Origin of the sequence: Pseudomonas sp. W22_MBD1_FP4, assembly GCF_052113765.1 — a bacterium.
In the GTDB taxonomy this organism is placed as follows: Bacteria; Pseudomonadota; Gammaproteobacteria; order Pseudomonadales; family Pseudomonadaceae; genus Aquipseudomonas; species Aquipseudomonas sivasensis.
In genome coordinates this window covers 1-57,671 of the sequence record NZ_JBGQOI010000006.1, presented here as the reverse complement: position 1 = coordinate 57,671, position 57,671 = coordinate 1, and the positions used below count along the sequence as shown (strand labels likewise).

49 protein-coding genes and 1 pseudogene (1 of these 50 running past the window's edge) are annotated in these 57,671 nt (G+C 60.4%); 30 read left to right on the top strand and 20 right to left on the bottom strand.

Annotated features, from left to right (window positions below; translation table 11 throughout):
- Positions 1 to 371: the 5' end (the start) of a Na+/H+ antiporter family protein gene (locus ACEN2T_RS10040; RefSeq protein ID WP_164444902.1), read on the bottom strand. 949 nt of this gene lie to the left of the window's left edge; 371 of the gene's 1,320 nt are visible here — the first part of the coding sequence; its start codon is at positions 369 to 371; its stop codon lies off the left edge, out of view.
- Positions 372 to 583: 212 nt separating this feature from the next.
- Here ACEN2T_RS10040 and ACEN2T_RS10035 point away from each other — a divergent pair.
- Positions 584 to 1,900, top strand: a pseudogene (locus tag ACEN2T_RS10035) (HAMP domain-containing protein); the annotation flags it as partial.
- A 102-nt stretch (positions 1,901 to 2,002) separates the two neighbouring features.
- Complete coding sequence (locus ACEN2T_RS10030; RefSeq protein ID WP_442116735.1) at positions 2,003 to 2,758, top strand: methyl-accepting chemotaxis protein; 756 nt, start codon at positions 2,003 to 2,005, stop codon at positions 2,756 to 2,758.
- A gap of 13 nt (positions 2,759 to 2,771) precedes the next feature.
- On the opposite strand, the gene ACEN2T_RS10025 is transcribed toward ACEN2T_RS10030, so the two are convergent.
- Genes ACEN2T_RS10025 through ACEN2T_RS10010 form a run of 4 tightly spaced genes read right to left on the bottom strand, consistent with a single transcriptional unit; the run spans position 2,772 to position 5,402 of the window.
- Positions 2,772 to 4,124 (bottom strand): sensor histidine kinase, encoded by a 1,353-nt coding sequence (locus ACEN2T_RS10025; protein ID WP_032886697.1) that lies wholly within the window; start codon positions 4,122 to 4,124, stop codon positions 2,772 to 2,774.
- Entirely contained in the window at positions 4,121 to 4,789 is a 669-nt protein-coding gene (locus ACEN2T_RS10020) for a response regulator transcription factor (RefSeq protein WP_032886699.1), read from the bottom strand. Before ACEN2T_RS10020 ends, ACEN2T_RS10025 begins: the two co-directional genes overlap by 4 nt.
- The gene (locus ACEN2T_RS10015) at positions 4,789 to 5,100 is read right to left on the bottom strand and encodes a PepSY domain-containing protein (protein ID WP_032886701.1); all 312 of its coding nucleotides are present in this window, start codon (positions 5,098 to 5,100) and stop codon (positions 4,789 to 4,791) included. Before ACEN2T_RS10015 ends, ACEN2T_RS10020 begins: the two co-directional genes overlap by 1 nt.
- Positions 5,100 to 5,402 (bottom strand): PepSY domain-containing protein, encoded by a 303-nt coding sequence (locus ACEN2T_RS10010; RefSeq protein ID WP_032886703.1) that lies wholly within the window; start codon positions 5,400 to 5,402, stop codon positions 5,100 to 5,102. Before ACEN2T_RS10010 ends, ACEN2T_RS10015 begins: the two co-directional genes overlap by 1 nt.
- A 158-nt stretch (positions 5,403 to 5,560) precedes the next feature.
- Between ACEN2T_RS10010 and ACEN2T_RS10005 the strand changes: the two genes are divergently transcribed.
- The 5 genes from ACEN2T_RS10005 (at position 5,561) to codA (ending at position 11,135) form a co-directional block, all read left to right on the top strand.
- On the top strand, positions 5,561 to 6,640 hold the full coding sequence (locus ACEN2T_RS10005) for a patatin-like phospholipase family protein (RefSeq protein WP_442116639.1): 1,080 nt from the start codon (positions 5,561 to 5,563) through the stop codon (positions 6,638 to 6,640).
- 76 nt (positions 6,641 to 6,716) lie between these two features.
- A complete protein-coding gene (gene queD / locus ACEN2T_RS10000) occupies positions 6,717 to 7,073 on the top strand; it encodes a 6-carboxytetrahydropterin synthase QueD (RefSeq protein WP_003173033.1) in 357 nt (118 codons plus the stop codon).
- Between the two features lie 328 nt (positions 7,074 to 7,401).
- Positions 7,402 to 8,670 (top strand): cytosine permease, encoded by a 1,269-nt coding sequence (gene codB, locus ACEN2T_RS09995; RefSeq protein ID WP_122681507.1) that lies wholly within the window; start codon positions 7,402 to 7,404, stop codon positions 8,668 to 8,670.
- Positions 8,667 to 9,872, top strand: coding sequence for a PucR family transcriptional regulator (locus ACEN2T_RS09990; RefSeq protein WP_095186459.1), 1,206 nt, complete (start codon positions 8,667 to 8,669; stop codon positions 9,870 to 9,872). Before codB ends, ACEN2T_RS09990 begins: the two co-directional genes overlap by 4 nt.
- 27 nt (positions 9,873 to 9,899) lie before the next feature.
- Positions 9,900 to 11,135 (top strand): cytosine deaminase, encoded by a 1,236-nt coding sequence (gene codA, locus ACEN2T_RS09985; protein ID WP_442116638.1) that lies wholly within the window; start codon positions 9,900 to 9,902, stop codon positions 11,133 to 11,135.
- 9 nt (positions 11,136 to 11,144) lie between these two features.
- On the opposite strand, the gene ACEN2T_RS09980 is transcribed toward codA, so the two are convergent.
- From ACEN2T_RS09980 to ACEN2T_RS09960, 5 genes are all read right to left on the bottom strand, one after another.
- Positions 11,145 to 13,295, bottom strand: a complete 2,151-nt coding sequence (locus ACEN2T_RS09980; RefSeq protein WP_442116637.1) for a lipase family protein — start codon at positions 13,293 to 13,295, stop codon at positions 11,145 to 11,147.
- Positions 13,296 to 13,307: 12 nt separating this feature from the next.
- Entirely contained in the window at positions 13,308 to 14,090 is a 783-nt protein-coding gene (locus tag ACEN2T_RS09975; protein ID WP_442116636.1) for a hypothetical protein, read from the bottom strand.
- On the bottom strand, positions 14,083 to 14,919 hold the full coding sequence (locus tag ACEN2T_RS09970; protein WP_442116635.1) for a DUF4123 domain-containing protein: 837 nt from the start codon (positions 14,917 to 14,919) through the stop codon (positions 14,083 to 14,085). The genes ACEN2T_RS09975 and ACEN2T_RS09970 overlap by 8 nt, the downstream gene beginning before the upstream one ends.
- On the bottom strand, positions 14,919 to 16,937 hold the full coding sequence (locus tag ACEN2T_RS09965) for a type VI secretion system Vgr family protein (protein WP_442116634.1): 2,019 nt from the start codon (positions 16,935 to 16,937) through the stop codon (positions 14,919 to 14,921). The genes ACEN2T_RS09970 and ACEN2T_RS09965 overlap by 1 nt, the downstream gene beginning before the upstream one ends.
- A 305-nt stretch (positions 16,938 to 17,242) precedes the next feature.
- Entirely contained in the window at positions 17,243 to 18,229 is a 987-nt protein-coding gene (locus ACEN2T_RS09960) for a diaminopimelate epimerase (protein WP_442116633.1), read from the bottom strand.
- A gap of 349 nt (positions 18,230 to 18,578) precedes the next feature.
- Here ACEN2T_RS09960 and ACEN2T_RS09955 point away from each other — a divergent pair, with 349 nt between their 5' ends.
- Positions 18,579 to 19,730 carry an MFS transporter gene (locus tag ACEN2T_RS09955; protein ID WP_442116632.1) on the top strand — a complete coding sequence of 384 codons (1,152 nt, stop codon included), beginning with the start codon at positions 18,579 to 18,581 and terminating at the stop codon, positions 19,728 to 19,730.
- A gap of 4 nt (positions 19,731 to 19,734) precedes the next feature.
- Here the strand turns inward: ACEN2T_RS09955 and ACEN2T_RS09950 are convergent, their stop codons facing one another.
- The 3 genes from ACEN2T_RS09950 to ACEN2T_RS09940 form a co-directional block, all read right to left on the bottom strand.
- The gene (locus ACEN2T_RS09950) at positions 19,735 to 20,652 is read right to left on the bottom strand and encodes a type III secretion protein (RefSeq protein ID WP_177434325.1); all 918 of its coding nucleotides are present in this window, start codon (positions 20,650 to 20,652) and stop codon (positions 19,735 to 19,737) included.
- Positions 20,653 to 21,257: 605 nt separating this feature from the next.
- Entirely contained in the window at positions 21,258 to 21,809 is a 552-nt protein-coding gene (locus ACEN2T_RS09945) for a hypothetical protein (RefSeq protein ID WP_241150133.1), read from the bottom strand.
- A 739-nt stretch (positions 21,810 to 22,548) separates the two neighbouring features.
- On the bottom strand, positions 22,549 to 22,743 hold the full coding sequence (locus ACEN2T_RS09940; RefSeq protein WP_181640411.1) for a hypothetical protein: 195 nt from the start codon (positions 22,741 to 22,743) through the stop codon (positions 22,549 to 22,551).
- Positions 22,744 to 22,829: 86 nt separating this feature from the next.
- Between ACEN2T_RS09940 and ACEN2T_RS09935 the strand changes: the two genes are divergently transcribed.
- The 5 genes from ACEN2T_RS09935 (at position 22,830) to ACEN2T_RS09915 (ending at position 27,927) form a co-directional block, all read left to right on the top strand.
- Positions 22,830 to 23,630 (top strand): glucose 1-dehydrogenase, encoded by an 801-nt coding sequence (locus tag ACEN2T_RS09935; protein WP_032888248.1) that lies wholly within the window; start codon positions 22,830 to 22,832, stop codon positions 23,628 to 23,630.
- Positions 23,623 to 25,464: a glycoside hydrolase family 15 protein gene (locus ACEN2T_RS09930; RefSeq protein ID WP_442116631.1), complete on the top strand. Its 1,842-nt coding sequence runs from the start codon at positions 23,623 to 23,625 to the stop codon at positions 25,462 to 25,464. Before ACEN2T_RS09935 ends, ACEN2T_RS09930 begins: the two co-directional genes overlap by 8 nt.
- Positions 25,465 to 25,741: 277 nt before the next feature.
- Positions 25,742 to 26,131, top strand: coding sequence for a hypothetical protein (locus ACEN2T_RS09925; protein ID WP_442116630.1), 390 nt, complete (start codon positions 25,742 to 25,744; stop codon positions 26,129 to 26,131).
- A gap of 13 nt (positions 26,132 to 26,144) precedes the next feature.
- Complete coding sequence (locus ACEN2T_RS09920; protein WP_442116629.1) at positions 26,145 to 26,777, top strand: BRCT domain-containing protein; 633 nt, start codon at positions 26,145 to 26,147, stop codon at positions 26,775 to 26,777.
- Positions 26,778 to 27,021: 244 nt separating this feature from the next.
- Positions 27,022 to 27,927 carry an alpha/beta fold hydrolase gene (locus ACEN2T_RS09915; protein WP_442116628.1) on the top strand — a complete coding sequence of 302 codons (906 nt, stop codon included), beginning with the start codon at positions 27,022 to 27,024 and terminating at the stop codon, positions 27,925 to 27,927.
- 149 nt (positions 27,928 to 28,076) lie between these two features.
- Here the strand turns inward: ACEN2T_RS09915 and ACEN2T_RS09910 are convergent, their stop codons facing one another.
- A complete protein-coding gene (locus tag ACEN2T_RS09910) occupies positions 28,077 to 29,045 on the bottom strand; it encodes a GlxA family transcriptional regulator (protein WP_032888242.1) in 969 nt (322 codons plus the stop codon).
- Positions 29,046 to 29,135: 90 nt separating this feature from the next.
- Here ACEN2T_RS09910 and inhA point away from each other — a divergent pair, with 90 nt between their 5' ends.
- A complete protein-coding gene (gene inhA / locus ACEN2T_RS09905; protein WP_032888239.1) occupies positions 29,136 to 29,816 on the top strand; it encodes an isonitrile hydratase in 681 nt (226 codons plus the stop codon).
- Between the two features lie 50 nt (positions 29,817 to 29,866).
- Here inhA and ACEN2T_RS09900 read toward each other — a convergent pair whose 3' ends face one another.
- Complete coding sequence (locus ACEN2T_RS09900; RefSeq protein WP_032888237.1) at positions 29,867 to 30,496, bottom strand: LysE family translocator; 630 nt, start codon at positions 30,494 to 30,496, stop codon at positions 29,867 to 29,869.
- A 158-nt stretch (positions 30,497 to 30,654) separates the two neighbouring features.
- On the opposite strand from ACEN2T_RS09900, the gene ACEN2T_RS09895 reads away from it, so the two are divergent.
- From ACEN2T_RS09895 to ACEN2T_RS09825, 15 genes are all read left to right on the top strand, one after another.
- Positions 30,655 to 31,170, top strand: a complete 516-nt coding sequence (locus tag ACEN2T_RS09895; RefSeq protein ID WP_032888235.1) for a sigma-70 family RNA polymerase sigma factor — start codon at positions 30,655 to 30,657, stop codon at positions 31,168 to 31,170.
- The gene (locus ACEN2T_RS09890) at positions 31,157 to 32,107 is read left to right on the top strand and encodes a FecR domain-containing protein (protein WP_442116627.1); all 951 of its coding nucleotides are present in this window, start codon (positions 31,157 to 31,159) and stop codon (positions 32,105 to 32,107) included. The genes ACEN2T_RS09895 and ACEN2T_RS09890 overlap by 14 nt, the downstream gene beginning before the upstream one ends.
- Positions 32,108 to 32,212: 105 nt before the next feature.
- Entirely contained in the window at positions 32,213 to 34,699 is a 2,487-nt protein-coding gene (locus ACEN2T_RS09885) for a TonB-dependent siderophore receptor (RefSeq protein WP_122681522.1), read from the top strand.
- A 430-nt stretch (positions 34,700 to 35,129) separates the two neighbouring features.
- A complete protein-coding gene (locus tag ACEN2T_RS09880; protein WP_095186468.1) occupies positions 35,130 to 36,569 on the top strand; it encodes an undecaprenyl-phosphate glucose phosphotransferase in 1,440 nt (479 codons plus the stop codon).
- Positions 36,569 to 38,029, top strand: coding sequence for a mannose-1-phosphate guanylyltransferase/mannose-6-phosphate isomerase (locus ACEN2T_RS09875; protein WP_099601520.1), 1,461 nt, complete (start codon positions 36,569 to 36,571; stop codon positions 38,027 to 38,029). Before ACEN2T_RS09880 ends, ACEN2T_RS09875 begins: the two co-directional genes overlap by 1 nt.
- Position 38,030: 1 nt before the next feature.
- On the top strand, positions 38,031 to 38,942 hold the full coding sequence (locus ACEN2T_RS09870) for a glycosyltransferase family 2 protein (RefSeq protein ID WP_032888224.1): 912 nt from the start codon (positions 38,031 to 38,033) through the stop codon (positions 38,940 to 38,942).
- Positions 38,943 to 38,971: 29 nt separating this feature from the next.
- On the top strand, positions 38,972 to 39,748 hold the full coding sequence (locus ACEN2T_RS09865; protein ID WP_032888222.1) for a polysaccharide biosynthesis/export family protein: 777 nt from the start codon (positions 38,972 to 38,974) through the stop codon (positions 39,746 to 39,748).
- Positions 39,749 to 39,762: 14 nt separating this feature from the next.
- Positions 39,763 to 41,754, top strand: coding sequence for a GumC family protein (locus tag ACEN2T_RS09860; RefSeq protein WP_032888220.1), 1,992 nt, complete (start codon positions 39,763 to 39,765; stop codon positions 41,752 to 41,754).
- Complete coding sequence (locus tag ACEN2T_RS09855; protein WP_122681526.1) at positions 41,754 to 42,944, top strand: glycosyltransferase; 1,191 nt, start codon at positions 41,754 to 41,756, stop codon at positions 42,942 to 42,944. Before ACEN2T_RS09860 ends, ACEN2T_RS09855 begins: the two co-directional genes overlap by 1 nt.
- Positions 42,934 to 44,262 carry a GH39 family glycosyl hydrolase gene (locus ACEN2T_RS09850; protein WP_095186473.1) on the top strand — a complete coding sequence of 443 codons (1,329 nt, stop codon included), beginning with the start codon at positions 42,934 to 42,936 and terminating at the stop codon, positions 44,260 to 44,262. The genes ACEN2T_RS09855 and ACEN2T_RS09850 overlap by 11 nt, the downstream gene beginning before the upstream one ends.
- A gap of 8 nt (positions 44,263 to 44,270) precedes the next feature.
- Entirely contained in the window at positions 44,271 to 45,488 is a 1,218-nt protein-coding gene (locus ACEN2T_RS09845; protein WP_442116626.1) for a glycosyltransferase family 4 protein, read from the top strand.
- Positions 45,479 to 46,582, top strand: coding sequence for a glycosyltransferase family 4 protein (locus ACEN2T_RS09840; protein ID WP_442116625.1), 1,104 nt, complete (start codon positions 45,479 to 45,481; stop codon positions 46,580 to 46,582). The genes ACEN2T_RS09845 and ACEN2T_RS09840 overlap by 10 nt, the downstream gene beginning before the upstream one ends.
- A gap of 2 nt (positions 46,583 to 46,584) precedes the next feature.
- Positions 46,585 to 48,012: an O-antigen ligase family protein gene (locus tag ACEN2T_RS09835; RefSeq protein WP_442116734.1), complete on the top strand. Its 1,428-nt coding sequence runs from the start codon at positions 46,585 to 46,587 to the stop codon at positions 48,010 to 48,012.
- A complete protein-coding gene (locus ACEN2T_RS09830; protein WP_442116624.1) occupies positions 48,012 to 49,421 on the top strand; it encodes a lipid II flippase MurJ in 1,410 nt (469 codons plus the stop codon). The genes ACEN2T_RS09835 and ACEN2T_RS09830 overlap by 1 nt, the downstream gene beginning before the upstream one ends.
- Before the next feature lie 22 nt (positions 49,422 to 49,443).
- On the top strand, positions 49,444 to 50,484 hold the full coding sequence (locus ACEN2T_RS09825; protein ID WP_032888206.1) for an acyltransferase family protein: 1,041 nt from the start codon (positions 49,444 to 49,446) through the stop codon (positions 50,482 to 50,484).
- A gap of 26 nt (positions 50,485 to 50,510) precedes the next feature.
- Here the strand turns inward: ACEN2T_RS09825 and ACEN2T_RS09820 are convergent, their stop codons facing one another.
- From ACEN2T_RS09820 to ACEN2T_RS09805, 4 genes are all read right to left on the bottom strand, one after another.
- Positions 50,511 to 51,086, bottom strand: coding sequence for a DUF4174 domain-containing protein (locus ACEN2T_RS09820; RefSeq protein ID WP_032888204.1), 576 nt, complete (start codon positions 51,084 to 51,086; stop codon positions 50,511 to 50,513).
- A gap of 165 nt (positions 51,087 to 51,251) precedes the next feature.
- Positions 51,252 to 51,884 (bottom strand): glutathione S-transferase N-terminal domain-containing protein, encoded by a 633-nt coding sequence (locus ACEN2T_RS09815; RefSeq protein WP_442116623.1) that lies wholly within the window; start codon positions 51,882 to 51,884, stop codon positions 51,252 to 51,254.
- Positions 51,885 to 51,943: 59 nt separating this feature from the next.
- Positions 51,944 to 54,301, bottom strand: a complete 2,358-nt coding sequence (locus tag ACEN2T_RS09810; protein ID WP_442116622.1) for a DNA polymerase II — start codon at positions 54,299 to 54,301, stop codon at positions 51,944 to 51,946.
- A 209-nt stretch (positions 54,302 to 54,510) separates the two neighbouring features.
- Positions 54,511 to 54,978: an SRPBCC family protein gene (locus ACEN2T_RS09805; protein WP_032888196.1), complete on the bottom strand. Its 468-nt coding sequence runs from the start codon at positions 54,976 to 54,978 to the stop codon at positions 54,511 to 54,513.
- 99 nt (positions 54,979 to 55,077) lie between these two features.
- On the opposite strand from ACEN2T_RS09805, the gene ACEN2T_RS09800 reads away from it, so the two are divergent.
- Positions 55,078 to 55,479 carry a GFA family protein gene (locus tag ACEN2T_RS09800; RefSeq protein WP_099601510.1) on the top strand — a complete coding sequence of 134 codons (402 nt, stop codon included), beginning with the start codon at positions 55,078 to 55,080 and terminating at the stop codon, positions 55,477 to 55,479.
- Between the two features lies 1 nt (position 55,480).
- On the opposite strand, the gene mrdA is transcribed toward ACEN2T_RS09800, so the two are convergent.
- Positions 55,481 to 57,373 carry a penicillin-binding protein 2 gene (mrdA, locus tag ACEN2T_RS09795; RefSeq protein WP_032888193.1) on the bottom strand — a complete coding sequence of 631 codons (1,893 nt, stop codon included), beginning with the start codon at positions 57,371 to 57,373 and terminating at the stop codon, positions 55,481 to 55,483.
- Positions 57,374 to 57,671 lie beyond the last annotated feature (298 nt).

The window sequence follows — 57,671 nt, the reverse complement described above, 5'->3', positions numbered from 1 at the left end:
AACGCAATGTGGATCGGCAGGATGTTCTGCGATGCAATCGCGACTGCCCACAGCAGGCCGATCAACAGCCATTTGACGTGGCTGCCGCCGCTGGCTTCCTGGCGGTCGACCAGCAACAGCGCCTTGTCCGCCAGGGCGTGGGCCAGGCCTGACTTGGCAATCGCCACCGCGAAAGCGCCGAGCAATGCGTAGGACAACGCCACGGTCGCGCCGCCGCCCAAACCGCCGTTGAAGGCTTTGAGCGTGGCTTCGATGCCCAGGCCACCGGTCAACCCGCCCACCAGGGCGCCGACAATGATGGCGATGACCACATGCACGCGGGACAGGCTGAGCACCAGCATGGTACCGACCGCGGCGATGACTGCGTTAATCATGGTTACCTCAAGCAGAAACATAAAAAACAGGCATGCCTGCGCCCAGGTGGCCATTGGCTGGCGACCCGCGTGCAGGCTTTAAGGAGGTCTTATTAGAGGGCGCGCACTTTGCAGCAGGTAGGGCTACATGTCAAAAAACGACACCGATTTCAGATTTAAATTGATTGTTTGAATAAAGAAGCCTTCACAGCGGCCGATAAACTGACTCTATGTGCTTTCAGGTTAAGGATGTCCCGATGTCGCTCAGGCAGCTCTCCATTCAATGGAAAATCACCCTGCTCGCCGGTCTTTGCCTGCTAGGGATCGTGACCCTACTGGTGGGTTTGTCGCTGTATCGCATGGCGCAAAGCTCGGAGCAGGTCCAGGCGTCCAGCATGCAGATGCTCAACACCTCCGCCCAGGCACGCATCGAAGCCCAGGGCGAAGCGCAGGCGCTGGGTATTCGTCGCCAGTTCATGGATGCCTACCAATACGGCCACGGTTTTTCCCGTCAGGTCCTGTTCCTGCGCGAACAGGCCGAAAAGCGCTTCCTCGATGCCTTCGACACCCGCGAAGACCTGACCCGCCAGGTCAAGGCCGCGCTGCAGGCCAACCCGGACTTGCTGGGTTTGTCCCTGGTGTTTGAAGCCAACGCGCTGGACGGCAAGGACGAGTTGTTCGCCGATCAGGCGGAGCTGGGCAGTAACAACAAGGGCCGCTTCGCCCTGTACTGGTCTCAGCCGACTCCGGGCACACTCACCTCGATGGCGCTGCCTGAAAGCGACATGGCCGACACCAGCATCGGCCCCAGCGGTGAACCGGCAAACGCCTGGTTCACCTGCCCACGCACCACCCTCAAGCCATGCGTGATCGAACCCTACTTTTATATGATCAACGGCCAGAACGTGCTGATGACTAGCATCGTGTTCCCGCTGATGGTCAACGGCAAAGTCATCGCGTCGCTGTCGGTGGACATCAACCTCAACAGCCTCCAGGCCGTGAGCCAACAGGCCAGCAAAAAACTGTACGACGGCCAGACCCAGGTGAGCATCCTCAGCTCCACCGGTTTGCTCGCCGGCTACAGTGCGGATGCCACTCAATTAAGCAAACGCCTGGATCAAGTCGACACCGTCAGCGGCCCTAAAGTGCTCAGTGCATTGGCCAGCGGCCCACAGATCCGCAGCCTGCGCACCGACCTTCAGCTCAAGGTGCTGGCGCCGTTCGCGCCGATCCCCGACGGCAAGCTGTGGGGCGTATTGCTGGATGTGCCGGAAAAAGTCTTGGTCGGCCCAGCCGAAGCACTGAAGGCGCAATTGGATGCCGACAACGCGCGTGGCACGTTGCTGGAACTGGGCCTGGGCCTGCTGGCCGCGGTGATCGGTCTGATCCTGGTATGGCTGATGGCCCGCAGCGTGACGCGACCGATCCTCGGCGTGGCACACATGCTCGAAGACATCGCCAGCGGCGAAGGCGACCTGACACGTCGCCTGGCCTACGACAAGAAGGATGAATTGGGGCAGCTCGCGGGCTGGTTCAACCGTTTCCTCGACAAGCTGCAGCCGATCATTGCCGAAGTGAAACGCTCGGTGCAGGACGCTCGTGGCACCGCCGACCAATCCGCCGCGATTGCCACGCAGACCAGCGCCGGCATGGAACAGCAGTACCGCCAGGTCGACCAGGTGGCTACCGCCTCCCACGAAATGAGTGCTACCGCCCAGGACGTCGCACGCAGCGCGGCCCAGGCCGCGCAAGCCGCACGCGATGCCGACCAGGCCACCCGCGACGGCCTGACCGTGATCGACCAAACCACCACCAACATCGGCCACCTGGCGGCGGATATGAGCACGGCCATGGCCCAGGTCGAAGGCCTGGCCGCCAATAGCGAGAAAATCGGCTCGGTGCTTGAAGTGATTCGCGGCATTGCCGAGCAGACCAACCTGCTGGCGCTCAACGCAGCCATCGAAGCCGCCCGCGCCGGTGAGGCTGGTCGTGGCTTTGCGGTGGTGGCGGATGAAGTGCGCAACCTTGCGCGGCGCACCCAGGAATCGGTGGAAGAAACCCGCCTGGTGATTGAGCAACTGCAAAGCGGCACCGAGGATGTAGTCGGTTCCATGGGCAACAGTTTTCGCCAGGCGCAGGGCAGTGTCGAACAGGTCGGCCAAGCCGTGACGGCCCTGCGCCAGATTGGCGATGCGGTCACAGTGATCAGCGACATGAACCTGCAGATCGCCAGCGCCGCCGAAGAGCAAAGCGCGGTGGCCGAGGAGATCAACAACAACGTGGCAACCATTCGCGATGTGACCGAGTCGTTGTCGGAACAAGCCAATGAATCGGCGCGGGTGAGCCAGGCGTTGAACAGCCTGGCGAATCAGCAACAGGGGTTGATGGACCAGTTCCGCGTCTGAGGGTTGAAGGGGGTCAAATGTGGGAGGGAGCCGGTCGAATCGTCGCACCGCCCCTTCCACAGGGCAATTCGATCAGCACCTTGAGCCCGCCCAGCTCGCTTTCCTGCAACTGCAACACCCCGCCCCACACCTCGACGATATCCCGCACGATCCCCAGCCCCAAACCATGGCCATCAATCTGCTCATCCAGGCGTGTGCCACGGCTGAATACCTGATCGCGCTGGGTTTCGGGGATACCGGGGCCGTCATCCTCAACCACCAGCAGGTAGCTGTTGGCGGTTTCACTGATATTCAGCCGCACATCGGCATCCGCCCATTTGCAGGCGTTGTCCAGCAGGTTGCCGAGCAGTTCCAATAGGTCTTCCCGGTCCCAAGGCAATTGCAAGCCTGGGGCCGCGTGGTAACTGAGGTCCAGGTGCTCGCCATGGACCATGTTCAGGGTGGCCAGCAAACCGGGCAGTTCTTTTTCACAGTCGAACAAGGCGCCCGGCAAGGTTTCGCCGGCCAGGCGTGCGCGGTTGAGCTCACGGTTGAGGCGCTGTTGAACCTGCTCCAACTGCTCACGCAAGAGTTTGCTCAGTTTAGGGTGATCCTTGAGCGCCTCGCTCGACGCAGCGCTCAACAGCACCGCCAGCGGGGTTTTGAGGGCATGGCCCAGGTTGCCGAGGGCATTGCGTGAGCGCTTGAGGCTGTCTTCGGTGTGGGCCAGCAGGTGGTTGATCTGCGCCACCAGCGGCTCCAGCTCCAACGGCACTTGGGTGTCGAGTTGCGAGCGCTGGCCCTGCTGCAATTGGGCGATCTGGTTGCGGGCGGTTTCCAGCGGGCGCAAGGCGCGACGTACGGTGACCCGCTGCAGGATCAATACCAGCAGCAACGCCGCCAACCCCAGCACCAGACCGATCTGACGCATCAGCCGGAAGCTTTCCCGCACGGGTGTGTAGTCCTGAGCCACGCTGATGGAAATTGATTGGCCAAAGCGTTTGTAGTCCGAGCGCAATACCAGCAACTGCTGGCCTTCCGGGCCCAGTTGCAGGTTGCCCTTGAGCCCCACTTCGGGCAGTCGGGGCAACTCCTGATCCCACAGCGAACGGGAACGCCAATGGGTGTCAGCAAAATCGATACGGAAGTAATGCCCGGAAAACGGCCGCTGATAGGCCGGCGAGAGGCGCTGCTCATCCAACTGTACGCCGTTGGGCCCGCGCACCAGCGCCACCAACAGGTTTTCAGCGTCGTTGCGCAACCCCGCTTCCAGGTAGCGCTGCAAACCGGCTTCGAACAACCACAGACTGGTTTGCGCCAACACCAGGCCGACGATCACCATCACACTGATCAACCCCAGGCTGAGGCGGCGTTGAATCGACTTCATGCAGGGCTGGCGCCAAAGCGGTAACCCTGGCCGCGCCGGGTTTCGATCACGCTGCGCCCCAATTTGCGGCGCAGGTGATTGACGTGGACTTCCAGTACGTTGGAATCGCGCTCTGTCTCGCCGTCATACAAGTGCTCAGCCAGGTGGCTTTTCGACAGGATCTGTTCGGGGTGCAGCATGAAGTAGCGCAACAGGCGGAATTCGGCGGCGGTCAGTTGGATCTCGTCACCGTCGCGCAGTACGCATTGGCGACCTTCGTCCAGGTGCAGCCCGGCGGCCTGCAAGGTGGGCTGGTTGGCCTGGCCGTGGGAACGGCGCAACAGCGCCTGGATGCGCAGGTGCAGTTCTTCGGGGTGAAAGGGTTTACTCAGGTAGTCGTCGGCACCGGCCTTGAGCCCTTCGATCCGTTCTGCCCACGAATCGCGGGCGGTAAGAACGAGCACCGGAGTGGCCAACGCGGCTGCACGCCATTGCGCCAGCACCTCAAGGCCGGGTAAACCGGGCAGGCCGAGGTCGAGGATGATCAGGTCGTAGGGTTCGCTGCGGCCCTGGTAAGCAGCGTCGCGGCCGTCGGCCAGCCAGTCGACGGCATAGCCCTGGCGCTGTAGGCCGGCCAACAATTCATCGGCCAGGGGTACGTTGTCTTCCACCAGGAGCAGGCGCATCAGTCTTCCTCGTCTTTGATCAGTACACCGTTGGTGGCGTCGAGTTTAATCTCACGTACCACACCTTCGGTGGTCACCAACTCCACTTCGTAGGCATATTGGCCGTGTTTTTTCTCAAGCTCGGCTTCCAGCAAACGGGAGCCGGGATACCGCGCCATGGCCTGCTGCAACAGTTGCTCCAGCGGCAGGATCACCCCCTGCTGGCGCAGCGCGAGGGCTTCGTCCTGGTTGAGATCGCGGGCCTGCAAACCTGAGCAGAACACCACCAGCACCAACGCCACTCGACTGCCGGCGCGTAAATTTACCTTCATTACGTATCCTGATGATTCTTGAGAACCTGCCCGGTGAGCGCGTCCAATTCAACATCCCATTCAATGCCGTGGCGATCTTCCAACTCAACCTCGTAGACGTACTTGCCATACGCCTCGTCCAGATCGGTGTCCAGCAGCGTCGAACCGGGGTGCAGGGCCAGGGCCGTGGCTTCCAGTTGGTCAAAGGCGACAATTGTAACAGTGGCGGGCACGGTCAGTGGCTTGTCGGGGTCCACGGCTCCGGCCTGGGACGCCGCGGAGGCGATGATAGCGGCGGCGACCAGAGCAGTGAGGCGTTTCATGATAAGTCTCCATAACACGAAGTTAGTCCTACGCCAGCCACGGTATATGCCGCAACTTAACTGAAACTGAATTGCCACCATGGCAATTTCGGGAAAGGCCTTTTCCCACAACCCGCGAGATTTCCTATACTGCCCCGCTCGCTTCAACAGAGACCGGTATGACAGCCATTCACATCAAGTTTCCCGCCCTGACCCTCAAGGCCGGCACGCGCGCCCTCGCCCGCATCCGCGAACAAGGCCTTAAGCCTGCCGACGTAGGCATCCTCCCCGGTGCGGCTGGCGGCCCCAAGGCTTTGGGCATCCAGGGCCTGGACTTGGCGCTGTTCGGCGACTGGCTGCCCCGCGCACCACGGGAGCGGGCGCTGATAGGCGCATCCATCGGTTCCTGGCGCTTTGCCAGCGCCTGCCTGCCCAACCCGGTGCAAGGCCTGCTGGATCTCGGCCGCTTGTACAACGAGCAGCGCTTTGCCAAAGGCGTGACCATGGCCGAGGTCACCCAGAGCTGCCAGCGCATGCTCGACGACCTACTGGCCGGCCGCGATGCACGCGTACTGGACAATCCCGACTATCGCCTGAATATCATGGTGGTCAAAAGCCACGGCCTGCTTGCCGACGACCATCGCGGGCGCCTGGGTCTGGGCCTGTCAACGGTGATCGCCGACAACCTGCGCGGCCGCGCGCGGCTGTCGCGGCATTTCGAACGGTTGATCATCCATGACCCGCGCCAACTGCCACCGGTGCATCCACTGAAGGATTTCCCATCGCGGTTTCTTGAACTGGATGCAGGCAACCTGCGCCAGGCACTTCTGGCGTCGGGCTCGATCCCGATGGTGATGCAAGGCGTGCGCGACCTGCCCGGCGCAGGCGCTGGCACCTACCGCGACGGCGGCCTGCTGGACTACCACCTTGACCTGCCCTACCACGGCGATGACATCGTGCTGTACCCGCACTTTACCGATCGGGTGATCCCCGGCTGGTTCGACAAAGGGCTGCCATGGCGGCGCAGCAATCAGCAGGGATTGCAGGACGTGTTGCTGCTGGCGCCGTCCAAGGACTACCTGGCCCGCCTGCCCCACGGCAAACTGCCGGACCGCAGCGATTTCAAACGCTTTTTGGGCGACGACAAAAGCCGCAATAAGTACTGGCAAACCGCGATGAGCGAGAGCCAGCGGTTGGGGGATGAGTTTCTGCAACTGGCGGATAACGGAGGCCTGGGCGAGCGCTTGCAGGCGCTTTGACCCAGCGGTATGCGCGGCGCGTGATCAAGCTGTTAAACTCGCCGCCTGCCAGATACCTGACCGAGCTGAAAATACTGTGGAAATCTTCAAAGAGTTTACCTTCGAATCCGCCCACCGCCTGCCGCACGTGCCGGATGGCCACAAATGCGGGCGCCTGCATGGGCATTCGTTCAAGGTGGCGATTCACCTGAGCGGCGACCTGGATCCCCACACCGGCTGGATTCGCGACTTCTCGGAGATCAAGGCGATTTTCAAGCCACTCTATGAACGCCTCGACCACAACTACCTCAATGACATCCCAGGCCTGGAAAACCCAACCAGCGAAGTGCTGGCCAAGTGGATCTGGAATGAACTGAAACCACTGCTGCCGGAACTCAGCGCAATTCGCATCCATGAGACCTGCACCAGCGGCTGTATCTATCGCGGCGAGTAAGCCAGCGATGTGAAAAAACCACCCATGCGGTGGTTTTTTTGTGGCTGCCTCACTTACAGCCACGCTTCCCGACGGTAAGGAGCACTTGCGCCGACGGCCGGACTCAAGCCCTGCGATCACACACGCTGTCCGACTGATCCATTTTGTATCACCCCCTGCACTGCTTTCGTGCCCGACTGGGCACAGCGAACATTCTTTTCTGCGCGTCGCCCCTGTTTGGCTATAAATACTGTGCACCGTGCACAGCCGCCGCCGTGCGCCCGTCACTGCTTCGGATTTGGCACGCGCGGTGCAATAGGCCTCGTCACTCATTCAGGGAGCAAGGCACATGACGCAGCAAGAAACGGGCAATGATTACCCTTTAAGCGAAGTCCCCATGCATGCGCGCAAGGGCCTGGCGTCAACCGCCATGGTGCTGTTGGGCTTTACGTTTTTTACCGCGACCATGTTTGCCGGCGGCAAGCTGGGAGTAGCGTTCAGCTTCACCGACATGCTCGGCGTGGTGGCCCTGGGTAACCTGCTGCTGGGTATTTACGCCGCAGGCCTGGGCTACATTGCCTTCAAGAGTGGTTTGAACTCGGTGCTGATGGGGCGATTCTGCTTCGGCGAAGTGGGCAGCAAACTCAGCGACTTGATCCTCGGTTTCACCCAAATCGGCTGGTACGCCTGGGGCACCGCCACTGCTGCCGTGGTGCTGGGTAAATATTTCGAGCTGAGCCAGGGCAGTGTGCTGGCCTTGATGGTGCTGTTCGGCCTGGTGTTCTGCGCGACAGCCTACGTGGGCTATCGCGGGTTGGAGATTTTGTCCTACATCGCGGTGCCGGCCATGGGCCTGTTGCTGTTTTTGTCGATGTGGGTCGCCACGATGAAAATCGGCGGGCTGGACGGGTTGCTGGCGGTGGTGCCGACCGCTGAACTGGACTTGTCGACGGCAATCACCCTGGTGTTCGGCACCTTTGTCAGTGGCGCGACCCAGGCCACCAACTGGACGCGGTTTTCACGCTCAGCCAGGGTGGCGGTGCTGGCCAGCCTGATCGGTTTCTTTATCGGCAATGGCCTGATGGTGTTGATCGGGGCCTATGGCGCCATCGTCTATCAGCAACCGGACGTGGTGGAAGTATTGCTGCTGCAAGGCTTTGCCATGGCGGCGATGGCCATGTTACTGCTCAACATTTGGAGCACTCAGGACAACACCATTTATAACTTCGCCGTGGCCGGCTGCAATCTGCTGCGCACCAAACGCCGGAAAACCGTGACCCTGGCTGGTGCGGTGATCGGCACGTTGCTGGCGCTGCTCGGCATGTACGACATGCTGGTGCCCTACCTGATCCTCCTGGGCACGGTGATCCCACCCATTGGTGGCGTCATCATGGCGGACTTCTTCTACCGCTATCGCGGCCAATACCCGCGCCTGGCTGAAGCGCGTCTGCCGGCGTTCAACTGGCCAGGGCTGGTGGCGTATGCGGTGGGCACCGTGCTGGCATTCAACTCACCCTGGGTCGCGCCGTTGGTGGGGATCGCTGCCGCGTCACTGACCTACATCGCGCTGACCGCCGTACTACGCGTGCGTGTACCGCTGGCTGACGCCCAGGCATGAGCCTGACCCTCGCCGACGTACTGGCCCTGCCCGGGCTGGAATCCATGCGCCTGCGGGCCGGTGAAGCCAGCCTGGATAACCGCGTTCGCTGGCCGTACGTGGCGGAAAACAGCGGGATCGCCGAGTGGGTACTGGGCGGCGAACTGGTGTTCGTCACCGGCATCAACCACCCACGGGATGAAGCCAATCTGCTGCAACTGCTGGACGAAGCGTGTCAGCGCCAGGTCGCCGGATTGGTGATTCTTACCGGGCCGGCATATATCCAGGCGATCCCCCAGCGTTTACTCGACGCCGCCGAAGCCGCCGGCATGCCACTGATCGAACAGCCTTATTCGTTGAAAATGGTACTGGTGACCCAGGCTATCGGCTCCGCACTGATTCAGTCCGAACAGCTGGGGCGCTCACGCCATGATGTGCTGGAGCGCTTGCTGACCGGTGACTATCAATCCCTGGATCTGCTGCTGCACCGCGCTGTGCAATTGGGCATGTCCCTGGCGGGGCATTGGCAAATTGTGCAATTGCAACTGGAAGGCAGTGAATTGCTGTTCGCCCAAGACGACGCGACGCGGGTGGAGGCGCAACTGGCCCGACAGCACGATGCAATCAGTCGCCGCTTGCGTCAGTTGTCGACCGCGCTGCCGATACTCGGGCGGGCCGGACAATGGACCCTGTTGCTACCGGCGCCGGACGCTGGCGCGGCCTCGGCCAACCGTCAGCAATTGGCCCAGTGGCTGAAGCCCCTGAACCTGCGCCTGGCACCCCTCAAGCTATTTATCGGCTTGAGCGCGGCGCGCCATCCGGCCGAGCGCCTGGCTCAAGCACAGGATGAAGCGCGCCAGGCCCTGGCCGCCGCGCGACGGTTCAGCGAGCGGGCCGGATTGTGCGTGTATGACGAATTGGGCGTGCTCAAGTTGCTCAGCGGCGTGCGTGATCGCGCCCTGCTCGACCAATTTCTCAATGAGCGCCTCGGCCCGTTGCTGCGCCACGACCTGCACCATGGCCCCAGCCTGATGCCGACCCTGGAAGCCTGGTTTCACGAGAATGGTAACCTGATGGCCGCCGCCCAGCGCCTGGCCGTACACCGCAATACCCTGACCCACCGCATCCAGCGCATCGAAGCCCTGTGCGGGCTGACGCTGGATAATTCATATGACCGCCTGGACATCGGCATTGCCCTGATGATCTGGCGGCTGTCTGCCTGATTGTTTTTAGCCAAGAGGAACTTGCTCATGCACATCATCAACGCCCGCCTGCGCAACCGTGAAGGCCTGCATGATCTGCACCTGGAAAACGGCCGGATCGCCAGCATCACCCCACAAGCGACGCCACCCGTCATGAAGGCTGGCGACCTGGATGCCGCTGGCAATCTGGTAATCCCGCCCTTCGTCGAACCCCATATCCACCTTGACGCCACTCTTACCGCTGGCGAACCACGTTGGAACATGAGCGGCACCCTGTTCGAAGGCATCGAGTGCTGGGGAGAACGCAAAGCCACCATCACCGAGGAAGACACCTGGACCCGTGCCAAGAAAACTATCCAGTCCCTTGCAGCCCACGGCATCCAGCACGTACGCACGCATGTCGACGTGACCGACCCCGACCTCACGGCGCTCAAGGCCATGCTGCAAGTGCGCGAAGAAAGCACGCACCTGATCGACCTGCAAATCGTCGCCTTCCCTCAAGAAGGCATCGAGTCGTACCGCAACGGCCGCGAGCTCATGGAAGAAGCCATCCGCCTGGGCGCCGACGTGATCGGCGGCATCCCCCACTTTGAATACACTCGCGACCAAGGCGTGAGTTCTGTGAAATTCCTGATGGACCTGGCAGAGCGCACCGGTTGCCTGGTGGACGTGCATTGCGACGAAACCGACGACCCCCATTCGCGCTTCCTCGAAGTGCTGGCCGAAGAAGCCCGCAGCCGCGGCATGGGTGCCCGCGTCACGGCCAGCCACACAACGGCCATGGGTTCCTACGACAATGCCTACTGCGCCAAGTTGTTCCGCCTGCTGGGCCACTCCGGTATCAGCTTCGTCTCGTGCCCGACCGAAAGCATCCACCTGCAAGGCCGCTTCGACAGTTTCCCGAAACGGCGAGGTGTCACGCGGGTCAACGAACTGCTCGAAGCGGGCATGAACGTGTGCTTCGGACAGGACTCCATCGTCGATCCCTGGTACCCGCTCGGCAACGGCAACATCCTGCGGGTGCTCGAAGCCGGTTTGCACATCTGCCACATGCTCGGCTACCGCAACCTGCAAAGCGCACTCGACCTGGTGACCGACAACAGCGCCAAGGCCATGGCCCTGGGGGATCGCTACGGCCTTGAGCCTGGACGCCCAGCCAATTTGTTGATCCTCTCGGCGGACAGCGACTACGAGGTGATTCGCAGCCAAGGACTACCGCTGTACTCGATTCGCAACGGCAAGGTGTTGATGAAGCGCCAGCCCGCGCAGGTGGAGTTTGTGTAAGCACGGGGATCATACGACTGAGTCGATATCCAGCGGTTGCGCCCTCCCCAGCTCGCTTGGCGTGGCGGGAGGGATACTGGCGACCTGAGGCAGTGCCTGGTTTTCACGATGACGAAACCAGCGCTTCAGGCTCGGCGGCAGCGCTGCAGAGTGGGCGTGGCTCCCGTAGATATCACGGGCATCGAGGCGACGCCAACGCAGGGTTTGCAGGCGTTCGCGACTGGTGTGCAGGCGGTCGATCTCGGCATTCAAGGGCTCGTGATATTCATAGGACCGTGCGTTGGTCGGGCGATGTCGGGTGAGTTCACGCCGCTTGTCTTGCAGTTGTTTGCGCATGGTCGCCAGGGCATGGTCGAGCAGTTCAAACTCGCGCTGGGTCACCAGAGGGCCGTTGCTATCCAAAGCTTGTTGCCAGCGCCGCAACGTCGCCCAGGCAGCAGGGATGTAGCTGGCGGTCATGAAGTGCTGTTTGTATTGCACCAGTTGCCTGATCAAACCTTCGCGGTCGGGCATGTCACCTCGCACTTGCAACGCTCGACTGTGACCAGCCTCTTCGATGGACTCACAACCAGGCTTCCACAATACCGACGAATGCGTGCCATCCGGGAGCATGATCGGCATAAAGTGCTGCTGCTCGCCATGATGTTGGTAAGGATTGCCGCCAATACGTACCAAGCCGGCTGCGAACAGCAGACCACCTGCGGTGGGCGCGCTGAATAGCGTGACGGCGCCAGGGATCCAGAGCTTGGCGGTGGTATTCATCCAGGGCGCAGGGACGCTGGGAACGGGGTCGTTGTGGTTGACGATGCGATGGTGGACCAGCGTGGATGCGCCGCGAGTGAACTCGGAGTCGGCGGCGCGGGGAGCGCCGTAGGTGTAAAGGAGGACGTTGTAATTGGCATCGGGAATTCGACGTAACCCTTCAGCCAGGAGCAACGCAATCGCGCCGCCCAGGCTGTGGCCACAAATCACAATGCGCTGGCCGGTGTGAAACTGATCAAGGTAGCGTAGTACGAAATCACGCACCGCTTGGTATGCCAGATAAAACCCTTCATGCGCCTTGCCAACACCCTCCGCGAAAAGCACCTGGTGGGCGTTGGCATCTCGCAACCCATCAGCTGAACTGGCAGTGCCTCGCACCGCTATCAGAATTACCTCATCGTGGTGAGTGATGAACGCCTGGGTATCAGTGCCGCCTTTTTCGTCATCGAAGAAATGCAAGCGCGCGGGGTGTTCCTGTTCATCCCCCAGTTCCGGGCGATTCTGTGGGTATAACGCAGGATCAAAGGGCAGGATTTCGAAGCGCCTGGAGTACGGGACTTCCTCATAGAGTGGATAGAAACGCTGTGTTTGCTCCGGATCAACCCGCCACGCTTCCTGATGCCCTGAAAGCTGCTCAGCAAATAGATTTCCGACACTTGGGTCTAGCGGAAAACGCACTTCATCCTGGGGTTTCTCCGGCGGCACCTGACCGAAGTTGCAATAACTCAGTGATGCAAACAATGCCAACTGGTACAGGTTCAAGGCACAGAAATCGTCTTGAGTGGAAAGCATTGGGCGCAAGGCTCGAAGCGGACGTACTTCAAGAACGGTGTGGTTGTTGGGGAAGAGCACGACCCCGAACAAGGCTGGCTGAGGTGGACCGAAGCCGAGGTCTGCCATCATTTTTAGGGCGTGGCGTTGGGGGCGATGGGCTGAAGGTGCTACAGGGGGTAGGTGGGCAATGTGACGAACCAAGTCGCTCACTTCGACTTGATAAAACTGATCGCCTTTATGACGCGAGTGATTACGCTCGGCTCGCTTGCCATTAGGATTTAAAAAATGCGTTTGCTCAGCTCTGACTTGAAGGTCGGTGATGGGTAATGGATATTTTTCTCGCTCCTGCAATGTCGAATAAAAGGAGCCCGTTGCCTTATATTCAGCATCGAAAACCAGCACGACAGGACCACGGCATTGCCCGTGTATACGTGCAACACCATCTCCGTTTAAATGCCCTTTGTATCCTTTCCCAGCGCTGTCAAAAACTTCATATTTGAGCCCACCATAAACTTGCCCATCGCCTGATTCATCTACTAGGCAAAAACTCAAACTGCCACCACTCAACGCACAGGCAGGCATATTTTCATTAAAAAAAGGTTGCTTCCATTGCTCCATCGTCATGCCTGGATATCCTTATTCAGTACAAGTCGGGTATATGTCGCATACGCGCCCATCGGGCATTTTGAAGGGTTTGAAATCCGTAGTGTTACCCATGCAGAACGCGTACTGGTCCTCCATACTCGTCCCCCGGCAACGTTTCCATCCCTGAGGAAAACGAACCCAGTTGTCGCCCATATAAGGTCGTTCTTCGTTAGTCAGGCCCAGTTTTATCAGTATCGTTTTTCCTCCCAATTCATCTCGCGAAAAACCTCCGCCAGCGTAAGCTGTGCGCGATTGAACCCTCGCGCCCGACGAATTACAGCTCAGAACCTTCCTGATCGCATGTATCGGCCCCACCGTCCGAAACAACCACTGGCACTGCCACGACAACTCCTGAATCCCAGACTCAGGCATCACCAGCATTTCTCCCGCTAAACGATCTCGAATAGAAATACCCGCAATATCCCCCCCAACATCCCCATCCCGTTTCCCCCATTTCGCATAAAAATCAAATTCCACGCCACGCAACACCAGTGGGCATCCCTCCACCGTTTCAGTTAGCGGCAATTGATAACTCACCCGACTGGCCGCAGGTTTGTATTCGGTAAAAAAGACCTTCCGCTCTGGCCGCTTGCCTCGACGCCTTGGCAAGGTGCAGGTCTCACCCGTGGCGGGCCTGTAGTTGGCGGCTGTTTTAAGTTTAAATTCCGGTGGTAGATCCACCTGCAGCGTAAAGCTTTCGATCGGCTTTACCGCACACCCCGAAAGCCCCGCCATCCCCAGCGCCAGCAGCACCCCCAAGATCCGCCTACTCATCGGTTTTCTCCATCGAGCGCCACAGCTGGAAAGTCCGCTGGAAATGATCTTCAGGGGTTTCTCCGACGGTTGGCTGCCATCGAATCACACTGGCGCGACTGGCCTCTTCCAACCGTCGCACTACCAGAAATTCCAACTGCTCCGGCCGGTTCCATTGCCAGGCCCGAGCCTGTTCGAGTACCTGGGTCAGCCATACCCTGGGGTCTTGGAATTCGACCAGCGCTGCCAGACTTTCACTGTGCTCCGCCAGCAGGTAACGCAGGATATTGGCGTGCAAAATGGCGTGGGCATTTGGGTTAGGTATGTTCAGCCAAGGGGCTGGATCGGGCACCGGATAATCACCGGGAGCAGGGTTACTGCCATAGTGCCAACGGTCTTCGTGCCAGTAACACACACTGATCAGCGGACCTAGGAATGCTGGCCATTGCTCAACCTTCAGGCAGTTGAGTGCACGCGCCAGCGTACGATTGTCGTGAAATCGGTACAGCGCCTGGTGCCCCTCGGGCCCGACCAGCAGCCGGTCGCGCCAATGCCGCGTCACGTCCGTGAGGTCCACGTTTGGCAAACTGCCCAACCACCCCCAATTCATCTCCGGCTTTTGTAGAAGATCGAGCAGCGCGGGCTCGCCAACCTGATCCAGCAACAGGATCAAGGGGCCAGCCGTGGCGATTTCCGCCAGCGGGGTTTGTGCGTAGAGGCTGCAATAGTCTGGAAAACCTCGCGCTGCCAACATCGGCTGGCGGGCTGCGTTACTGCCTTCAAGTATCAAGCACAGCCTGCGCCCTGCCTGCAGCTGCTGGCTCATCCATTGGTTTGGAAGGTTGTCCATCAGGCAGCCCTCTCACTGATATCGCACAGGCCTTCGCGGCAGCGTTCGCACACTGGACAGAAGTCCGCGCCCAGTTGCTTGGCCAAGTGCATGATGACGTCCTGGACAACGGAGACTTCAGGGGCTGTAGCAATCGACACAGAACTCGCCGACCCGGTCGCGGACGGTGTGCCACCGAGGGTAATGGGCCGACTACTGAAAATACCTCCCGCCTGGATCACCAGGTGCTCTCCGCCCGCCTTGAAGCTCAGGTGCGCGCCGGCGTCGATCACCAAGCTGGCACCGGCCTTGAGATGCACCTCTTGGCCGGCTTCGATCACGAGGGTCTGCCGGACATACGTCTGGCTATCGCCCTGCACGTCAAGGTGGTCGCTGGCTTTGAGAACAACCTTACGATCACCCGTGACATGACGATGCTCCTCACTTTCCAGGTGAACCGTGCTTAACCCCCGGATGATTTCCCGTCGCTCCCCATCCACTTCCAAGCGAGCGTCATGGCCCACCTGTTGCTCAAAATCCCGTTGAGCCCGAACGTAGATGAGCTCCTCGCCACGACGATCTTCGAGGTGCAACTCGTTGGAACCTTCACCGCCCAGGGTGCTGCGAGTGCGCAAGACACTGCGGGTCTTGTGTTGCGGCAAAGGATAGGTAGGCATGTGCAACGCATTCGGCAGGCAACCGTGGATCAACGGCTGGTCCGGGTCTCCTTCAAGGAAGGTCACCAGCACTTCCATGCCCACCCGTGGGAGCATCGTTGCGCCAAACCCATCACCGGCCCATCCTGACGCCACTCGCACCCAACAACTGCTTTTGTCATCAGTCTTGTCCAACCGGTCCCAATGAAATCGCACTTTCACCCGGCCGTATGCATCGCAATGCACTTCCTCACCGGAAGGCCCGGTGACCGTTGCGGTCTGGGTCCCGTTGATGGTCGGCTTGGGGTGTTTGAGGGGCGGTCGATGCGTCGCACTCCAGGGTGTCGCCGTGAAGCGATTGCGATACCCCTGAAATGTACCCACTTCCTCTGCCGCTTCCTCCAGCACCTGGGGTTGATAACCCTCGTGCCGGACCGAAGTGATTAACCAAAGGTCATTGCAGAGCGGGTCTGGATAGTCTTGCAATTCAAGGAAATGCCCACTGCGCAATACCGGCTGGTCGCTCTTGCCCAGCGCGCGAAAACGGTCGCGTTGATGACGCTCCAAGCCTCTGCGTGCCAGGCGCGAACCCCGTGCATGACCGCTAAAACCTGCTGGATAACAGTAGTCTTCAAGGGTTTGCGCTGCGGTCGAGCCTGCGGTGGTCTGTAAGCGCAAGGAGGGATGTTCAAAGTCATGATCGCGGCGCACCGTTTGCCCACTGCGGGTGCCCAGGCGCACATCGAAACGCTGGATAACCCGCGTATCAGCCTGCGGCCCGCCGGCAGGTGAATAACGTTGCACGGGCAAGCGGCGGAATACGGTCTGGTCATCGCCAAATACCAACACATGCGCGCCCTCGCTGTGACGGAAGTGGTAATGAATGCCCTCCTCTTCACACAGCCGCTGGATGAAATGCAGGTCGGTTTCCGCGTATTGCACACAGAACGTACGCGGCGGATACACCACCGGCCCCAGCTCAAAGGCATAGCTGTCGGCCAGAATGCCGTGGTGCTCAAGGATTGTCGCGATGATCTGGGGAACGCTGCGCTGCTGGAAAATCCGCTGGTCGCGCCGATGACCAAGGTAGGCGAGGCGCGGCGCCAACGTCAGGTGATAGCGGGTGAGCCGCCGGCCAGGATCATCGCGGCCAATTGCGTAAATCTGCCCATGCAATCCTGTATCCGTGTCGCCGAACGCCAGGTATGCGGACTGGTGGAGCAAAGCCTCCAGATCCAGTGAAGGATTTTCGCTGACCACCTGCACCTGAATAAAAAATGGTTGATCAACGACCTCCTGGCCTTTGAACGCCAACACTTGAAAGTCACTTTTAATACCTGGAAGGATCAAATTGAAACGTGACGAAAAAAACGCACTAACCATCCGTTGTTACCCGCCAAATCTATTTATTACCGTACTGAAATACTTCCCCCGTCAAACGTAGAAAAGTTACCGAGAGAAAGCGCCTGAACGCCATGAAGCTTAGCGTTTTCAGGAAAAAATCGACCTCGGAAAAATAAAAGAGAAGTTTCGTACAACGAAGTTTGAAGGGTCTTTTACAAGATATTAATTCTATTCAACCAAACACTTCTTAAAGACAAGAAATGCCCTACACCAACTTTCGTCTAATCAATTAATTGATCGTGAAACAGCTGACACCCCCTTGGGCATCAGCGATTCAAAAAGCTTTACGCCTGAGGCCGCGCGGTCCCGAACAGACTGACGCTCTGCAGTGTGTCGTTCTGCGTATGCAGGCGTACCGGCGCAGTGCCACCAGGCATCACGACGGCGACTTCACCGCCCTCAACCCAACCCGCTCGCCAAGCCGCACAGGCCACGGCACTGGCGCTGGTTCCGGAGGACGCCGTAGGGCCTTCTCCCCGTTCGAACACCCGGGCAATCACTCGGTTGCGGGAGTGCCTGGCGACCCATTGCAAATTGATCCCGGCCAAACAGGGGCGACCGCTGCCAGCCGGAGGGGCGAAGGCTATCGCCTGCAAGGGTTCATACAACGCGGGTTGCTGCATCTGTAGGTTTTCCGGCAAAGCTGAAACCTGATCGACCAAGGTCACACAATGAGGGTTACCTACACGCACAAACTGACTGTGTGTCCACCGCGGATCGATCGCCGCCAACGCCCTCACGTAACTCAGTTCAGTGCCGGCCAGAATTGTCTGCTCCACCTCTTGCGCACCAACGGCTGACGGCCCAAATCCAGGCAAACCCAAGGCCAGCCAAAATCCCGAGAGGTGCTCGTAGACGGCAGGCTCGACACGAGTCACCACCGGCGACACTGCATCAGGCTTGTCATGATGCACTCGCAATTCACACGCCTCAGTCATCAAGCCCTGGTCAGTGAGGGCCTGGGCGAAAATCGTCAACCCATTGCCACTGCGCTCAGCCAGGGAGCCGTCGGTGTTCACGATCAATAGGTCAAACGGCGGTTCGGTCTGGAACGGGCCAACCAACAAACCATCACAGCGGTGAGGCTTGGCATTGATGGGACGCGGCGTCGAATCCCAATCGCATTCAGACGTTATGGCTCGGGTTGCCCAACGCTCGCGAGCACGCACGGCTTGCGCGGCGCTGTCGGGCACCTCAATGCCCTGGTTTCGTAAAAAAGCCGGGCTGGTCACGCCATAAATATTGCCTCGTGCGTCATAGAACAGGGTCATGGTGCTAGTCGCCTTCCAATTTTCATCGGTTCGTCCGCTCACTTGCCTACAGGCTGGGCCAGCAGCGTATTACACAACATGGCGTTTGTGGGAGGCGGCCTGGAAGGTGGTAATCCACCACGAAAAACCCGGGGTTCACCGGTTCCCACAGGGATTACGCACCTTCCAGGCCGCCTCCTCTGAGCTCAACACCTCCTGTTGTGGCTGCCGACATCCATAGGGTTCCTGGTTTTTAAAAATTAACCTGAGTACAGGTCATCTCCGGGGAACCCGGCTCGCCCCCCAAGGCCCGATGTGCAAGGATGTCGCGTCGGACACCGTTCGTTGAACGCAAAACCAAGGATTTTTCATGACTGCCATTCCCACCTCCGCGCCCGTGATCCCCGGGCGGTTGGAGCAGATGTCGACACGTATTGCATTTTTTATCGCCGGCTTCGGCATTGCTGCGTGGGCGCCGCTGGTGCCGTACGCCAAGGCTCGTGCAGAACTGAGTGAGGGCACCTTGGGTCTGCTGCTGTTGTGCCTGGGGGTGGGGTCTATCATCGCCATGCCGGCCGCCGGCGCATTGGCATCGCGCTATGGTTGCCGACGCGTGCTGAGCGCCGGCACGATCATGATCTGCCTGGCCCTGCCCATGCTGGCCACGGTCAGCTCGATACCGTTACTGATCGCCGCGTTGTTCCTGTTTGGCGCGGGCTTGGGCACTGTGGACTCCACGGTGAACCTGCAAGCCGTGATTGTTGAGCGGGCCAGTGGCAAAACAATGATGTCGGGCTTCCATGGTTTGTTCAGCCTGGGAGGTATTGTCGGCGCGGCGGGGGTTGCCGGGTTATTGGGACTGGGGCTGTCGCCTCTCCAAGCGACCCTGGTGGTGATCGTCATCATGGCGGTGGCGCTGCTCAAGGCCGGTCCGCATTTGCTGCCCTACGGCAGTGAAAGTTCGGGCCCGGCATTTGCTGTTCCCCACGGCGTGGTGCTGTTTATCGGCTGTCTGTGCTTTATCGTGTTTTTGGCCGAAGGCGCCGTGCTTGACTGGAGCGCGGTGTTCCTCAGTGCCGAACGCGGACTTGACGAAGCCTACGCTGGCCTGGGTTACGCAGCGTTCGCCCTGACCATGACCGCCGGCCGTTTGACGGGTGATGCCATCGTACGGCGCCTGGGCGCTACGCGGGTGATCGTGATCGGGGGCGCACTGGCCACCGCCGGCATGTTGCTGGCGACGCTGCTTCCTGCCTGGGAAACCGCTCTGCTGGGCTACGCATTGGTAGGCGCCGGGTGTTCGAATATCGTACCGGTGCTGTATACCGCCGTCGGTAAACAGACAGTGATGCCAGAGCACATCGCCGTGCCCGCCATCACTACCCTGGGGTATGCCGGGATTCTTGCCGGTCCCGCCATGATCGGTTTCATCGCGCATGGCAGCAGCCTGAGCAGCGCCTTCGTGCTGATCGCATTGTTGCTTGCGGGTGTGTCCCTCAGCGGCAAAATTCTCAAGGTGTAAACCATCAGCGCGCCTTGCGAGCTTCGTCTTGTTCCAGCCAACGATCGAGACTTTTGTTGCTGAGCCAGCCTTCCTTTTGAGGAGGTCCAAATAGTCGCGTTCCGTTCGCGCGCTCCAGTGAAGGCAGTAACCCTGGCCGCTCAAGAATGTTCTTTGCGGTGTAGACGCAAAGCTCGCTGTACTTAGGCCTGGGCATGCCGGTGGACGGCTCCAGCACTGGGATACCCTGCGGGTCAACGGCATACGGGTCCTGCATGACCGCTTTGAGTGTGGCGATTTCGACGTACTGGTGCTGCTCAAACAGAAACGTCCGGTCCTGGGATTTGTCTCTCAGTTGCTCGAAGTGGCCCTGCAGGGCCTGCACCACCTGGGTGTTACTCTGGGCATGGAACGGATCCTGGCTGAACACGCTCGGAGAACTATTGCCCTGCAATGTTTGGGCGGCGGCCCTGAGACTGTCACGAGTAATATCACCGTCGCGGCTCAAGATCGCGTCATTCAATCGCGGTCGCTTCAGAATTTCACTGACCACCTGAATCGTTCGGTCCAACTCCTCGTGTTGACCCGTACGTTCAGCGGCAACGCGCCGCAATGACGACCAGGTCAAACGTCCTTCGTTCAGGAATGGGTGCAGCCTGCCAAAATCTTTTTCCAGGGCCGTCGCTAATTGGCTGTCCGTGGACGCCACCCCGGGAGGCGAAAGATTGGCGCGCGTCACTGACAGGTTCTGCAGCGCTCGGTGATGCAGCACCGACAATGTACCGCGCAACGGCAATCGCCCGCGCGACGCGTTTTCCGGGTGCGCTGGGCGAGCGTCATTCCAGGTTTCAGCGTGGGTGAGCGACGCTGGCGCTGTGGGTCTCGAAACCATCCCGTCCAGTGCCAGAGGCCCACCATGAGGTAGTACACCCTCGATTTTCATGGGTTTTCTCCAACTTTTTTCCGATCCCTGCCTGTACGGTGATCGCCCCCTTGGCGGCCGAAATCATCGAATGGATTCCACTCAGGCAAGCACCTCATGTGTGGCTGGACGAATACGACAGTTCCTTACGACCAATGAATTCCAATGACAGCATGTAAAAACCCACGAACGCGCCTTTACCGACTCCACCAGGCCGTCAGGTAACTCATCAGCCTGGAGTGTTTAAGTGGCTTGGCGTTATCACTAGAGGCGTGGTTGGACTTGAGCAGTCCCCTGCAAAAATCTTCCTCTACGGGCGCCTGGAATTTGTGCTGACCTGCGAATGTCCTCATGCGCTTGGCTTCGACAGCATGCGCAGTCTGCAGGGCCAGGGACTCTTGCGTCGCTATGTCGCCTTTGGACAGAGTTGAGTCGCCATCATGGGGATCACGAAACAACTCATGACAGCTGGGTTGAGATGAGTGAAACGAGGTTGACGTCATTTGCTAGCCCTCCACTTGGAATTTGAAAGACGGTGCATATGACCTATGTGGTAAATCGGCGTAAACAGTTCCTGACACAATTGAAGCAGACGCCGTCATTCAATAACGGCGTCTGAGTTTCGGTTAACGGGAAAGCTGGTAGAGCGCTTGCCAGCTGATGCGACCGTCGTTATCACGGCCCGCGAGATTGTCCATTTTCTTCAACACGTCACTGCGTCTGAGAATTTCCTGGGCAAGCTGGACAAGGTGATCCTTGGAAGAATCGCCCGTCTGAGACTGTGACGCCAACCGCCTGAGGTCATGGAAGCTCAGTTCCCCGGCCCTGGGATTACTTTTCAACTCGTTGAAGTGCTTAAGCATTTCCCCGGCCAACTCCTTGTCGCTCTTGTATTTGAAGTAATTTTCTCCCTTGATTACAGCATTCACATTTTGCCGATTGATCAGGCCATCCAACGCACCGGTGGAGGTATTCCGGTCAAGGGCGCTCATCAGTTCTGGACGACGTAGCAACTCGTTGGCCAGGCGAATGTTCGCGTTCGTGACGGGATCGGGAGACCAGCCTTTTTTGGCCATCGCATGGATACTATCAACGCTTATATACCCAGGGTTATTGCGGTCCCTGAAGGCGTTGAAGTTGTCGCTCAACTGCTGCGCCAACTGTTCGTTGTTTTTCAACGAGTACTGCGGATCAGGCCTGCATGGAGGCATCGGATAGGGTCTGCAGGGGGTGGGGTTGGGTCGTGGGGGTGGATTGCTACAGCCAGGATTTGGCCTCGGCGGCGGGTTACTACAGCCTGGATTTGGCCTCGGTGGCGGATTACTGCAACCAGGGTTTGGCCTCGGTGGTGGATTGCTGCAACCGGGAAAGGGTGGTCGATAGCCGGAAAAACAATGGCCTACCCAGTGTTTGAAAGAGGTCACGAAATTCGACGTGGCCGGCGCGCTGTAAGAAGGTTCCATACGTTCAAAAGGGTTCTGACGGGCCGGCAACGACTGGCGATCGCCGAATACCGGCCCGCCCTGGCTCTCCGGCGACAGGAACCTGACGTTCGCAGCCGCGTTGCCGTTCGGGGCGGGCACCTGCCGTTCGGCGTTGCCTTGAGGCGCAACATTGTCCTGCGAACGAGCAGAGGTTGATGAAGCAGCAGCGTGTGTATCGGACATCGATACCGACATAAGTTTTCTCCATTGCGGTGGGCGCGATCTTCAGCTTGTCGCTCCAACGTAACGTCGAAGCCCATCAGCTTTCCCATGCGTGGTGCTTTCGTCGGTACCGGTTCCTGTGTCCGCCGCAATATGCGCTGCATGGATGTAAGAAATAGCCAAAAAAATCAAAGCCCCTCGCTGAGCTGCGACTTTTCCCAAACGATACGGGTTAGAACCCGACGCTGGCCTGTAAAAAGAACGTACACGGCTAGCCCAGGTACAACCCCGCAGTGTTGTCGCTGGAGCGGGTGTAGTGCTGCTGGTCGAACTCATAGTGGTGTTCTGAGTTCTCAGTGCGCCACACGTCGAAACGCTGGCGCTCAATGGCGTCCACATTGCGCGCGGTTTGATACGGGTACGTGGATATAAGCACCCGCACAACAACCAGTGTGAGTCGGCTCAATTTCTCCCAGCTACCACACGGATGAACTTCCGTTGCGCGCCATCAGTCAGCTAATTGAACTCATGAATTAATAGGCTGGGTGGGCAATGCACATCTCGTTAGAGCAACAAGTGGCACTGGTGACGGGCGCCAGTTCCGGAATCGGTGCTGGTGCGGCCAAGGCTCTGGCTCAGGCCGGGGCTGCCGTGGTGCTGAACTACAACCGCCAAGCCGCCCCCGCCGAAGCGCTGGCGGCGCAGATCAACGCCGACGGCGGGCGGGCGATTGCCATTGGCGCCGACGTGTCCAAAGAGGCCGATGTAGAACGGCTGTTTGCCCAGACCCTCGATGCGTTTGGCCACCTGGATATCCTGGTGGCCAACTCCGGCATGCAGAAGGACGCTGCCGTGGTCGACATGACCCTCGACGATTGGAACAGCGTGATCGGCGTCAACCTCACCGGCCAGTTCCTCTGTGCCCGCGCTGCCCTGCGTATCTTCAACCGCCAGGGCATCCGTGAAGGCGTGTCCCGGGCGGCGGGCAAAATCATCCATATGAGCTCGGTGCACCAACTGATCCCTTGGGCCGGGCATGTGAATTACGCCGCGTCCAAAGGCGGCGTGGAAATGCTGATGCGCAGCCTTGCCCAAGAGGTCAGCGAGCAGCGCATCCGCATCAATGGAATTGCGCCAGGGGCGATTCGGACGGCGATCAACCGCGCAGCCACCGAAGGCGCGGCGGAAAAAGAACTGCTCAAGTTGATCCCGTATGGCCGGGTCGGCGATGTGGAAGACGTCGCCAACGCCGTGGTCTGGCTGGCCAGCGATGCCTCCGACTATGTGGTCGGCAGTACCTTGTTCATTGACGGCGGCATGAGCCTATATCCGGAGTTTCGTGACAATGGTTGATTTGAAAAATGCTGATTTGAAAAACGAACCACAGAGCGCCATTGACGCCCACGGCATCATCGGCGACATGCGCAGCGCGGCACTGGTTAACGATAAAGGCAGCATCGATTTTTTCTGCTGGCCGGAATTCGACAGCCCCTCGATCTTTTGCTCGCTGCTCGACACCCCCGATGCCGGTATCTTCCAACTCGCCCCGGATTTGCCCAACGCCCGCCGCGAGCAGATCTACCTGCCCGACACCAACGTGCTGCAAACCCGCTGGCTCAGCGATGAAGCCGTGGTGGAAATCACGGACCTGCTGACCATCAGCGAAGAAGCCGATGACCTGCCGCTGTTGATCCGCCGGGTACGCGTGGTCAGCGGCCAAGCCAACATTCACCTGCGCTGCGCCGTGCGCCATGACTACGCACGCACGCCAACCGCCGCCTCCCTCGATAACGGCACCGTGTGCTTCAGCGCCGACGGCCAGCCTGGCCTGCGTTTGTCCAGCAGCCATCCACTGCAACTCGAAGACAACACTGCCGTGGCGAGCTTTACCCTGACTCAGGAAGAAGGCGCCGAATTTGTCCTCGGCGGCCAAAACGATGAACGCGTCGACAGCAGCTGTACCGACTTGGCGCTGGCCCACACGTTGAAGTTCTGGCGTGGCTGGATCGCCCAATCGAACTACCGTGGGCGCTGGCGCGAAATGGTCAACCGCTCGGCCCTGGCGCTGAAGCTGTTGACCTCGCGCAAACACGGCGCAATTATCGCCGCCGCCACCTTCGGGCTGCCGGAAGCACCCGGCGGCGAGCGCAACTGGGACTACCGTTACACTTGGATCCGTGACGCCTCGTTTACCGTCTATGCCTTTATGCGCTTGGGCTTCATCGACGAAGCCAATGCTTACATGCGTTGGCTCAAAGGACGCGTCAGCGACTGCTGCGGCAAGCCGACCAAAATCAACATCCTCTACGGCATCGACGGTCGTCAGGAGTTGCCAGAAACCGAGCTGGACAACTTCAGCGGACACGGTGGCGCCCGGCCGGTGCGCATCGGCAATGAGGCCGTCGACCAGATCCAGCTGGATATTTATGGCGAGTTGATGGACGCGGTGTACTTGGTCAACAAGTACGGCGAAGCCATCTCCCACGAGGGTTGGAAACACACCGTGGAAGTCGCCGATCAGGTCTGCGAAATCTGGAACCAGAAAGATGTGGGCATCTGGGAAATGCGCGGTGAGCAGCACCACTTTCTGCATTCGCGATTGATGTGCTGGGTGGCCCTGGACCGTGCGATCCGCCTGGCCTCCAAACGCTCGCTGCCGGCGCCGTTCGCACGCTGGGACCAGACGCGCCAGGCGATCTACGCCGACATCTGGAGCAACTTCTGGAACGAAGAGCGCGGGCACTTTGTACAGCACATCGGCAGCACGGCGCTGGATGGTTCGATGCTGCTGATGCCGCTGGTGCGCTTCGTCGCCGCCACCGACCCGCGCTGGTTGAGCACCCTGGAAGCAATCCAGAAAAGCCTGGTGCGCGACGGCATGGTCTACCGCTATCGCAACGACGACAGCCAGATCGACGGCCTGCAAGGCACCGAAGGCGCATTCACCGCTTGCTCGTTCTGGTACGTGGAATGCCTGGCCCGCGCCGGCCAGGTGGAAAAGGCCCACCTGGAATTCGAACAATTGCTGCGCTACGCCAACCCACTGGGTTTGTATGCCGAAGAGTTCGACAGCCAGGCGCGGCATCTGGGCAATACGCCCCAAGCGTTGAGCCATTTGGCGCTGATCAGCGCGGCGACATTCCTGGACCGTAAATTGAGTGGGGAGAAAACGGTATGGCAACCCTGAGAGGTGACCGGTAAGGCACTGACTCACTGCGGTCCAAATAGCGGCCTGTGCTCTACAAAAACGCAAAGGCTGACACATACTGCTGTGGCGAACAGGCTTGCCCCGCGCTGGGTGGCGAAACCGGCCCAATCAAAACGCCGCATTCTGCCTGACGGAACGCGGCGCCTGATTTTGGGGCCGCTTCGCAGCCAAGCGCGGGAGTGGCTGAACAAGAAAAATATAGGTATATAAAGATACCGACATCGCACATACGGTTTGATATTCAAAGGAAAGAATAATGACCTCACGCATCCATCAAAATATCAGTACGCCTCTTCGCCCTTCTTTGAGCTGGAACGATACGTGGGAACGCGAGGACAAAGGTTTGATCAAGTGCTGGGAAGTTGGGCGGGAACTCGCCGCTAAGCGCACGGAGCTTGTAAAAGCTTGCCTCAACGATGAATTGCCCATTCTCGGGTGGAAGGGTGGAGTAAGCCGCAGGTTAAAAAAACTAGAGAAGTTTGGCTCGCTAAATCATCTAGCGCAGTGGCAGGGCCTTCGCGGTGAAGACCTTGATGTTGATCCAACACAGGACATCGTAAAGACATGCTCGCACACCCAAATGATTGTCACGTTCACTCCCGATAAAACCAAATACATCAATCAGACAATGGAAACTGAAGAGTAGGGAGCAAGGATGCATGGTCGATCTTCATCAGGAATTCGAACGAAGTCGCTTTTTCCACCAGGGCCGTATAGATCGGCGCTCTGCTGATGCACTGGTCGGAATTACTGCCGGCTTGACCGCCGATGGAAAAATCAATCAATTAGAAGCCGAGTTTCTTAAAAACTGGATAGAGACCCACCTCATACACCTCGAAGACCCCGTAGTTAATATTCTGTATCACCGGCTCGCCAACATGTTGAGCGATGGGGTGTTGGATGAGAATGAATCGGTAGAGTTGTTGGAAATATTGCATCAATTCTCAGGTATTCCCGTCGGGGGGCCTCAACGCGTATCCACCGTCAGCAGCCTACCGCTGAACGACCCAGCGCCAGAACTCGACTGGCTCGCCAAAGTTTTCCTGTTTACAGGCGTCATGGCTTTCGGTCCTCGCAAAGACTGTGAAGCACTAGTGATCGAACGTGGCGGAGTTATCGGTAACTCGGTGAGCAAAAAGGTCCACTTTCTCGTGGTCGGCAGTATTGGCAACGAACAGTGGCTGCATAGCGCCTACGGAGCCAAAATTAAAAAGGCCGTGGAATTGCGAGACAGCGGTGTTCCCATAGCAATCATCAGTGAAACTCACTGGCAGCAAGTTTTGTTCGGGTGATGCTCACAACCTGAGTATCTAAACATATGCCGAGCTGACGCAAGATAGGTAACCCCGACCCTAAAATCCAAGCTCCGCGCCGGGCTGCGCAGCAGCCCCAATTAAAGGCAACGAGGTTTTTCTGTCAGAACGCGGCGCCTGATTTTAGGGCCGCGTCGCAGCCCAGCGCGGGGCAAGGCCGCTCACCACAAGGGCCTTACTTCCCTTCAAATGTGCTAACGCTGGCCAACCACGGAGCCCAACCATGACCCTGACCGCCCCATTGCTCCACGCGCAAACCTCCATGCTCGACATCGCCTATGAAGCCCACGGCCCTGCCGACGGTGAGCCGGTGATCCTGCTGCATGGTTTCCCTTACGACCCGCGCGCTTACGACGCCATTGCTCCGGTGCTCGCCGGGCGCGGCTGCCGGGTGTTGGTGCCGTACCTGCGCGGTTATGGCCCCACGCGTTTTATCAATGCGCAGGTAATGCGTTCCGGGCAACAGGCCGCGTTAGCCAAGGATTTGCTGGAGTTCATGGATACGCTGGGTATCGCGCAAGCCACGCTGGCGGGTTATGACTGGGGTGGGCGCGCCGCGTGTATCGTCGCCGCGCTGTGGCCGCAGCGGGTGCGCGGGCTGGTGACCGGGGATGGCTACAACATCCAGAACATCGCCAAGTCGCTCAAGCCTCGGGCGCCGGTGACGGAGCATCGGTTGTGGTACCAGTATTACTTTCACACCCAGCGCGGTGTGGACGGGTTGACCGCCAACCGTCGCGAGCTCTGCCAATTGCTATGGGCGCTGTGGTCGCCGTCATGGGCCGAGGGGCCGGACCTGTATGGGCAGACGGCGCCGTCCTTCGATAACCCGGACTTTGTCGAGGTGGTGATTCACTCTTACCGCCACCGTTTCATGTATGCGCCCGGCGATCCGGCGCTGGAAGCCATCGAGCAGGCGTTGGCGACGCAACCGGCGATCTCGGTGCCGAGCATCTCGTTGTGCGGTGCCGATGACGGCGTAGGCCCACCGCCGGAAGAGGACGATGACGTGGAGCACTTCAGCGGTTTTTACCGACGTCAGGTGTTGCCCGGCGTGGGCCACAATATTCCCCAGGAAGCACCGCAGGCGACCCTGTCAGCGATCATCGAGCTACTCGATAGGGCTTAACGCACTGCGGCAATCCTGAAGCTGAACACGCTGCCATGCCCCTCCTCGCTCTCAGCCCGGAGGGTGCCGCCGTAGGCTTCGATAAAAACCCCCGCCCGCTGTGGGTGGGAGGCCAACATAGCACCTTGGTTCAACGGTGTACTTTTCGTTCAGGCCAGTGCGCAAAAGCGTTCGCGGTAGGCCTGGGGCGTGACCGACAAGGCCCGCAAAAAGCTGCGGCGCAGGGTTTCTTCACTGCCAAAACCGCACTGCACGGCAATACGTTTGATTGACGCGTTGCTGTCTGCCAATTGCCGGCGGGCGGTTTCGACGCGGATCAGCTCGACGGCGCGCGCTGGGGTTTGCCCGGTTTCGGCGCGGTAGTGGCGCACAAAGCTGCGCTCGCTCATGCCGGCCTGGGCGGCCAGGGTCGGGATGTTCAATTCCAGAGTGAGGTTTTCGGCCATCCAGGCGTGGAGTTCTGCGAAGCGGCTGTCGCCCTTTTGCAGGGACAGGGTCACGCTGAACTGCGATTGGCCGCCGGGGCGCTTGAGAAACACCACCAGGTGCCGCGCCACTTCCAGCGCTACCGCGCCGCCGAGATCTTCTTCCACCAAGGCCAGGCACAGGTCGATGCCGGCGGTGACGCCAGCCGACGTCCACACGGCGCCCTGCTGGATGAAGATCGGATTGGACTCCACCGTCAGCGAAGGAAACCGGCGCGCCAATTCCTCGCAGCGCGTCCAGTGAGTCGCCACGCGACAGCCATCGAGCATGCCGCTGGCGGCCAGCAAAAATGCGCCCGTGCACACCGAGGTCATGCGTCGGGTATGCCGGGCCTTTTCCCGAACCCAGTCCACCAGCGCCAAGTCTTCGGAGGCGCCATAAACGCCCCAGCCGCCAGCGATTACCAAGGTATCGCAAGGCGCATCGACGGCGGGCAGCGGTTCGGCTACCAGGGCCAGCCCGGCAGAGGTCATCACCGGCGCGCTTTGAGCAGCGATCACCGAGACCGCATAAGGCAGCGGCAGGCCGCGCTGGCGGGCCAAGTCATTGGCGGAAGCGAACACCTGCAACGGCCCGGTCACGTCAAGCACCTGGGCGTTATCGAAAGCGAGGACGTGGACAATTCTGGGCATGATTGGCGTAATTCGTGGGTTCAATGGCGTATTCGCCAAAGCCTAGGCCTCTAGAGTGAAGCCGTCCACCTCTTTATCGGAGCATCCCTGATGACCTTGCAGATCGGCTTTGTGTTGTTTCCCGGCATCCAGCAACTGGACCTGACCGGCCCCTATGACGTGCTGGGTTCTCTGCCGGACGTGAAATTGCACCTGGTGTGGAAAGACCTGGCGCCGGTCACCTCCAGCACTGGGTTGGTGTTTACACCGACCACCACCTACGCCGACTGCCCCAATCTGGATGTGCTCTGCGTGCCCGGCGGTTCCGGCGTGGGTGCGCTGATGGAAGACCCGGCCACCCTGGATTTCCTCAAGACCCAGGCTCAGACCGCACGCTATGTGACCTCGGTGTGCACCGGCTCGCTGGTACTCGGCGCGGCGGGTCTGCTGCGCGGCCGCAAGGCCACCACCCACTGGGCCTACCACGACATGCTCGCCCCCCTCGGTGCTATCCCGGTGCAGGAGCGCGTAGTGCGTGACGGCAACCTGTTTACCGGGGGTGGAATCACTGCGGGGATCGACTTCGCGCTGGTGCTGGCGGCCGAGTTATACAGCGAAGCGGCGGCGCAACTGGTGCAGTTGCAGATCGAATATGCACCGGCACCGCCGTTCGATTCGGGCAGCCCGCAGACGGCGCCTGCGCATGTGCTGGAAGAGGCGAAGAAGCGCACGCTGGAATCGCGCAGGGTGCGCGGTGAGATCACCGCACGGGCGGCGGCGCGGTTGGGCTGACATGGACGCGCGCCGCTAGCTCTGCCTGGCGTGCTCCCCGCCGCCCAAGATCAGTTAGGACGAGACATCACCGCCAGGCGCACCGCCAGCAGCATCAGTACCGTCGCCAATCCCCACTTCTGTAGCCAGGCGCTGTTCGAACGCCTGGCAAAGAACCGGCTGAGCGCCCCGCCAAAACACCCCAGCAGTACGTGAAATACACCGGCAATCACAGTCAGCACACCGCCGAGCACCATCAACTGCATGGCAATGGGCCCGGCCTCGGGCCTTACAAACTGCGGCAGGAATACCAGAAAAAACAGCAACGCCTTAGGGTTGAGCAAGCTGTTGAGCATCGCCTGCCAACAGACTTGGCCCAAGGCCACGCGGTTGATGTGAGCCATGTCCAGGCCAGGGCTTTTCTGCAAGGTCTTGAACACCAGCCACAGCAGGTAGATCACTCCCGCATAGCGGATCACATCAAAGGATGGCGGCCAACTGGCGACCAGCGCCGTCACCCCGCTGGCGGTCAATACCGTCAGCAGCAGGTCCGCCACACAGATGCCCAACGCCGACGCCATTGCTCCGCGCCAGCCGTGGGTCACGCCATGGCTGATGACAAAAGCCATGTTCGGCCCCGGTGATAGCAACAACAGCACCACGGCACCGGAAAATATCGCCAGGGTCGCCACGTCGATCATGCTCAGCCCTCCACCAGGAAAGCCCGCAGACTAATCGGCGCGCCTTGGGCAAACAAAAAATTGTGCTGGATACATTGCTTGCCAGTGATTGCTCAACGCCACGACCAACGTCTAGAATGCGAAACATTATCAATTAAGACTGCTGCGCCAGGATGCCCATGTCGAGCGATCACCCACTGGACCATGCCGCCATCGGCCAGCTGTACCATGCCCATCATTCGTGGTTGCGCGGCTGGTTGAGTCGGCGCACCGGTTGCCGTGAGCATGCCGCCGACCTGGCCCAGGAAACCTTCGTGCGCCTGCTCAATGCGCGCAAGCAGCAGACGGTGCAGCAGCCGCGCGCGTACCTGAGCAGCATCGCGCGCAGCCTGATGATCGACCAGTACCGGCGCCGTGAACTGGAGCGTGCCTACCTCGAAAGCCTCGCGCATTTTCCGCAGGCTGAAGTGCCGTCGGAGGAAACCCGGCGGCTGATCCTCGACAGCCTCGAACGTATCGACCGCCTGCTCGACCAACTCAAGCCGCGCGTGCGCGAAGCGTTCCTGTTGGCCCAACTTGATGGCCTGACCTGCGCCCAGATCGCCCTGCGTCTGGGCGTGTCCAAAGCGACCGTGGAGCGCGACCTGTCCAAGGCGCTGCACGCCTGTTATCGGTTGCGTTATGCCGAACTATGACCCGCGCCTCGTAGACCAGGCCATCCAGTGGATGATCACGCTGCGCTTCAACACAGCCGACGACGCCAGCACCGCCGCATTTGACCGCTGGCTGCACACCAGCGCCGAACACCAGCAAGTGTGGCAGCGGGTGGCGACGATGAATGACGACTTCAGCCAACTACCGGCCCAGGTCGGGCGCCATGCCCTGCGGGGTGCGCGCCAACGCATCAGCCGTCGTGATGGCTTGAAACTGCTCGGGCTGATGGCCGGCGCAGCCGGTTTGACCTGGCTTGGCCGCGACTACACGCCGCTGCCGGCCCTGATGGCCGATTACCGTACCGTCACCGGCGAACGACGCTGGGTGGCGCTGAACGATGGCAGCAACATCCAGCTCAACAGCGCCAGCGCTTTCGATACGGCGTTCAATCAAGAGCGGCGCCTGGTGCACCTGCGTCAGGGTGAAATCCTGGTCAATACCGGCGTCGACAGCCGACCTTTCTGGGTGCAGACCCGCGACGGTTACTTGCGCGCCATTGGCACCCGCTTCCTGGTACGCGAAGACGCCCAAGGCACATTGCTCGCCGTGCAACAGGGCAGCGTGGCGCTGTTTGCCGACCGTCACGACACCCACGCACAGCAGTTGATAAAGCCGGGCAAACAGGTGCTGTTCGACCGCAATGGCATCCGCCCTCCCCTCGCCAATGGACTCGACCCTTGGGCCTGGAGCGATGGCGTGATCAGCGCCCACAACATGCGCCTGGATAACTTCCTCGCCGAGCTGGGGCGCTATCGAAACGGCCTGCTGCGGTGCAGCGAAGCGGTCGCCGGGATGCGCGTGTCGGGCACCTATCAGTTGGACGATACCGATCAAGTGCTCAGCCTGGTGGCGCATTCACTCAAGGTCGACGTCACCTACCGCAGCCGTTATTGGGTGACTGTTTCACCCCGCGTATAACCCTTCAAAAATAAATGAGGTGAATTCGCATTACCGCTCGACCTGTTAGGAAAGGCCGATCAACAGGCCGGTTCTGTTCACTTCCTTCAGGAGCATCCCGCGGTCATGCAAGCGTTCCCCTCCCAACGTTCCCCCCTCAAACGCGCAGCGCAGGCCGCTTTGCTCGGCGCCTGCCTGAGTGGCGCGGCTGTGCCATTGGCCGTGATGGCTCAAACCCCAGCCAGTGACATCCAGGCCCGCGACTGGCATATCGCCGCCGGCTCCCTGGCCGATGCGCTGGACCAGTTCGCCCGTCAGGCCAGTATCAGCCTGTCGTATGACGCCACCAGCGTCGCCGGCAAGGCCAGCCCAGGCCTCAACGGCCGCTTCGACCCGCAACAGGCCCTCGGCCAGTTGTTGCGAGGCCAAGGCCTGGAAGCCCAGCGCCAGGGCAACAACACGTGGTTGCTGCTGCCCGAAGTGGCCGAAACCGGCGCTCTGAACCTGGGCGCCACGATGGTCACCGGCGAGCGCTTGGGCGTCATCACCGACGGCACCGGTTCGTACACCACCGGCGCAGTGACCATTGGCAAAGGCGAACACAGCCTGAGGGAAACGCCGCAGTCGGTCAGTGTGCTGACCCGCCAACTCATGGATGACCAGAACCTCACCACCATCGACGATGTGATGGAACGCACGCCGGGGATCACCACCTACGAGTCGCCCATGGGCGGCAAGTACTTCTATTCCCGTGGCTTCAAGATGCTCGGCCAGTACCAGTACGACGGCGTGCCGTTGGACATGGGCAAAGACTACGTACAAGCCGACAGTTTCAGCGCCAACATGGCGATCTACGACCGAGTGGAAGTGCTCAAGGGTGCGGCCGGGATGCTCAAGGGCGCCGGCACCGCCAGCGGCGCGGTGAACTTCGTGCGCAAGCGACCCCAGGCCAATCCCACCAGCAGCCTGTCGTTGTCCGCCGGCACCTGGGACAACTACCGCGCCGACGTCGACACCGGCGGCCCGTTGAATGACAGCGGTACTATTCGCGGCCGCGCAGCGATCAGCCAGCAGGAGCGCGGCTCTTACATGGACATCCAGAAGCGCCAGGACCAAGCGTTCTACGGCGCGCTGGACATCGACCTCAGCCCCGAAACCACCCTGGGCGTCGGCGCCAGTTACGAAGACGTGGACGCCACACCTTGCTGGGGCGGCCTGCCTCGCTACGCCGATGGCAAAAGCGCCAACCTCAGCCGCTCCACTTGTCTGGGCCAGTCCTGGAACGACTGGCAAAGCCGGCGTACCACGTTCTTTGCCGACTTGACCCATCAATTCAACGATGACTGGAAACTCAAGGTGTCGGCGGTGCACAGCCGCAATCTGCAAGACACCAAGTACGCTGCCAGCGAAGGCACGATCGCCTACGGTGATCCGGCACCCACGGCCGGTTCCTATGCAGCATTGATGGACTACAACCACAAGGACTTCGGCCTCGACGCCTACGTCGATGGCACGTTCGAAGCCTTCGGCCTGGAACATGAGTTGATCCTCGGCGCCAACGGCAGCCGTGGCACTCAGGACGATGTCTACGCGATCCAGAGCCTGGCCTTGCGCCAGAGCATCTACCAACCTAATCGTCACTTCCCGGAACCGGCCGACAGCACCTTCTGGCCGAACATGTACCGTGGCGGCACGGTCAAGGAGACCGCTACCCAATACGGCACCTATGCCACATTGCGCCTGCGCTTGGCCGAGCCGCTGATGTTAATCGTCGGCAGCCGCGTCAGTTGGTACGAGAACCGTCGCCAATCCTACAACCTGGCCTGGGGCGAATGGGCTTCGCAGGATGCACGCACTCGGGAAACCGGCGAAGTCACACCGTTTGCCGCGCTGATCTACGACCTCAATGAGCACCTGTCGGTGTACGCCAGCTATGCGGATATCTTCCAGCCGCAGAGTTCCTACGCTACCGTCGACGGCGCTGCGCTCAAGCCGAAGATCGGCGACAACTACGAGTTGGGCATCAAGGGCGAATGGTTCGACGGACGCCTCAACAGCTCCCTGGCGCTGTTCCGCGCCCTTGAGAAAAACGGCGCCGAATCCGACTACACCACCCAATGCGCGACCTCCGCCGATGGCTATTGCTACACCGACAAAGGCAAGGTGCGCGCCCAGGGCATAGAGGCCGAAATCAGTGGTGAAGTGCTGGAACGCCTACAGCTGTTCGGCGGCTATACCTACACCCAGACCAAGTCCCTGAGCAACATCGAAGTCGCGAAGGAAGGTGGCGTTTCCAACACCTACGTGCCCCGCCACATGCTGCGTTTGTGGGGCGATTACCAACTCGACGGCGCGCTATCGAAATGGAGCGTCGGCACTGGGGTCAACGCCCAGAGCAGCAACTATCGTGTGCAGACCATTAAGCTCGAACAGCCCGGTTACGCCACTTGGAATGCGCGCCTGGCCTACCGCGTGGATGACACCTGGACCGTAGCGCTCAACGGCAACAATCTGTTTGATAAAACCTACTACAACACCGTGGGTACCGCCTCTTGGGGAAACTTTTATGGCGAACCGCGTAATTTTTCGGTGAGTTTGAAAGGCAACTTCTAATCCCGCGAAAGCCCCAGTGGCAAGGCACTTAGTGCGCCTTGCCACGCCCTCTTTGTCCCCCTTTCCTACCTCGCTCATAAAAAGGTTTTCCCGTTAAGCAGGAAAAATCTCACATTTATTCCTACACTCAAAAACACACCCATCACCGAGTGTTCGGACAAGGAATGTCAATAAAATGCCGATAAAAAGACTGATTAACCCGTCTATCCTGCATGCCCCGCAACATCGTCAATCCGTTGACTAGCACTATGAAGGAAACACTCCTTAAGTCACTACCCCCGCGAAAAGCATTCAAATGGATTTATTTTTTTGAATGGATAGTTGCGTATTACCCAGCGTAGCCGTAGTTCGAAGTGCCTTTAAAGCAACCCGTTGCTTTATTGAACAAACAATCGAACAAGCGCGACTGGAGTGCAATGAGGGATGTTTTATGCGAGAAAAGTCGTCCGTCGACAGTCTGTTTTTAACGCGTGCCGGTTTTGTTGAGTTCTTTGTTGTTTTCGTCAAATTCATACATGGCCTGAGCGCCATTTTGCCCCCGTTGGTCCTGGTGATTTTCATCGACCCGATGGACCCAGAGCTACGCGGTCATTTCCTCGGCCTATTGGTATTTTTCGCGGTCCTGACGATCATTTTGTTCCAGGCCCTGGGCATCTATTCCGAAGAGTTATTCAGCAACCGGCTGCGTCTGAAAACCAAGATCAAAGCCTGGTCGGCGGCGTTTTGCATCCTGCTGTTCATGTACCAGATCCTGCAGTTTTTCCCGCTATTGACCCCGCGCAACCTGGTGGCGTGGTACGTCGCCAGCCTCTGCTTGTTCTGCCTGGAACGCCTGCTGATGCTGCGCCTGTACCGCCACCTGATGCGCAAGGGCAAATACCTTCAACGCACGGTGATCCTGGGCTTTACCGACACCGCCGTGCATGTGGCCGACCACCTGCAACGCAACGGCGATATCCGTTCCGGGCTGATCGGTTTTATCGACGACCGCACCGAACGCATCCCCAAGGAATTGAGCCGCCTGCCCTTGCTGGGAAACACCCGTGACCTGGAAAAACTGATCCGCGCCGAGCAGGTCAACCAGGTGATGATCTGCCTGCCTTGGGCCGCCGAGCAGCGCATTCATGGGCTGGTCAATCGCCTGCGGCAGCTGTCGGTGAACGTGATGCTGGTGCCCGACATGGCCGCCTTGCGCTACGGCCACAGCAAAATCACCGACGTCGGCGGCATCCTGATGTTCAACACCTCGCAACTGCCGTTGCGCGGCTGGTCGCCGGTGATTAAGCGCTTGGAGGATTGCTTCCTCGCCAGCCTGGCGCTGGTGTGTCTGTCGCCGGTGATGGTGGTCACGGCGATTGCGATCAAACTCGATTCCAAGGGCCCGGTGCTGTTCCGCCAAAACCGTTACGGCTACAACGACAACGAAATCCGCGTCTTCAAGTTCCGCTCGATGTACACCGACCAGAGCGACTTCACCGCCGAACGCCAGACCACTCGCCAGGACCCACGCATCACTCGGGTGGGCCGCATCATCCGCAAGACCAGCATCGACGAGCTGCCGCAGTTGTTCAACGTGCTGCTGGGCAACATGTCGATGGTCGGCCCGCGCCCGCACGCCACGGCGACCAAGGCCGCCGGTGTCCCGTTCGAAGTGGCGGTGAGCGAGTACAGCTCGCGCCACCGCGTGAAGCCAGGCATCACCGGCTGGGCGCAGATCAATGGCTACCGGGGTGAAACCGACACGCTGTTCAAGATCCAGAAACGCGTCGAATACGACCTGGAGTACATCTCCAAATGGTCGGTGTGGTTTGACCTGTACATCGTCTTCATGACGGTCCCCGCCGTCCTTTCCACCAAGGAAGTCTATTGATGAATACCCTCAACGGATTAATTCCCTGCATCGTTTCCGGTGGTTCGGGCACACGGCTGTGGCCGGTGTCGCGACAGAACATGCCCAAGCCCTTCATGCGCATGCGTGACGGCCAGAGCCTGCTGCAAAAAACCTTTCAGCGCGCAGCCAAATTGCCTGGGGTGGAAAGCGTGCTGACGGTGACCAATCGCGACCTGCTGTTCCGCACCCTGGATGACTACCGACCGGTCAACAACGCCCACCTGCCCCTGGACCTGTTGCTGGAACCGTTCGGCCGCAACACAGCGGCGGCCATCGCCGTGGCAGCGTTGCATGTGCAGGAACATTTCGGCGGCGACGCGCAGTTGCTGGTGATGCCCGCCGACCATTTGATCCTCAATGAAGCCGCGTTCGCCGAGGCCGTGACTCAGGCCCGCGACCTGGCCGAAGCCGGCTACCTGGTGACCTTCGGCATCCAGCCCGACCATGCGGAAACCGGCTTCGGCTACATCGAACAGGGCGAAAAACTGAGCCACGGTAACCGCGTAAAACGCTTCGTCGAGAAACCCGACTTGGCCACCGCCCAAGGCTACCTCGACGGCGGCAAGCACCTGTGGAATGCCGGCATGTTCTGCTTTAAGGCCAGCACCCTGGTAGATGAACTGGCCACCCATGCCCCGGACGTGCTGGACGCCGCACGCGCCGCGCTGGAGCGCAGCCAGAGCCTGCAAAACAAAACCTCGCGCCAGCGTGAGTTGGACGCCGACGCCTTCGCCACTGCGCCGGATGTTTCCATCGATGTGGCACTGATGGAAAAGTCCAACCAAGTGGCCGTGGTGCCCTGTGACATTGGCTGGAGCGATATCGGCTCGTGGGAAGCCCTGCGCCAGCTCACCCCCAGCGACGCCCAGGGCAACCAGGTCAATGGCGAAGCAATTTTGCATGACGTACACAACTGCTACATCGACTCACCCAAGCGCGTATTGGGCGCCGTGGGCGTGCGCGACCTGATCATTGTCGACACCCCCGACGCCTTGCTGATCGCCGACGCCCACCGCAGCCAGGACGTGCGCTACATCGTCGCCGAGCTCAAGCGCCAGAACCATCCGGCGTACAGCCTGCACCGCACCGTCACCCGGCCGTGGGGCACCTACACCGTGTTGGAGGAAAGCAGCCGCTTCAAGATCAAGCGCATCGTGGTCAAGCCCCAGGCGTCGTTGTCGCTGCAGATGCACCACCACCGCAGCGAGCACTGGGTGGTGGTCAGCGGCGCGGCGCAGATCACCAACGGCGAGCGGGAGTTCCTGATCAACGCCAACGAGTCCACCTACATTCCGGCCGGGCACAAACACCGGCTGACCAACCCCGGCATCATCGACCTGGTGATGATCGAGGTGCAGAGCGGCGAGTACCTGGGTGAAGACGACATCGTGCGCTTCGACGACATCTACGGCCGTGCGCCTGCCGACGTGAAAAAATGACATGCGCACCTCCTTGATCATCCCGACCCGTAACGCATCCAGCCACCTGGCACGCCTGCTGCCGGCGCTGAAGATGCAAACCCTGCAACCGGACGAAATGCTGGTGGTGGACAGCGCCTCCAGCGATGACACCGTGGCGCGTTTTCGAGAGTTCGGAGCACGGGTCGAAGTGATCGACGCCCGTGACTTCAACCACGGCGGCACCCGCCGTTGGGCCAGCGAGCAAGTTGGCGGCGACGCGTTGTTCGTGATGACCCAGGACGCTATTCCCGCCACGCCCGAGACGTTCGCCAACCTGCTCGCCGAGTTGCAGGAGGACCCGCTCAATGGCGTCGCCTATGGGCGCCAACTCCCCCACCCTGACGCGGGTGTACTGGGCGCGCAATCGCGACACTTCAACTACCCGGAGCACAGCCGCAGCAAAAGCCTGGCCGACGCGCCCACGCTTGGGATCAAGACCTGCTTCAGCTCCGACTCATTCTCCGTGTACCGACGCAGCGCACTGCACGCGGTGGGTGGTTTCCCCGCCGACGTGATCGGCAGCGAAGACGCCTACGTCGCCGCGCGCATGCTTCTCGACGGCTATAAGGTGCGCTACGCCGCTACGGCGCTGGTGCATCACTCCCACGATTACAAACTCATGGACGAGTTTCACCGCTACTTCGATATCGGCGTGTTCTACGGCCGCGAGCCGTGGATCAAGCAGGCCTTTGGCGACGCGGGTGGCGAAGGCAAACGCTATGTAATGGCTGAACTCGCGGCCTTGCGCAAAGCCGGCGCCTTGCACCGCGTGCCGGAGGTGCTGGTGCGCAGCGCGTTCAAATTGCTCGGTTACCGCCTGGGCCATCTTGAGCGTCGTCTGCCTCTCGCCCTCAAGCGGCGCATCAGCATGTTTCCCGGTTATTGGAGGTGAGCATCATGACCCACAGGAAGTCCCCCTTGATGAAACGAACCCTGCTCGTCGTGGCCATGATGGCTCTGGCCGCCTGTAATACACCGGCGCGCATCGTGCCGCCCGACAGCCAGACCGTCGAGGACGGCAAGCGCGCCCTCGACCAACTGGCCCAGTTGCCACCGGCGGTGGAACGCATCCGCATCGGCGACCAGTTGCGCATCGTGCGTGATGCCGGCGAGATGCCGACGCTGTCGGCGTTCAACGTCAGCACGATCTACGAGTTGACGCTGTACACCGTGCAGACCGACGGCAAGATCAACTACCCGTTCCTGGGGCCAATCCAGGTTGCGGGGCGCCAGCCTTCGGAGCTGGCGACAGAGCTGACCGGCAAGCTCGCGCAGACATACCGCGAGCCGCGTGTGACGGTGAACATCAATCAGGCGCCGGGCAGCTCGGTCATTGTCGGCGGCGCGGTGAATAACCCGACGGCGGTGCAGATCGCCACGGCCAACACGCTGGAACAGGCGATTATCGGCGCCGGCGGGGTGAGCCCGGCGGGCAATGCCAGCATGGTTGCGCTGCTGCGCGAAGATGCCCAGGGCGCCTATCGCGCCTATTTCCTGGACTTCAGCCAACTGCTCAAGACCGGCCCCAACGGGCGCAAACCGGTGCACCTGCAACGCGGCGATGTGGTGTTCGTGCCCAAATCCAACGTGGGCGAGCGCATCCAGGGAGTGGATACCTACATGAACCAACTGATCCCGTTCACCAAGTCCATTGGGGTTGGCTACAACTACACACGCACCAGCGGCGGCAATAACTAAAGGAGCGACATCCTATGATCGAGATCCGTTCTTTTCGTGATCTGCTGCGCCTGTTCTTCATCTTCCGGCGCGAGTTCAAACTGGCCGCCATTGCCGCGTTGGTGATCATACTGCTGGGGGCGTTCCTGCTGCCGGCCAAGTACGAATCCACCGCTCGACTGCTGGTGAAACCGGGCCGCGATTCGACCCTGCCCATCGAGATCAGTAATCGTCAGGCGCTGGTGATGCCCAGCACCCAGCGCGACCCGATTGTCGACGAAGAACGCCTGCTGACCGGGCGCCCTATCGTGCGTGCAGTGGCCGAGCACTACCTGGAAGTCATCAACAATGCGCCGCCGCCGGAGGGTTTCTGGAAGCGCACCAAGCACGCCGTCAAGGAGGGCGTCGGCGCGGTGTTCGACGGTATTCGCGTGGTGCTGGAAAGCGTCGGTGTGATCGAAAAAACCACGCCGGTGGAACGCCTTGCCGCCAACCTGGAAAAGAGCTTTGAAGTGAGCCACGCCGCCGGTTCCACGGTGATGGACATCAGCTTCACCTGGGGTGATCCGCAAATCGCCCAGGCGGTGGTCAAGGATTGGGTCGAGACCTACATCAACGAACGTACCCAGGCTCTGGGGCGCAAGAGTTTGTATGTGTTCTATGAAGGTCAGGTGTCCACCAGCGCCACGGAGATCAAGGGCTACAAGGAGCAGATCCTCACACACCTGAATGAGATCGGTGCGGCCAGCATCACTGATCGCCTGGAAGACTTGTCCGAGCGCATCAACGTATTGCGCGGCGAGACGTTCAACACCACGCGCCTGATCGCCTCCTCCGACAGCGCCATCGCGAGCACTCGCACGCAGCTCAAGACCCAACCCAAGGAGGTGACCACGGTTCGCCAGATCGCACTGAACCCGCAGCAGCAGGACTTACGTCGCCTGCTCAACCAGAAGCTGCTGGAAAAGGCTGACATGATGCGCACCTACACGGATAACGCGCCGCCGGTCAAAGCCCTGGATGCGTCGATCCGCGCGATGCAGGCCCACGTCTCCAGCGAAAGCAACACCGTGCAGAGCTCGGAAAACCGTGCGCCCAACACGCTGGAAATCCACTTGCAGCGCGTGCTGCTGGATGAAACGAGCAATAACCTGGCGCTGCGCACTCAACTGGTCCAGCAGCAAAAGCAACTGGTCAACCTTGAAGCTCAACGCAAACAAGCCCTGGAGATCGAACCGGAGTTGACCCGCCTGGGCCGCGAGCTGAGCACCGCCGAACGCAACTACGCGTTGTACGTGGACAACCTGGAAAAATCGCGTATCGACCGTGAGCTGGATAACAGCCAGATCAGCAACATCGCGGTGATCGAAGAAGCCACCCTGAACCCCGGCCGCATCTTCCCGAAAACCCTGGTGATGCTGCTGTTGGCGATTCCGTTTGCGATCGTCGTCGGCCTGCTTGTGATCTACCTTTGCTACCTGCTCGACCAGCGCATCCACGACGGTGGTTTGGTGGAACGCAAGTTCGGCCTGCCACTGTGGACGACCCTGCCGGAGTTGGACACCAGCACCGCCCAAGGCACCAACGCGTTCAATGCAAGCATCTACCGCCTGTACGGTTTGCTGCAGTTGGAGCGGATTGCCGAGCAAGGCATGACGCTGGGGCTGACCTCGGCGCGCCATGGCGAGGGGGTGACCTTTGTGGTGGAACACCTGCGTCAGTTGCTCCAGGAAAACGGCATCAACGTGCGGGTCGGCGGGGCTGAACCTGCCAAGCCGGGCGAAGTGGTGCTGCTGGACGCGTCGGCGCTGCTGGATAACCGCGATGCGTTTATCAACCTGCGCCGCGCCGACCTGATCGCCCTGGTGGTGGAAGCGAATACCAGCACGGTGCCCGTGGTCGAGCACGCGCTGTCGATCCTCAACACGGCATTCGGCAAGGTGGACGGCATCATCATCAACCGGCGTAAGTTCGAAGTGCCGGCCAAGGTGCTTAAATTCATCGCCAAGTACCGGGGAGCGTTCTGATGCGCATCGCCCTGCTCGCCCCATTGCCGCCGGAAAAAAACGGGATCGCCGACTACGCGAACCATTTCCGCACGGCACTGGAACACCTGGGCGTAACGGTGCTGACGCCGTTGACCGGTGTGGCGAGCAACAGCGAGGCCATCAAGCAGGCTATCGCTGCATTCGACTGGCAGAGTGTGGACCTGGTCCACGCCGAGCTGGGCGGCGGGCGGCTGGGGGAGTTTCTGGCCCTGCGTGAACTGCGCAAGACCTACCCGGCATTGCCCTTGACCGCCACCGTGCATGACCCGGAACGGATCGTGTGGCGGCGCGAGCAGTTGCCATTTCCGTTGAACCTGCTGGACCGCTTGCCGAGCCCGCTGCCCCAGGCGGCGGTCGTGCTGGCCGACCCACTGACCCTGCGTGAAGAGCGTCAGGTCGCTAAAGGCCTGACGCGGCTGATCACCCTCACTCGCCTGGGCGCCCAATGCCTGAGCCAGCGCATGCAACTGCCGGCGGGTAAAGTCGCGGTGATCAACCACGCTAACCTGGCCATCCCACCCGTGCCGCTGCCGCCGCTGGACACGCTGCACCTGCTGTACTTCGGTTTTATCTACCGGGGCAAAGGCATCGAGGACCTGCTGCAGGCCCTGGCCGCCGTGTTCGAACAAGCCCCTGAATTGCGAGACCGTGTGCGCCTGACCCTGGCCGGAGGCACAGCCGCCGAAATGGCGTTTGGCGCAGGCAGCAATTACCTGGAGCAGTTGAATAGTCAGATCGCCGACCTCGGCCTGACGGACGCTATCGATTGGCGGCTGAACTTGCCGGCCGACGACATCGCCCAGACCATTCAGGCGCACCATGTGATGGTGCTGCCGTACCGTGAATCGAAAAAACTCGGCCTGCTCGGGCGCCAGCGCGGCACCAGCGGCGCGTTGTCCTGGGCGGCGGCGTGCGGGCGCGGAGCGATTACCTCGGATGCCCGGGCGTTTGCTGAAGAAGTCGCCAGCGGCAACGGCGCCATCTACCCCGAAGGCGACGTGGCCGCGCTCAGCGAGCAACTGCTGCGCCTGGCGCGTACACCGCTGTTGGCCCGAGACTGGGCCGAACGCGCCGGCGAAATCGGCCGTGAGCGCTTGTGGCCGTTAACCGCGCAGAAGTTCGCCGCACTGTTTGGCGACGCCATTTCAGGAGCCCGCCATGGCGCGTAAACGCACCTACTTCGCCACCCTGGCCGTGGTCGCTGCCTTGGGCCTGACTGCGTTTTTTTGGGGGCGCCAGGCGGATGCAGAAAGCCATGTGCTCAAGGGCAACAAAGAGGTGGTATGGAAGGATTTCCTGGGGGTGAACGCGCAATTCCTATGGTTCAGCCCCGAGCGTTATCAGAAGCAGATCGACCGTCTCAAGGCGCTGGGTTTGGAGTGGGTGCGCCTGGACCTGCATTGGGATCAGTTGGAACCCGTAGAGGGCCAGTACCAAGTGGCAACCCTGGACCAACTGGTGGGCAAGCTGCAGGACAACCAGCTCAAGTCGGTGTTTTACCTGGTCGGCTCGGCGCCGTTTGCCACCACTGCACCGGCGGGTGCGCCCTATCAGGACCAGTACCCGCCGAAGGACCCGAACGTGTTCGCCAACCGCATGGCGTTGCTCGCCCAGCGCTACCCCAGCGTGGACGCCTGGCAAGTGTGGAATGAACCTAACCTGCTGGGCTTCTGGCGTCCGGTGGCCGATCCGGCCGGCTACGCCACGCTGCTGACCACCTCCGCCGCCGCGCTGCGAGCGATGAGCCCGAGCAAACCGGTGGTCGCAGCCGGTATGGCGTTCTTCAGCGAAATGCCTAACGGCCAGACCATGTTCGATGCCCTCGGCGCTCTCGGCGTGGCTAGCCTGAATACCGTCATCTCCTACCACCCCTACACCCAATTGCCCGAAGGCAACGACCCCGCCAACCTGGACTTTATCGCCAAGACCACCGCACTCAACCAAGCCTTGCGCACCGGCGGTGTGCAGACCCTGTGGAGCACCGAATGGGGTTGGTCGACCTACACCGGCCCCAAAGACGCCCAGGACATCATCACCCCACAGGCCCAGGCCGATTACGTAGTACGCCGCCTGGCGCTGATGAGCGCGATGGATTACGACAAGATCTTCCTGTTTACCTTGAGCGATCTGGACCAGCGCGCCAGCGTGCGTGACCAGTCCTACGGTTTGCTGGACATCGACACTAACCCCAAGCCGGTCTACACCGCGCTGAAAAACTTTCTCGACGTCAGCGGGCCGAAGCTAATCCCCGGCGACCCACCCACCGCCGACCAATTGCCCGATGGCCTGTTCAGCATCGGCTGGACCCGCACGGACGGTCGCAAGTTATGGTTTTTTTGGTCGGCACAGGGCGGTGACGCTCACTTGCCAGGATTGGCCAGCGCGACCCTGTATGACCCGCTGCGCGGCACGCAAACCCCGGTGAGCGGCACCAACGGACTGACCATCACGGTCAAGCCAAATCTGCAAATACTGTTATGGGAGTGAGGCCTGCGATGCGCATTTTATGGATCCTGCCCTACTCGCCCTGGCCCGCCACCAGCGGCGGCAAGACGCGTCAGTTCCATTTGCTGCGCAGCCTTGCGGCGCGTGGGCACCAGATCACCTTGCTGCTGCATGACAAGCACCCGGTGTCGCTCTCCGACCGCCAGGTGCTGGAGGCGTTTGTCGAACAGTTGATCATCCTGCCGCGCCGCCCGTTGCGCAGTTTCAAGACCCTGGTGGCCGGGCTGTTTGCGCCCTACCCGCTGCTGGCCAGCGTGAATGGTTTGGCGGGCGAGTTGCAGGACACTTTCAATTGGTTGCTGGGTGAGCAGTGGGACGTGGTGCAGATTGAGCACAGCTACAGCTTCCAGCCTTACGAAGATGCACTGGCGCGCAAGTCACAGCCGTTTGTGCTGACCGAACACAATGTGGAGTCGGCCCTGGGCGCAGCCACTTACGACCGTTTGCCGCGTTGGGCGCTGCCGTTCATTCGCTACGATCAATGGCGCTATACCCGCTGGGAACGCCGAGTGATGCGCCAGGCCGCGCAGGTGGTGGCCGTCACCGACAGCGACGCGCAGGTCCTGGAAAAAATCGCCGGAAAACCGGTACCGGTGGTGGTCAATGGCGTGGACTGCGATCACTTCGCCGCCGCCCGTCCCGACCCGTCGACCCGACGCGTGCTGTTCCTGGGCAACTATGAATACGCGCCGAACGTGGACGCCATCGAATGGGCGCTGGATGAAATCCTGCCCAAGGTCTGGGCGCGCTGCCCGGATGCGCGCATGAGCGTGTGCGGTTTCGGCATGCCGGGCAGTTGGCGCGAGCGCTGGAAGGACCCGCGCATCGAGTGGCAAGGTTTCGTGCCCGACCTGCTGAATCTGCAATCAAGCTGCTCGGTCTTTCTGGCGCCGTTGCGCCACGGCGGCGGGTCGAAACTCAAGGTGCTAGAAGCCCTGGCCGCCGGCCTGCCGTTGGCCAGCACCGAGCAAGGTGTATCCGGGCTGGACTTGGTGGAAGGCCTGGACTACCTCGGCGGACAAAGCGCCACCAAGCTGGCCGATGCGGTGGTACGCCTGCTGCAATTCCCCGACGCCGCCGCGCCCATGGGTGAAGCTGGCCGCGCCTACGTGCGTCGGGCCCATGACTGGAGCGTCGCCGCCAGCCAGTTGGAGCAGGTGTACGCCACCCTCGCGCCGCAGAACCAAAAGGAGCCGGCATGCGTGTAGGCCTGGATTACCGCACCGTCGGCACCTCGCCGCAATCGGGCATCAGCCGCCAGGTGTATGCGCTGGAGAGTGCGCTGCACACACTGCCGAACATCGAGGTCGAGCGCTTTACCGTAGCGCCCCTGGGCGATGAAACCCGGTTGTGGGCCCATTGCCCGGCTTGGGGCTGCGCCAAGACTGCCATGCACCAGCCACAGAATCGCCTGCGTTTCGAGGCGGGTTTCTTGCCGCGGGCCTTGCGCGAACACCATGTCGATCTGTACATCAGCACCTTCAATATGGGCCTGCCGTTGCCACCCAAGCCTCAAGGACTGCGCACCGTCGTGCTGTTGCATGATCTGTTTCAGATCACCCTGAACAACTACCACGCCAACCGCTTGAAGGCGTCGATCTACAAGACCAGCGATCGCCTGTCGATTGCCTACGCGGTGCACAGCGCCGACCGCGTGTGGACGCCGTCGCAGTACAGCGCCGATGAAACCCTGCGGCTGTTCCCCAAGGCGGCGGGCAAGATTCGCGTGTTGCCCAACCAGGTCGATGGGTTCTCCGAGCTGGCCGCCGACCTCAGCGCGCGCCAGTTGCCTGCGCGTTACTGGTTGTTGGTGGGCACCCGCGAGTTGCGCAAAAACGTGCCATTTCTGGTGGACGCCTGGCAGCAAGCGCGACGCCAATCGCCCTCAGTGCCGGAACTCGTATTGGTAGGCAGCCTCGATCATTTGCCCGAAGCCCAGCGCACACTGCCAGGTATTCGCGCCTTGAGCGGTGTGTCGGACGCTGAGTTGCACGCGTTGTACCGCCGGGCCTCGCGCTTGTGGCAGCCGTCGTATGCCGAAGGGTTTGGCCTGCCGGTGATCGAAGCCTTGAGCGTCGGCACACCCGTGGCGGTGGCCAGCGGTACATCACTGGATGAAATCACGCCACCGTCAGCCCCCCGCTTTTCGCCCACCGATGGCCCGGCGCTGACGCAATTGATGATAGGCCTGGGCGAGCAGCCCGACGAAGAATCCCCCGAGCAACGCCGCCAGTGGGCGCAACGCTTCAACCACCACGCTTATCGCCGGCGCCTGGCCGAACTGATCGAGGAACTGACGTGAGAGTGAATCTGGCAAGCCTCGTCGCGATACTCTTCGGCCTGCTGTTTGGCGCCCTGGCTTTGCTGCTGTCGCCGGCCAAGGCGTTTCTGGCTGTGGTCGGTCTGGCGGCTGCGGTGACCATCCTGCGCTTTCCGTTCTGGGGCCTGTTGCTGTTTGCGGCCGTGGCGACGTTCATGCCGTATTCCACGGTTAACCTGGGCATTCGCACCACGGTGAGCGAGGCGATTCTGGCCCTCACCTGGGGCGCGATCCTGTGGCACAGCTTCCTGTCGCGCCTGCCGCAAGCGCCCAGCCTGACCCGACGGCCCACCGACCAAATGCTGTTGTGGCTGATGCTGTTCAGTGCGTTCCCCTTCATGGTCGGTCAGGTTATCACCCACGCCGACAGCAGCGGCTTGGCCAACTGGCTGCGCTGGTTGCTGAACCTGTCGGGTGTGTTCCTCGCGGCCAAATTGCTGGTGGATCAAAAGCACCGCGAATCCCTGGTGATCGCACTGTTGCTCGGCACCCTGGCGATGCTGGTGTTGTCCATTGGGGTGTTTGTGCGCACACGCTCAGGGGCCGGGATCGCGCCGATTCTTGGCCTGTTCAACTACGCCAATTTCGACATGCTCAAATTTGGTCTGGAGGCTATGTCTTCGCGCATGGGCTCGCCGTGGACGCACCCGAATGCCATCGGTGGGATCATGGCGTTGCTGCTGCCTTTAGCCTTCTGCTTCGGCATGACCGAGCAAGGCTGGAAACGCGCACTCGGTTTGGGCGTGGCCTGTTTGGGAGCGGCGGCATTGCTGCTGGCCAGCAGCCGTGGCGCGATGGTCAGCCTGGCGCTGGTGCTGATATGGATGGCCTCACGGCGCGTGCCGTACACCGGTCGCCTATTGATGATCGGTGCGGCGCTGACGATAGCGCTGGTGATGGCTTATCCACCGTTGCAGGATCGCCTGGCGACGATTTTTTCTTCGAACAACGCCAGTACCGAAGTGCGTTTCGATGAATACCGCATGTTCCCGCAGGCCGTGGCGGCCTATCCGCTGGGCATCGGCTTCAAGGTCGACCCGCCAGTGCCGGGCACTGGTCTGCTGGGCATCTCCAACCTGTGGCTGAACTACATCTACAAGATAGGCCTCGTCGGCATGCTGCTGTTTGTGGCGGTGACCGTCCGCTGGTGGCGTGAAGCCCGTCCAGAGAAAGGTCCGATCCGCCTGACCAAGGACAACGCCCTGTGGCTGGGTACCACGGCGGGGATTCTGTCCGCGCTGGTCAGTGGCTTGTTTGACCACTATTTCAGCTTTGCGGTGGTGATGGTGGCGCTGTTCTGGCTGATGGTGGGCATCAATGTGCTGGAGGCGCGGCGCTTGTTTCCGGCGCGCCTGCCGCAGGTCAAGACAGTGACCTACCGTAAACCGCTGTTCAGCGGCGCACGGCCCTGATGCTGGGCTCCGCCGCATGGCTGACCCTGGCGACCTTGCTGGGCCTGTGCCTGGGGTTCGCCCGTGAGTGGTTGCTGGTCGCGGCGTGGGGCGCGGGGGAGCGCAGTGATGCGTTCCTGATTGCGCTGTTCTTGCCCGAGGCGCTGCGCATGTCTTTGGCCGGCGGCGTGCTCAGTGCGGCGGCGTTGCCGTTGTACCTGGCGCGCAAGGATGGCGAGCGGCTGGACTGGCTGGCGGTATTGTTTCCGGCCTTGATGCTGATCGCCTTGGTGACCAGTCTGCTGCTCACGCTGTTGGCGCCGTGGCTGGTGCAAGTGCTCGGCCCAGGGTTGGCCGACACCGCGACGGCGTTGGCCAGCAGCAACCTGCAGGTCGTCGCCTGGTGCGTACCGGGGCTGATGCTGCATGCGCTGTTCAGCATTCCATTGCAGGCCAGCGAGCGTTTTGTGCTGGCCGGCTTGGGCTCGCTGCTGTTCAACCTGCCACCAGTGATGTACCTCGCCCTCGCCGGCACCGCGACTCAACCACACTCACTGGCCCTGGCATGCCTCGCCGGCAGCCTGCTGATGCCTCTGGCGCTGCTGCCATCAATGTGGCGCCAAGGCTGGCGGCCGTGGCGCTGGCAGCTGAGCTTCGCGCCGTTACGCGAGCTGGGCCAACGCATCGGCCCCTTATTGATAAGCAACGGAGCCAGCCAGGGCCTGGCGCTGATCGAAAGACTCGTAGCATCGCTGCTTGGCGAAGGCGCAGTCACCTGGGTCAACCTGGCCCGCAAGCTGATGAACCTGCCGCTGATTGCGCTGATGAGCCTCAATCAGGTGCTGCTGGGCATGATGAGCCGACGTCAGGGCGATGCGCGCCTGGCCCTGCTCAAGCGCGGCCTGGAAACCGCCAGCGTGCTGACGCTGCCCGCCGGCGTCGGGCTGGTAGCCGCCGCACCAAGCCTGGTGGCGCTGCTGTTGCCCCAGCAATCGTCTGACTCACCATTGCCGCTGCTGCTGGCGTGGTTTGCCGTGCCGTTGGTGTTCGGCGCCTGGAACGCCTTGCTCGCGCGTTACGCCTACGCCGCCGGCGATACGCGCCAGCCGCTGCGCTGCGAATTGCTCGGCAGCCTGGTCAACGTGTTGCTGCTCTGCGTCTTGCCATTTGTGTTCGGCCTGGCAGGAATTCCACTGGCCGCGCTGGCGGGAGTGATCTGCACCGCGTTGCTGCTAATGCAACGCCAAACACTGCTCTGCGCCCTGCCCTGGGCCCGGCACTGGCTACTCAGTGCGCTGGTGCTGGGCGTGGCGGCGCTGGTGTTGTTTCGTCTTGAAGGCGTATGGCTGCAACTGGGGCTGAGCACCCTGGCCGGTGCCTTGGTATTGCTCGGGATGGGGCTGTGGCTGAAACCATGGCGCAAGGCATGAAGGGTTGACTGGGGAAACGCAGATGAAACATCGCTGGATCCAAATGGACATCGCCAAAGGCATCGGCATCCTGGTGATCGTGTATGCCCACAGTTGGTTTGTCGCCACGTCACCGGACCTTATGTACCTGATCCTGGCGTCGTTCGTGCTGCCTTTGTTCTTCTTTCTGTCGGGGGTCCTTTTCAAGCCTGAACAGCCCTTTCTCGAGATGGCGGTGCGTAAGGCGGATGCCCTGCTCAAGCCGTTTTTCTTCACCATGCTGGTGTACGTGATCGTGCGAGATCTGCTGCGCGGCCAGCCGCTGCTGCCGGATATCGGCGGCGTGTTGTATGCCTCGGTGGACACCATCCCATGGCAGGCTCTTTGGTTTTTGCCGCACTTTTGGGTGGCGATTCTTTTTGGTTGGGTGCTGCTACGGTTGATCCAGCGTCTTTCGCTGGCCGTGAGTTGTGTACTGATGCTGGTGCCGCTGCTGATCGGCATCTGGATGCTGCCCTGGTTCTGGCAATTGCCGGTGACGGTCGGCGGGCAAACCTGGGTACTGCCCGGCTTGCCATTCAGTCTGGACATCACGCTGATCAGCAGCGCGTGTTTCGTCTACGGCTATCTGCTGCGGGACTGGCTGCGTACCCATGCGGGGTCAGTGCTGACCCTGTTGCTTTCGGTGGCGCTGTTCGCGGTTGTGTTCATCTACAGCCACGACACCATGGACCTGGCGCAACGGCGCTACGACCACTGGCTGTGGACCAGCCTGCTGGCGGTGATTGGTGTTTACGTGTGCTGGGCGCTGGCACGGGTGCTGATGGTGTCGGCCCTGATTACCCGGGCGATGACCTATATTGGCCAATCGACGCTGATTTTGTTGATCTTCCATGGCGAGATCCAGCACAAGACGTTTGACCTGATGGAGCGGCTGGGGCTGCATGCGTTTGTCGCGGCGTGTATCGGTTTTGTCGTGGCTGTGGTGGTGCCGTTGTTGATCGGGGAAGTGATCAAGCGGGTGGCGTTTTTGCGGTTTTTCTACTTTCCGTTTCCGGTGCGTAAGCCACAAAAAACCCTGTAGGCGGCGGGGCCTACAGGGTTTCGGGTTCAGTCATCCAGTTGTTGAGGGGCTGGCTTGCTGCCCGGCTTTGCGGGCTTGGCGCCCTTGGCTGGCGCTGGTGGGGCGGGTTCAGGTTCTGCGGCGGCAGCGGCTTCTTTCTCCGCCATGGGCATCTGGTCGATGGTGCTGAAGAATTCCTTCAAGTCGAGGGTATCCGGTGGCACGGTCTTCTCAAGTTTCTTATCGCCATCCTTGCCGATCAGGATCACCTTAGTGCCGCTGCCAGCGCCAAGTTTGAGTGCGCGGATCAGTGCATTGGTTTCGGGCGGCGTTAGCTTTTTATTGTCCTTTGGGTCCTTGGCGAACTTCTCGCCTTCGGCGCCAATGCTGCCGAACTTCACGGTGTAGAACACCATGGCGCGCTCTTCAAAGGACTGCTTGATGGCGGGCTCGTCCAGTTGTTTCTTAAGGGTCGCCAGCGTGGAGTTGCCTGAATCAAGCTCAACCACCACCAACGGCCGGGCCTTGCCCAGATCCTGCTTGAGCGGGTTGATATCATCAGCAGCCAACAGCGGCCCCGTAAAAGCCATCAAGGTAGCCAGGGTCAGCGACCGGATGAGCATGCGCACCTCCTTTGAATTCCATGCAGGGTTCTTGAGTTTCATGTCTGCGACAGTCAAATTCAAGGATGATTCCTACAGCGCTTTAAGAAAGCGTAGGTCAGGACGCCCGCTACGCAAGGGTTTGGCGCGGACAATCCGTGATTGTTTCCGTTGATTGCGGAAACATTACGAGACCTTCCACTCCGGCCAATGCCGCGCAAAAACCGGGGCCACGACAGGATCGGCATCCACCTGCGCCAACGTCTGGGCAAAGCCGGGTGCCAAGCCGCCCAACGCCTCACGGGCTTCATCCCAGCGCGACACTGCTGCCGCCATAATGCCCAGTGCATTCGGCTCACCGTTCGGCGCAAACAGCTGCTGTTCGAACTGATCGGCGAACACTACCCAGGCCTGATGCAGATAGCGGCGAGTGCCGGTCGCCAGTTGCACTTGGGCCGCTTCATTGGCGTTGCCCAACCAACGTTGCGGGTAGTCAATGATGCCGATCGCCGAATAACAGTTGGCGGCGATATACACCAGGCCTCTGATGATCTGCGCCCGGTCGCCGTTCAGCAGGTGCGAGTCGGGAAATTCGAGCCCCAGGTGAATGAGGATCGCGGCGCTTTCCGTCAGCACCTGCCCGCCGGGAGTGACCAGCGTGGGGATTTGCTTGAGCGGGTTGATGCGTGCCAAGGCTTCGCTGCCCTCGCTCTCCTGCCAGGAGCTGGCGTCCACTCGGTGCCACGGCACCGCACAGCGCTGCAGGGCGATTTCGATCATGCAAGAGCCGGATTCGTCGGTGCCGTAGAGCGTGTACATGAGCGTTTTCTCCTATCGATGGAGGCGTAACCTCCCACACTTTTAAGGGGTGTTGATCGTTAGAACAGCCCCATTTGCCCACCGACCAAGGTGCCGAAATCGTCATTCACAAAGGGCAGAATCGCATCGGCCACCGGCTGCAATTGCCGGGTAACGTAGTGATCGTAGTCGATGGGCGCTTGGCGTACTTCCAACGGCTCAGGGCCGTTGACGCTGATCACGTAGCTGATCCAACCGCCGCGCTGGTACTGGCGCGGCCGCCCCAGGCGGTCATTGTAGTCATCGGCCAGGCGCGCGGCGCGCACGTGGGGCGGTACGTTGCGTTCGTAGTCATCCAACCGGCGGCGCAGGCGCTTGCGGTAAATCAGCAGTTCGTCGAATTCGCCGCTCAGGGTTCGGCGAACGTAGTCGCGAATGTAGTCCTGATGGGGCTGGCGGTGAAAGATGCGCTGGTAGAGTTCCTGCTGGAATTGCCGAGCCAGGGGCGACCAGTCGCTGCGCACGGTTTCCAGGCCTTTGTAGACCATGTCTTCGCTGCCATCAGCACGCGTGACCAAGCCGGCGTAGCGTTTTTTGCTGCCCTCCTCCGCACCGCGAATGGTGGGCATGAGAAAGCGCGTGAAGTGGGTTTCGTATTGCAACTCCAGAGCGCTTTGCAGGCCAAATGCGCTGTGCAGATGCTCGCGCCACCACGCATTGACGTGCTGCACCAGCGCCTGTCCGATACGGCTGGCAGCTTCCTGGGAATGGGCCTTGCCGAGCCAGACGAAGGTTGAATCGGTGTCGCCGTAGATCACCTCATAGCCCTGAGCTTCGACCAGCTGGCGGGTCTGACGCATGATCTGGTGGCCGCGCATCGTGATCGAGGACGCCAGTCGTGTGTCAAAGAAGCGGCATCCGCTGGAACCGAGCACGCCATAAAACGCATTCATGATGATTTTCAGAGCTTGGGACAGCGGCGCGTTGTGTTCGCGCTTGGCCACTTCACGGCCCTCGGAGACGCGGGCGACGATAGACGGCAGGCAATGACGCGTACGGGAAAAACGCGCACCGCGAAAGCCTTCCACTGATTCGCTGTCGTCCGGGTGTTTGAGGCCTTCGATCAAGCCCACGGGGTCGATCAAAAAGCTGCGGATGATCGACGGGTAGAGGCTTTTGTAATCGAGTACCAGCACGGATTCGTAGAGACCGGGACGTGAGTCCATGACAAATCCGCCGGGGCTGGCCTGGGGCGGTTTGTCGCCCAGATTGGGCGCGACAAAACCCTGGCGGTGCATCAGCGGCATGTACAGGTGGGTGAATGCTGCGACCGATCCGCCATTGCGGTCGGCTGGCAACCCGGTGACGCTGGCTCGTTCGAGCAGGAACTTGAGCAGTTCGGTCTTCTCGAAAATCCGCGTGACCAGCTCGCAGTCCTTGAGGTTGTAGCGCGCCAGTGCGGGCTTGTCCTCGGCGAACATGCGGTTGATTTCGTCCATGCGCTGGTAGGGCGTGGAGATATCCTTGCCCTCGCCCAGCAAGGTCTGCGCAACGTTTTCCAGACTGAAGGATTCAAAGCTCCAGGTGGCCGACCGCAGGGCTTCGATACCGTCGATGATCAGGCGCCCCGCCGCTGCGGCGAAGTAGTGGTTGCGACTGCCATGTTCGCGCCAGGCCATGGGTTCGTCGCCACGGCCAAGCATGAGCGGCACCTTGAGGCGTTGGGCGTGTTCGTGGAGCACGCGCAGGTCGAACTGCACGACATTCCAGCCGATGATGGCGTCGGGATCAAAGGTGGCGAGCCATTGGTTGAGGCGCTCCAGCAGTTGGGCGCGGGTGTCGCAGTAGTCGAGCTTGAAGTCCACTGCGTCGGTTTTGTTCGGTGGCCCGAGCATGTAGACCTGGCGCTCACCGCAGCCTTCAAGGGCGATGGAGTACAGGTCGCCCTGAGCGGTGGTCTCTATGTCCAGGGACACCAGTTTGAGCGGTGGGCGGTAGTCGGCGGAAGGTTTCATCTGCGCGTCGCACAGAGCGCCAGAGACGTCGGGTGTGCCACCGAACCAGACCGGGGCGGTGATAAAGCGCTCCATCATGTAGCGCTCAGGTGGACGTACATCGGCTTCGTAGACGTCGACGCCGGCAGCGCGCAGGCGTTTTTCTACATCCATCAATTGGCGGTGCTGGCGGGTGTACAGGCCCAGGACCGGGCGGTGATGAAAATCGCACAACTGCAAGGGGCGCAATTCAATATCACGCTCGCCCTTGAGCAACCAATCCAGCGGCTTGCGATGGGCCTCTGGGATGAACATCACCGAGGTCTGCACGGGTAGGCGGATGAACTGTGGGCCCTGGTCCGTGGCCAGCCAGAAACTGACCTCCGTACCCGCCGGGGTATCGCGCCAATGCCGGGTCAGGACAAAACCCTGCTGTAAATCCACCTTGCCGCACCTCAGGAATCGCTTTCAGGCGTTGATTCTACGCGGCATCCGGGCCAGCGCGGCAGGTAAACGCGTACGCAGGCTGCAATCTCACACATTTATTGCATTAGCCGACTCAGGGCTCTTGGCACATGGAAGTTCTGGAAGTCACTACAGCCATGGGAGCTGAAAGCTGTAAGCACGGGCATCAGCAATGATGCCCGCTTGGGTCATGCCCGACGGGCAGTGTTCAGATAGTTTTCGATATTACCCATCTGCTCGTCCCAGCCACGAGAGTTCATCTTGAAGGCCTTCTGGCGACGAGCCTGGGGCACTGCGTCGAAGCCGGACTCCACAACCCGAAGCAGAATGCCCGGAGCACGATCTTCAATCGTGAACTCAACCAAGGTGGGTGTCTCCTGGTCATAATCGACGCCCTTCTCAACCGCAAAGGGATGCCACCAGAAAGAGAACAATGTCTGTGGCAGGATGCGTTCGATTTTGGCTTTCCAGACCACATGCTCGTAACCTGGATAGGTAATCGGCGCCTCGATGGTTTCTCCCACCCCGAAGACTTTGCCCTTAAGGGCGACGCCAAACCAATCGCCGAATTGCTCAGCGTTGGTCAGTGCCTCCCAGACTTGTTTGCGTGAAGCGTTGAGCAGGACTTTTCGCTCGATGCGATCTAATACGTGCATAAGTCACCTCCTCCATTGACAGTAGGCGACATCAAACAATGCGCAACCTGAGGTTGTAAGCAATGATGATGACCCCATCCTTGAACCCGGCAATACGTTATGACTGAACCATTGAATGGAAGTTGCTTTTGCAAAGGTGTGCGCTATCAGGTGGACATCTTGGATATGCCCATCAGCCACTGCCATTGCAGGAGCTGCCGCAAGATACACGCGGCGGCGTTTGTCGCCACGGCTGGGGTGATGCGCGAGCATTTTCGCTGGACGTTAGGGGAGGAATTGCGCGCGGCCTTCGAGTCTTCACCGGGAAAATTCAGACATTTTTGCAAACGCTGCGGCTCACACCTGATGGCGGAGCGTAGCCAGCAGCCCCATGTAATTGTGCGAGTGGCAACGCTGGATGATGATCCGGGCGTCAGTCCCACCTCACACATATGGGCGAGCCACGATGTGCCCTGGCTCGCCTATGGGGATATGGAGCGCTGGGACGAGTGGAAACCATGACCTAGACGCGCGGCTCACCCGGTGCCTTGGCTGGCGCTGCATATTGCGGCTTCAGGTGACCGTCCTGGTCCAGCAGCCAAGCATCCATGATCTGCCGCACGACCGGTCCTGCAACGCGACCACCGGCCTCACCGTTTTCGATCATCACTGAAATCACGATTTTCGGGTGTTCGGCGGGAGCAAAGCCGACGAACAAGGCGTTGTCGCGGTGGCGTTCCAATGTCTTCTCACGGTTATAGCGCTCGCCCTGCTTGATCGCGACCACTTGGGCGGTACCACTCTTGCCGGCGATGCGATATTGCGCACCTTGCGCAGCGGCCCGGGCGATACCGCGCGGATCGTGCATTACCAGTTGCATGCCGTGGTTGACCTGCTCCCAGTCACGCGGGTCTTTGAGTACAACGTTCGGCATGGGGTTTTCGTCAACGGGCGGCACGCCATTGATCGTTTTGGCGAGGTGCGGTCGGTTCCATACACCTTTGTTAGCGATCAGCGCGGTGGCCTGAGCCAGTTGCAGCGGCGTGACCTGCATGTAGCCTTGGCCGATGCCGAGAATCACGGTTTCGCCTGGAAACCAGGGCTGGCGGCGGGTCGCGCGCTTCCAGGCCTGAGACGGCATCAGGCCGGCTGACTCTTCAAACATGTCTAGGGATACTTTCTGACCCAGGCCGAATTCCGCGAGATAGTCGTGTAGGCGGTCGATACCCAGCTTGTGGGCCAGGTCGTAAAAGTATGTGTCGTTAGAGCGCATGATGGCTGCGTCCATATCCACCCAACCGTCGCCGCTATGGTTCCAGTTGCGGTATTTGTGGTCGAAGTCGGGTAGTTGGTAGTAACCCGGGTCGAACACACGGGTTTGGGCGGTGACGACACCGCTGTCTAGGCCTGCGATGGCCACTTCTGGCTTGATGGTCGATCCCGGTGCGTACAGGCCTCTAAGGACACGGTTGAACAGCGGTCGGTCGATGGAGTCGTGCAGCGCGGCATATTCCTTGAAGCTGATACCGGTTACGAAAAGGTTCGGATCGAAGCTGGGCTTGCTGACCATGGCCAGTACCTCACCGGTTTGCGGGTCAAGTGCCACTACTGAGCCGCGACGATCACCCAGGGCCTCCTCAGCCGCTTCCTGGAGCTTGACGTCGAGGCTCAGGACGATGTTCTTGCCGGGGATCGGGTCAGTATGCTTGAGCACGCGCAGCACGCGACCCTGGGCGTTGGTCTCAACCTCTTCATAACCGACATGACCGTGTAGCTCGGATTCGTAAAACCGCTCAATACCGGTCTTGCCGATAGACTGTGTGCCACGGTACTCCACCGAGTCGAGGGTCTTAGATTCTTTCTCGTTAATACGGCCCACATAGCCAATGGAGTGGGCGAAGTGAGCGGCGAGCGGATAGTGGCGGACGAACTGTGGTTCTACATCGACCCCCGGCAGGCGGAACTCATTCACTGCCAGCAACGCAATTTGCTCTTCGGTCAACTCGTAAAACAACGTCACTGGAACGAAGGGATGGCGCGCTTGCTTCAAGGCCTTGTCGAATAACCCACGGTCCTCAGGCGGCAAGTGCAGGAGATTGACGATGGCATCCAACTCTCCCTTGAGGTCGGTGGTGCGTTCGCGGGTGATGGTCAGGTTGTAGCTGGGGCGATTGTCGGCCAATACCACACCGTTGCGGTCATAGATAAGGCCACGCGTCGGCGTAATGGGTAATACGTGGACGCGGTTGTTCTCAGAAATTGTGGAGTGGTAGTCGAACTGTACGACCTGCAGGAAATACATACGCCCCACCAGAGCGCATGTGATGCCAATGACCAGTAGCGCGCAAGCGAGCAGGCGTTTATTGACAAGACGGTTTTCTTTTTCGTGATCTTTGATCGGTATCGGTTCTGGCATTTCTACAGCATCTCGTTGAAGAGGGTCGACGCCGCATCCTGCGATGAAAGATCAATCCTTGGGAAAATGTGCTGCACCATACCAAAAATGCAGAAACACTTTGCATTGAATTCCTCAACGGTACTTTGACGGATGTTTGCGCATCAATGACAAAGGTGGCAGGCCCGCCGCCCCTGAGGATATTCGAGAGCTCGCCCTGATCCGCCCTCGCACTTTCCGATCGCCCAAAACAAAACCCCATCTGCTTTCGCAAATGGGGTTTCGGAATTTAATCTTGACGATGACCTACTCTCACATG

Excerpts from the sequence above, each read along its gene's own strand:
- ACEN2T_RS10030 (WP_442116735.1), top strand. The coding sequence starts at position 2,003 with ATGGAACAGCAGTACCGCCAGGTCGACCAGGTGGCTACCGCCTCCCAC.
- ACEN2T_RS10025 (WP_032886697.1), bottom strand. The coding sequence starts at position 4,124 with ATGAAGTCGATTCAACGCCGCCTCAGCCTGGGGTTGATCAGTGTGATG.
- ACEN2T_RS10020 (WP_032886699.1), bottom strand. The coding sequence starts at position 4,789 with ATGCGCCTGCTCCTGGTGGAAGACAACGTACCCCTGGCCGATGAATTG.
- ACEN2T_RS10015 (WP_032886701.1), bottom strand. The coding sequence starts at position 5,100 with ATGAAGGTAAATTTACGCGCCGGCAGTCGAGTGGCGTTGGTGCTGGTG.
- ACEN2T_RS10010 (WP_032886703.1), bottom strand. The coding sequence starts at position 5,402 with ATGAAACGCCTCACTGCTCTGGTCGCCGCCGCTATCATCGCCTCCGCG.
- ACEN2T_RS10005 (WP_442116639.1), top strand. The coding sequence starts at position 5,561 with ATGACAGCCATTCACATCAAGTTTCCCGCCCTGACCCTCAAGGCCGGC.
- codB (WP_122681507.1), top strand. The coding sequence starts at position 7,402 with ATGACGCAGCAAGAAACGGGCAATGATTACCCTTTAAGCGAAGTCCCC.
- ACEN2T_RS09990 (WP_095186459.1), top strand. The coding sequence starts at position 8,667 with ATGAGCCTGACCCTCGCCGACGTACTGGCCCTGCCCGGGCTGGAATCC.
- codA (WP_442116638.1), top strand. The coding sequence starts at position 9,900 with ATGCACATCATCAACGCCCGCCTGCGCAACCGTGAAGGCCTGCATGAT.
- ACEN2T_RS09980 (WP_442116637.1), bottom strand. The coding sequence starts at position 13,295 with ATGACGATGGAGCAATGGAAGCAACCTTTTTTTAATGAAAATATGCCT.
- ACEN2T_RS09975 (WP_442116636.1), bottom strand. The coding sequence starts at position 14,090 with ATGAGTAGGCGGATCTTGGGGGTGCTGCTGGCGCTGGGGATGGCGGGG.
- ACEN2T_RS09970 (WP_442116635.1), bottom strand. The coding sequence starts at position 14,919 with ATGGACAACCTTCCAAACCAATGGATGAGCCAGCAGCTGCAGGCAGGG.
- ACEN2T_RS09965 (WP_442116634.1), bottom strand. The coding sequence starts at position 16,937 with ATGGTTAGTGCGTTTTTTTCGTCACGTTTCAATTTGATCCTTCCAGGT.
- ACEN2T_RS09960 (WP_442116633.1), bottom strand. The coding sequence starts at position 18,229 with ATGACCCTGTTCTATGACGCACGAGGCAATATTTATGGCGTGACCAGC.
- ACEN2T_RS09955 (WP_442116632.1), top strand. The coding sequence starts at position 18,579 with ATGACTGCCATTCCCACCTCCGCGCCCGTGATCCCCGGGCGGTTGGAG.
- ACEN2T_RS09950 (WP_177434325.1), bottom strand. The coding sequence starts at position 20,652 with ATGAAAATCGAGGGTGTACTACCTCATGGTGGGCCTCTGGCACTGGAC.
- ACEN2T_RS09935 (WP_032888248.1), top strand. The coding sequence starts at position 22,830 with ATGCACATCTCGTTAGAGCAACAAGTGGCACTGGTGACGGGCGCCAGT.
- ACEN2T_RS09930 (WP_442116631.1), top strand. The coding sequence starts at position 23,623 with ATGGTTGATTTGAAAAATGCTGATTTGAAAAACGAACCACAGAGCGCC.
- ACEN2T_RS09925 (WP_442116630.1), top strand. The coding sequence starts at position 25,742 with ATGACCTCACGCATCCATCAAAATATCAGTACGCCTCTTCGCCCTTCT.
- ACEN2T_RS09920 (WP_442116629.1), top strand. The coding sequence starts at position 26,145 with ATGGTCGATCTTCATCAGGAATTCGAACGAAGTCGCTTTTTCCACCAG.
- ACEN2T_RS09915 (WP_442116628.1), top strand. The coding sequence starts at position 27,022 with ATGACCCTGACCGCCCCATTGCTCCACGCGCAAACCTCCATGCTCGAC.
- ACEN2T_RS09910 (WP_032888242.1), bottom strand. The coding sequence starts at position 29,045 with ATGCCCAGAATTGTCCACGTCCTCGCTTTCGATAACGCCCAGGTGCTT.
- inhA (WP_032888239.1), top strand. The coding sequence starts at position 29,136 with ATGACCTTGCAGATCGGCTTTGTGTTGTTTCCCGGCATCCAGCAACTG.
- ACEN2T_RS09900 (WP_032888237.1), bottom strand. The coding sequence starts at position 30,496 with ATGATCGACGTGGCGACCCTGGCGATATTTTCCGGTGCCGTGGTGCTG.
- ACEN2T_RS09895 (WP_032888235.1), top strand. The coding sequence starts at position 30,655 with ATGTCGAGCGATCACCCACTGGACCATGCCGCCATCGGCCAGCTGTAC.
- ACEN2T_RS09890 (WP_442116627.1), top strand. The coding sequence starts at position 31,157 with ATGCCGAACTATGACCCGCGCCTCGTAGACCAGGCCATCCAGTGGATG.
- ACEN2T_RS09885 (WP_122681522.1), top strand. The coding sequence starts at position 32,213 with ATGCAAGCGTTCCCCTCCCAACGTTCCCCCCTCAAACGCGCAGCGCAG.
- ACEN2T_RS09880 (WP_095186468.1), top strand. The coding sequence starts at position 35,130 with ATGCGAGAAAAGTCGTCCGTCGACAGTCTGTTTTTAACGCGTGCCGGT.
- ACEN2T_RS09875 (WP_099601520.1), top strand. The coding sequence starts at position 36,569 with ATGAATACCCTCAACGGATTAATTCCCTGCATCGTTTCCGGTGGTTCG.
- ACEN2T_RS09870 (WP_032888224.1), top strand. The coding sequence starts at position 38,031 with ATGCGCACCTCCTTGATCATCCCGACCCGTAACGCATCCAGCCACCTG.
- ACEN2T_RS09865 (WP_032888222.1), top strand. The coding sequence starts at position 38,972 with ATGAAACGAACCCTGCTCGTCGTGGCCATGATGGCTCTGGCCGCCTGT.
- ACEN2T_RS09860 (WP_032888220.1), top strand. The coding sequence starts at position 39,763 with ATGATCGAGATCCGTTCTTTTCGTGATCTGCTGCGCCTGTTCTTCATC.
- ACEN2T_RS09855 (WP_122681526.1), top strand. The coding sequence starts at position 41,754 with ATGCGCATCGCCCTGCTCGCCCCATTGCCGCCGGAAAAAAACGGGATC.
- ACEN2T_RS09850 (WP_095186473.1), top strand. The coding sequence starts at position 42,934 with ATGGCGCGTAAACGCACCTACTTCGCCACCCTGGCCGTGGTCGCTGCC.
- ACEN2T_RS09845 (WP_442116626.1), top strand. The coding sequence starts at position 44,271 with ATGCGCATTTTATGGATCCTGCCCTACTCGCCCTGGCCCGCCACCAGC.
- ACEN2T_RS09840 (WP_442116625.1), top strand. The coding sequence starts at position 45,479 with ATGCGTGTAGGCCTGGATTACCGCACCGTCGGCACCTCGCCGCAATCG.
- ACEN2T_RS09830 (WP_442116624.1), top strand. The coding sequence starts at position 48,012 with ATGCTGGGCTCCGCCGCATGGCTGACCCTGGCGACCTTGCTGGGCCTG.
- ACEN2T_RS09825 (WP_032888206.1), top strand. The coding sequence starts at position 49,444 with ATGAAACATCGCTGGATCCAAATGGACATCGCCAAAGGCATCGGCATC.
- ACEN2T_RS09820 (WP_032888204.1), bottom strand. The coding sequence starts at position 51,086 with ATGCTCATCCGGTCGCTGACCCTGGCTACCTTGATGGCTTTTACGGGG.
- ACEN2T_RS09815 (WP_442116623.1), bottom strand. The coding sequence starts at position 51,884 with ATGTACACGCTCTACGGCACCGACGAATCCGGCTCTTGCATGATCGAA.
- ACEN2T_RS09805 (WP_032888196.1), bottom strand. The coding sequence starts at position 54,978 with ATGCACGTATTAGATCGCATCGAGCGAAAAGTCCTGCTCAACGCTTCA.
- ACEN2T_RS09800 (WP_099601510.1), top strand. The coding sequence starts at position 55,078 with ATGACTGAACCATTGAATGGAAGTTGCTTTTGCAAAGGTGTGCGCTAT.
- mrdA (WP_032888193.1), bottom strand. The coding sequence starts at position 57,373 with ATGCCAGAACCGATACCGATCAAAGATCACGAAAAAGAAAACCGTCTT.